The following is a 57,671-nucleotide window of genomic DNA, read 5'->3' as shown; positions in this document are numbered from 1 at the left end:
AGCTTTACCTATATAAATAATAACTCCATTTGCATCAAAATATTGATACACTCCCGGAGAAGTAGGTAACTTACTCACCTTTTCTTTCAATCCCAATTCATCCGTCATAGATTCAAACTCCTATACAAATCCAAATTTTTCAACATCAAATATTCCCTTCTCGCCTATCTTCAGCGTGGGTATTACAACTAAAGCCATAAATGAAAGTGTCATAAACGGTGAATTTAAGGATGTTCCCATCTCCAAAAGCAATTTATTCAATCGCGTATAACGATTGGCAACTTCCTCTCCGGACAGATCACTCATAATTCCTCCTACCGGCAGAGGCAAGGTATATAGTTTATGACCATCATTGACTACTAAACCACCTTTGGATTTGATGACTTCATTAATGGCAACAATAATATCAGTATCCGTACAACCTACCGCAATAATATTATGGGAATCGTGGGAAATAGAAGAAGCAAACGCCCCCCGTTTTATTCCTATACCGGATATAAAACCAACTTGAGGCGGCGTATTAAAATAACGATTCACGTAAACTATTTTCAATATATCCGAAGAAATATCCGACTGGAAGTGTTCGCTTTTCTGATCAAAATGCAATACTTTTCTTTCAGTGACAATACTGTCCGGGATTATTTTTATACAAGAAATATCTCCTTGTACATCTGTACAAATATCCGTATCCTTTATTTCATCATGATGAAATAAATTCAGAACCTCTATTTGGGATGCGGGTAATTTATAATCTCTTCCTTTCCGATAAACTTCTTCCCCATTGATGTAAGTAGAATAAATATCGAATGATTCCAGGTCTTCCAAAACAATAAAATCGGCTTTGTCCCCGACATGAAGGGTTCCCACGTCCAAATGATAAAAATGTACCGGATTAATACAAGCCACCTGTAAAACATCAAAAATACCGAAACTATCTGCCACTGCTTTTCTCACGATATAATTGATATGTCCTTTTTCTAAAAGATCGTCAGCATGGGAATCATCCGTGCAAAACATCACGTTATCGGTACGGGTAGCAATTAATGATTTCAATGCCTCGTAATTCTTTGCCGCACTTCCTTCTCGAATCATGATTTGCATCCCTTTTGAAATCTTTTCTTCTGCTTCATCCAAAACGGAAGACTCATGATCTGTTTCTATCCCATGCGCGATATATGTACTTAATGCATCTCCCTTCATTCCGGGAGCATGCCCGTCTATTCTTAAAGAATACTTTTTAGCCATTTCCAATTTTGCCAGAACTTCCGAATCATTATTCAATACTCCCGGGATATTCATCATTTCGGCAAGCATGGTAAATCGACCGGTTTTTGCCAATGTTTCGGTATCCTCCACCGTTAAAATATTACCCGGTTTATCTAATGAAGTAGCCGGAACGCACGAAGGAATCCCCCAGAAAATATTTAACGGAGTTTCTTCCCCGTTCTTTATCATCATTTCAATTCCTTCCACACCTAAAACATTAGCTATCTCGTGTGGGTCAGCCACCACTCCCACTGTCCCATTTGGGATAACTAATTTGGAAAATTCAGAAGGCATCAACATGGAACTCTCTATATGAACATGGGCATCTATAAATCCCGGGGAAATATAATGATCATAGGAATTTGAATTACGTTCTATCGAAATAATCTTCCCTTCAGAAATAGTGATTGCACACGGATAAAATTCTCTATTATCAATGTCAACTAAATTTCCTTCTATTACTTTCATATAATAGTAATTTATGTGGTGTTTTTACTCTTTCTTTTATCCCTTTTCAAGGATTCGGTGTAACTATATTACAAGGTGCCCTTCGCACCATTTTGAAATGTTCCACGTGAAACATTCGATTATCTTCCCATTAAAATCAATAAAACATTAATGTCTGAAGGGGACACTCCTGTAATACGAGAAGCCTGTCCAATAGTTTTCGGATTAATCTTTGATAATTTTTGACGCCCCTCGTATGACAGAGAATTTATCTCCATATAATTAAATTTATTCTCAATAACCAAATTTTCCAGCCGATTCAATTTATCGGCTATCAATTTTTCACGTTCAATATATCCCGAATATTTTATTAAAACTTCAGCCGCCTCTACAATTTCTTCCCGAATCGAATTATCAAAAATAAATTCTTTCAGTGAGGGTATATACTCCACGATCTTAGGAATTGTAATTTGAGGACGTGAAATAATATCAATCAATTTCAATTTTTGACGGATCGGAGAAGAAGCAAAAAGTTCCAGAGTAGGATTTATTTCCTCTGGAGAAATACTAAAATTAGTCACGAAATCAATCAAGCGATCCCGTTTCAAAATCTTATCTTCAAAAATAGAATAACGATTCTCTTTCACCAAACCAATAGAATATCCCAAAGGAGTTAATCTTACATCTGCGTCATCCTGTCGCAATAAAATACGATACTCGGCACGTGAAGTAAACATCCGATAAGGTTCGTCCACTCCTTTCGTCACCAGATCGTCAATCAAAACTCCTATATAAGCTTGATCGCGATTCAGTATAAAATCCTTATTCTCGTGCAGAGAAAGATGCGCATTGATTCCAGCCATCAAACCTTGTGCAGCGGCTTCCTCGTACCCGGTAGTCCCGTTTATCTGACCCGCAAAATAAAGTCCTTTTATCAATTTAGTTTCAAGCGTCGGATGCAATTGTATCGGTTGAAAAAAATCATACTCTATCGCATAACCGGGGCGGAATATTTTCACATTCTCGAATCCTTCCACTTGTTGCAATGCACGCAACTGTATATCCCAAGGTAAAGACGAAGAAAAACCATTCAAGTAAAATTCCGTTGTCCTCTCCCCTTCCGGTTCCAAAAATAAATGATGGCTGTCCCGGTCTGAAAAAGTATCCAGTTTAGTTTCTATACTCGGGCAATAACGAGGTCCTATACTTTTAATAGTCCCGTTGAACAGAGGACTGTCTTCAAAACCTTCCCGCAAAATATCATGAACGACTTTATTCGTGTAGGCAATATAGCAAGGTCTTTTCTGAAGTGAATTCGTATAAGCGAAATTCAGAAAAGAGAATTTATGGAAATCATTATCTCCATCTTGTCTGGTTAATTTGGAAAAATCTACGCTTCTACCGTCGATGCGTACCGGCGTACCCGTTTTCATACGTCCCATAGTAAAACCCCGCTCAAACAATTGCTCGGACAAACCATGAGAAGCAGGTTCGGAAATACGACCACCGGAAAAACTTACCCGCCCGATATGCATCAGCCCGTTCAAAAAAGTTCCGTTGGTAAGTACCACCCGGGGTGCCGAAAAAGAAACACCCAGACGAGTCTTTACCCCCACTACCCTGTCTTTATCCAAAATCAGCTCGGTAACATCATCCTGCCAAAGATCAAGGCGGTCGGTATGTTCCACCGTGTCCCTCCACTCGGAAGAAAAGACCATACGGTCACATTGCGCACGGGGACTCCACATGGCAGGTCCCTTTGACAGATTCAGCATCCGAAATTGAATCGTACTCTTGTCTGTCACTATACCCGAATATCCTCCCAAAGCATCTATTTCTCTGACAATCTGTCCTTTAGCTATACCCCCCATTGCCGGATTACAAGACATTTGAGCTATCTTATTCATATCCAGAGTAATAAGCAAAGTTTTAGATCCAAGATTAGCTGCCGCACAAGCTGCCTCACAACCGGCATGACCAGCTCCCACTACAATAACATCATATTCCGGTAATAATTGTGACATATCAAAGTGTTTTAAGCAATTCTAAGCAATGATTTTCATTGGAACGCATCTCTTTCGCGTCTTCATCGGATTTATCTTTAAAACCAATTAAATGAAGTACGGAATGAACTATCACCCTATGCAATTCTTCTTCATAGGTAGTCCCGAATTCCAAAGCATTGGATTGAACCGTATCCAAACTAATGAATACATCACCGGAAAGTATCTTACCCTCCCTGTAATCGAAGGTAATTACGTCCGTGTAATAATCATGATTCAAATATTTCCGGTTCACATCCAGAATATATTCGTCATCACAAAAAATAAAAGAGATAGAACCCAACTTTAACGCGTAATCTTCAGCGACAAGCTGAAGCCATTGAGTCACTCTCTCTTTTGAAAAAAAATCAGGGAATTCACATCCCTCGTTGAAAAAAAAAATCTCACTCATTTAATCAATTCATAAATTGAAAACCATGGTCACCTTAGATCCTTCGTCTTCAAAAATCAAATCGTCAGAAAGCGTTTTCATCAAATAAAGCCCTCTCCCGGCATCTTTCTCGATATTATCCGGCAAGGTGGGATCGGGTATATATGAATAATCGAAACCTTCACCTTCGTCCTTCACCGTCACGAACAAACGCTTATCCTCCTCATAAACCGTGAATTTCACGTGTTTCGAAGGATCCAATTTATTACCGTAAAGAATAGCATTATTCACGGCTTCTATGACGCATAAACTAATCTTGCCGAACACATCCGGTTCAACATTATAAACGTCTGAAAAATAATCGATAAAATTCTCAACTTTAACGATATTGCCTATTTCCGAGGCAATTGAAAATTCTAGTTTGTCCATGCTTCCTAATATAATTATCTAACACGTTAGACAAGATCATACTTCAAATACTCCATTAATTTATAAACTAACATACGTAAATATACCCACAATGTCCCACAATTTACAGTCTAGCGAATGTAGGTAAAATATTTTTAAATATCAACCCGAGCAACATAAAATAATCTACCAAGGCGTCAACCATAATTGCGGGTCTAAATTATCCTTATCTTTCCATACCTGAAAATTTAGTGTACTACTTTCTCCACTACTCGCCAACTTACCAATTTTCTGTTTCACATTCACGGTGTCCCCCTTCTTTATGAAGATTTCCACCAGATTTGAATAGACCGTAAGATAATTTCCATGGCGCACAATAACAACATTATTATCTCCCGGGATAAACATTATTTCCGTTACCACACCTTTAAATACCGCTCTGACATCAGCATTCCGCGATGTAGTAATAGTAATACCTGCATTATTCAACTTCACCTGTTTGAACACCGGATGCACGTTAATCCCGAATTTCTCGGAAACGAACCCTTGTTCGACAGGCCAAGGCAACTTCCCTTTATTTTTAGCGAAATCATCGGAAATAAGTTTCTCTTCCGGTGTTAATTTATAGTTAGAATTTTTACTTCCTGACTTTTTCGCTTGAGCTGCAATAAGTTTCTCCAATTCTTTTTTAAAACGTTCCCGATTTTTTATTTCAGCGTTCAATTTTCGAACGAGTTCTTTTTCTTTCTTCTTGAGTTCAGCGACGTATTTATTTGCCTCGTTCTGCTCTTTAATCAACTCGTTATTCTGAGTCGATATTTTAGACTGCGCCAAATTCTTTTGCGCTATCAATTTTGCCAACTGGGTATTAATCTTCGTCAAAGAATCATTCGTTTGCTGTATCTGTTTTAACTGGCGCTTGGAATAATCCTGAACCTGCTCAAAATACTTGTATCGCGCATAAGCTTGAGAAAAACTGGAAGAAGAAAAGATATATACCAATTTATCCGAAATATTTCTTTTCTTCCAAGTCTCGTAAACCATTTTAGCGTAAAAATCAAGCATTTGCTTCCGGTTCGCCTCTAATCCCGACTTAACAGACTCATTATCATCTATATTCTTCTCAATATATTTTATCTCACTCGTGAGAGATTGAATCATTTCCTTTCCCTTCACGATCTTTTGATTGATGATCGTGATTTTTTGAACGGTAGCCGATTGATCATTACGTGCTGTATTCAACAACTTGTTCAGATAAGCGATCTCCTTTTCCGTCTTCTCGTTCTTCTTTTTAATAGCCTCAATAGATTGCGAATAAGCAATCGTGAGAGTGCAAGAAAAAAACAGAACTAATATGACACGAAAAAGATTCATTACTAATACATTCTTTGATATTTACTCGATATTTTAAAATTAGGGGACACCTCTACATCAAATTCCAGACGACTGAAATCCAGTTGAACTTCCCATTCATCTTCATCAGTAAAGATATTAAAAACTATCTTCTCCGGGAACAATTTTCCCTCGAAATCTTTAATATTCTCGTATTTAACACTCATACCCACCTTTTCATCCATGTCTTCGATAGAAACCAATCGAGGTCTGAAACAATCCGGGTCAATATGTATCTTTTGTAAAATCACGGAAAACTCTTTATTTTTCCGCTTTTTCTTGTACAATTTTTTCAGTTTCCTACCTAAAGCCTTTTCTTCCAACGTGTACAAAAGATAGTCATTACCCGACTTATCGAATTTGAATCGTCTTCCTCTATCCACTTCTGAGGTACAGGATTCAAAATCAAAAAAACGATTCGTCAGCATCCGCTGGAAGCAATCATAGGTAAAACCAACATCAAAACGATCGATAAAGTAATTGTAATCCGAAATAAAATATTTCTTATCTCTCGGGCTGATAAATTTCACGCTATCAGGTGTCAACAAAATACGTGCTACTTCTATTCCCATGGGAGCAGTAACCGATACCCAAATGAAGCTATCTCTTTGAATTCTCATAATCGCTTTCAGACTATGAGATTTTTTCTTCTCCTTTAAGGTCAAATCGATTTTCTTCGCATATATCGTGTTATAATCCAATTCGTTAAAGTAAACATTCCTCAGCAATCTTGCTTCAGTTATATTCGGCAATTCTTTTTTAACTTCAACTACTTTTTTAACGGACTTACACGACACCAATAAGACCAAAACCAAAATAAAAATAAAACTATTCCTCATGCTCTACCGATAAACCGTTCTCTATTTTATTTTTTAAATCATCACTAATATCATCACCCAATTCCAATGCTTTCTTCCACATTTTCAATGCTTCTTCCTTATCTCCGTTCATATAAAGAATATCACCGTAATGCTCGTACAACACGCCACTCGGTTCAGTTGTATTCTCCATGGCAGAACGCATATAAAAACGTGCCAAAGAATAATTCTTCAACTTGAAAAGTACCCAGGCATAAGTATCCAGAAAAGTAGCATTATTCGGATCGGCACTCAATGCCGCAGAAATCATTTTTTCTGCGTAATCCAAACGCTCATTCCGTAAAGAAAGATAATAACTATAATTATTCAAAGTCATTATATCATTCGGATTGATAGCTATCGCACTATCAAACATGGAAAACGCTATATCTACACTGTCTTGCTTGTAATAACATTCACCCAAATAAGCATACAATTGCGATTTTATAAAAGAATTCTCCGGTGCCAATTCAAGCCCTTTCACCAAATAACCTTTTGCACCCGCATAATTTTCCTCGACCAACATAGGTAAACTTATCATCATGTAAGGCAGAGCCTCGTTCGGGAAATAATTCAAACATTCCAATCCTTCCCTTCGCATAGCAGCCGTATCCCCCAACTGATTGGACAATAACATCAATTCTTCCCAAACCAAATAATTATTCTTTTCCCTGGAAACAATAAACTCCAATTCCTTTTTGCACTCTTCTAATTTATTCTCCCGTTTCAGAAAATCGGCATTCAAAGTTCTCACACCGAGGTCATTCGGGTATTTTTCCAGCAACAATTGAACGTAAGGATAAATTTGTTCGGGTGACATCTTTGAATTATCTTGATTCACGAGTAATTTCAATAAATATTGAACTTTCAACCCGTTATCAATATTATCATTCAAAAAAGCTGAACGAATATATTTTCTAGTATTTATCGTGTCATTTTTAACTCGATAATAATCTGCCAAATAAAGTCTTACAAAACCATTATTGGGATCGTCTTTCACTATTTTATCCAGAAGTTGCAATCCTTTTTTCTCCTGGCTATGGGACAAATACAATTCAGCCAATAATCCTAAATAATCCGTGTTCTCCGGATACTTTTTGATTAATTTCATTACCTCGGAAGAAGCCTTCTTGACATCCCCTATCTTCGAATACAATTTAGCTTTCTCTATTACAGCCGGTTCATTGATCCCGAATTGCTTCTCGTATTTATTCAATACCTCTATTGCTTTATCCCACTTCTCTACCGAAGTATAAAGATCAACTTCTATAATATAAAAATCTTCCCGTTCCGGGTGCATATCAATCAGGTTGTCATATATTTTGCAAGCTTCCTCTATCATCGATTTTTTTTGCAAAATATTAGCCAACAATAAATTATACCAAATATTATCGGGTTCCAACTGAACGGCTTCCCGCATTAATTGAAGGGGAACATTTAATTCCTCACCTAAAGAAAGTATACTCGATACTTCATACCGTACTGCGGCACTTCGGTTATAAATTTTCATGCACTGATCGAAACAGGCAATAGCCGATTTCAAATCGCCCAGTATTTTATAACGTACACCTTCCATGAAAGCATAATCGAACTGTACTTTAGCTTCACCTTCTAAAGTAGGTTCAACCCCTTTCTTTTTATCTGCAAATACTTGAACCGTGCAAAAAAGAAACAGAATAACAAATAACGATTTAATTAATCTGGTCATCCTAAATTGTTTATTGTTTACCTGTATGACCGAAGCCTCCCCCTCCTCTTTCCGTTTCATTTAAAGTTTCCACCTCTATCAATTCAGCTTGCTCTACTTTATTGATTACCATTTGGCAAATACGCTCGCCATCATTGATTTGAGTAACTTCATGCGACAAATTGACAAGAATAACACCAATCTCTCCCCTGTAATCGGCATCGATCGTTCCCGGTGTATTCAACAATGTAATTCCTTCATTTAAAGCCAACCCGCTTCTCGGACGCATTTGTGCCTCGTAACCGTCAGGCAGTTCTATAAATAATCCCGTGGGAACAAGTCTTCTTTCCAATGGCTTCAACATAATCGGGGCATCGATATTTGCCCGAATATCCATACCTGCCGATGAACTTGTCTTATATTCCGGAAGTGCATGCTTCGATTTGTTTACAATCTTTATTTTCATTTCTATCTAATACTTTGGTAGTTAGTCATCCAAATGGATGATTTCATAAATCGTGCTAAGATAGCTATTTTTTATGAATTAACCTGTATATAAAGTCTTTTGTCAGTAAAAAACTCATCTCTCTTCTCACGAATATGTACACAAAGAGTACAAATAACGGTAAACGAGCCAAACAAGTTATCCAATTCCCCTCAAATTTTATCATACACCCTACAAAATAGAAAACAAGGCAAATAGCAAAGTAAAAAATGATTTTTGGAATATCGTAATTGATCTTATAGAAATGCCTTCCCAGGATAAAAGAAAGCACTGTCATAACAAGGAAACAAGTAAACACGGAATAAGCAGAAGCCATAAATCCTATACGAGGCAGAAAGATCACGTTTCCCGCCACGGTAATCACGCATCCTATTATCGCCATGTAAGCACCATATATAGTCTTGTCTGTCAACTTATACCATAAAGAAAGCGAGTAATATATGCCTTGAAACAAATTTGCCATCAATACCCACGGCAATATAACCAATCCGTCGAAAAACTTTTCGTCCAGAAAATATTTCAAAACATCCAGGAAATACATGACTCCCAAGAAAATCATTAACCCAAATCCGGTAAAATAAAGCAATACATCCTCATATATCTTTTTGGAATCATTACTTTTGGCATAATTGAAAAAGAAAGGCTCGAAAGCAAAGCGGAACCCTTGCGTGAAAATATACATGATTAAGGCTAACTTATAGCTAGCTCCATATATCCCCGTAACCGCCAAAGCTTCATCCCCGCTTCCCAATATTTTAGGCATTAAAATTTTATCACCCTGTAAATTAATCATTCCAGCTACACTTACAATCAATATCGGGTAAGAATACTTCAAAATATCCTTCAACAAAGAGAAAGAAAACACGAATTTAAACCGGAATATATAAGGTAATAACATTAAAAACGTGACAATGGAAGCCACCAGATAAGAAACGAATATATAAACGACTCCCCCGTCTGCCTGATAAAAAGGAACCGTGATTCCTTTCTTTTCCAAAAATGGGCAAAGCAAGTAAAAGAACAGGTTCAATCCCACGTTAATCAATATATTCACTAATTTAATGATACCGAAACGAATAGCTTTTCCTTCCATTCGCAACAACGCAAAAGGTAATGTACTGATTACATCTATTGCAATTGTTACAACTAAAAGGATAAAGTAAAGCGGATGATTTCCTACTTCCAAAAAATCAACGATTTGAGGAAGAAAAGCGAAACAAAGTACCAAAAATATAATTGAAGTAGAAGCCAAAGAGGTCAACAAAGTAGAAAATACTTTATTCTTATTATCCTTGGTAGCAAAACGAAAGAACCCAGTTTCCGTACCATAAGTTAACAATACAACCAATAATGCAACATATCCCATTAAATTCGTGAAGATACCATTATCTACGGTTGAAAGTACCCGAGTATACAATGGTACTAGCAACCAATTGATAAATCGCCCAAGTATCGTCGTAAAACCATAAATCACGGTTTCCCCCATTAATTTTTTCAAAGGATTCATATTTTCTTAATTTTTGCTTCAAGTTCATTGACATGGCAAAAATAGCAAGTTCTCAACAACTATATCATATATATATTATCTTTTATTTTTTTAAAAAGAAATATGAATATTATTATAAGCTGTGAGTTCTCGGGATAAAAATAATGGATTTTCCTTGTTTCTATTGTTATTAAACGTTGGTGTTGTAGTTACTCACAATTTATATTTGAGTTATCTATTGATAATCAAAATGATTTTTGAGTTATCCACAATTGTTAGTAACAATAAGACGGAGAAAGTAATTTGTGAAAAGACCCGATTTTGGTGTTAGTATTTTGTAGAAACGAATTGGAATAATTTGAAAAACTATTCTTGGATTTCTGGTTTCAATTGTTACTTGATTCTCTTTTTTAAAAATGCAAATGAAGTTATTCTTTTTAGTTCTTTTTTTATGCACAGTTACTAACGAGGTTACTAACAAATAATTGAAAATGGAGAGATAAAAAAAAGCCACTTATCCAATGGATAAATGGCTCGTTTATATTGAAAATTTTAGCGAATTACTTCATTTTCTCGATCACCGAAGTGGTAGAATAGCCTTCAATGAAATCTAGGGTAACAACTTCACCTCCTTTAGCTTTCACGATATCGTACCCGACAATGTCTTCTGGTTTGTAATCTCCTCCTTTTACCAGTACGTCCGGTTGTACCATGTTTATCAGGTCGTAGGGTGTATCTGTATCGAAAAGGATAACTTTATCGACGAAAACCAATGAAGCCAATAATAAAGCCCGGGCTTTCTCGTCATTCACGGGACGGGATTCGCCTTTTAATCTTTTGACCGAATTGTCGGTATTTAAACCAATAATTAGTTTAGTCCCGAGGGAAGCAGCTTTTACCAGGTATTCGATGTGTCCTTTATGTAGAATGTCGAAACAACCGTTCGTGAAGACGATTTTGTCGTTTTTAAATCTCCACATACTGATGGTTCTGGAAGCTTCTTCCGGAGTGTAAGCTATTTTTTTCTCTATATTAGGTAAAAAATCCATGGCAAATTAAATTAGTTTGTTTGTAGCCGTATCGGGAAACACTAGTACGGGTTTGTGTGATTTTGCTTCTTCGAAATCCATAGAAGCGTAAGAAATGATAATAACCACATCCCCCACGGCGCATTTGCGAGCAGCTGGACCGTTTAAGCATATAATACCCGAGTTTCTTTCACCTTTGATGATATAGGTTTCGAATCTCTCACCATTGTTGATATTCACGATTTGAACTTTTTCGTTTTCAATCATGTTGGCTGCCTCGAGAAGTGCTTCGTCAATGGTGATACTACCCACGTACTGAAGGTTAGCTTCAGTAACGGTAACTTTGTGAAGTTTAGATTTTACTACTTCTATAAACATCTTTGTGCTTGTTTGATATACGTTTTAAAATACAATATTATCAATTAGTCGGATTTTCCCGGCATATACCGCTATACAACCGACTTTCACGTTGTTCTCTTTCCAATCCCGGATCGGTTTCAATTCAGTATCGTCTACAATCTCGAAATATTCGACTTCAAGATAAGGATTTTTATTGATTTCTTCTGTTACCCATTTTTTTATTTCTTCCACGTTCATTTTGGAAGTCAACGTTGTGGCTTCTTGAAGAACTTTATGGATATGCGGGGCATTTTTTCGGTATTCCGGTTCCAGTAATGTATTTCTAGAACTCATGGCAAGACCGTCTGCTTCCCGGATGATAGGGCACGGAATGATTTCCAGGTTATAGTGCAATTGTTTCACCATATTTTTGATCACGGCAATTTGCTGGAAATCTTTCATTCCGAAATAAGCTCGGTGTGGCTGAACGATGTCAAACAGTTTGCTCACGATTTGTCCCACGCCATTGAAATGCCCCGGACGCCTTGCGCCTTCCATGACGCTTTCCACGTATCCGAAATTGAATACCCGGGTGTCTTCCTCGGGATACATTTCTTCGACGCTGGGTGCGAACACATAATCACATCCGTTTTTTTCCAGTAGGGCGACATCTTTATCCAGCGTACGCGGATAACGTTTAAGATCTTCTTTATCGTTGAATTGCGTGGGATTGACAAACACGCTGACGACAACCACGTCGTTTTCTTTTTTACATGCTTTTACCAGAGAGATATGTCCCTCGTGAAGTGCACCCATTGTAGGTACGAGACCCACCGTCTTCCCTTCTTGTTTCAGCTTCTCTATCGTGGTGGTTAATTCCGCTTTCTTTGTAATAATATTCATGATTATAATCTTGAAAATACGGGGTGCAAGTTTACAAACTATTTTCGAGATAATACCATATTGAAAGTTGAAAATTCAAAATGATTACTTAAATAACGAGTGAATATTAGGGTGTATAGAGGAAAGGGCGTCCAATAGTTCCTTGTGGGTTACCCCTTCACGCATGACGATCAGTACAGTATCGTCTCCCCCGATAGTTCCCAATACTTCAAAATAATTTTCATTGTCAATCAATACCGTCACCGCTTTTGCATACCCGGGGACTGTTTTCATAACAGCTATATTGCCGGAAAAGTCAATGCTTGAAATAGAGTCCGTGACGATAGCAGAGGTTTTTTCATCTGCCTGTTCGTTTTGTATGCTATCCGGGATAATATATATGTAACCCTTATCCTTGTGAGGTATTTTTGCCACTCTCATGAATTTGAGATCACGCGATAAGGTGCTCTGTGTTGCCTCTACGCCCAATTCTTTCAATCTGAATAATAGTTCTTCCTGAGAACATATCTGTTCGTTCTCTATGAGCTTTCTGATAGATAACAAGCGTTTGGTTTTATTTCTCATAAATGTTTTGTATTACGCACTACAAAACTAATCAAAAATGTTTGATTTTCAATGGACGTATATATTTATTGCATAATTATTTATTCAATGACATAAATATTCTTTGTAGTGTCGATTTTTAGTGCTATTTTTGCGCAGTATTTACATATAATCTTTAGCTGATAGAATAAATATGCAGAAATTAAAAAAAGCTCGTCTGATATTGGAAGACGGGACAGTTTACGAGGGAACTTCCTTTGGTTACGAGAAATCGGTGTCCGGGGAAGTTGTTTTTTATACGGCAATGACGGGTTATCCCGAAAGTTTGACAGATCCTTCTTACAAGGGACAGATACTGGTTCCTACTTATCCGATGATCGGCAATTACGGGGTTCCGGTCGACGATGAGCGGGACGGGATCTCCAAGTTCTTCGAGTCAGACAAGATTCATTGCAAGGCATTGGTGATTTCGGATTATTCCTCTCGGTACAGTCATTGGAATTCACAAAAAAGCCTCGGAGATTGGTTGAAAGAACAACGGATTCCGGGGCTTTTTGGTATAGATACCCGGGCATTGACTCAAAAATTAAGGGATAACGGCGCAATGGCAGGAAAAATACTGTTCGATGGCGAAGATGTGCCTTTTTATGACCCGAACAAAGATAATATTGTAGCGGAAGTTTCCACGAAAAAGATTATGGAGTACGGGAACGGTAAATACAAAGTGATGTTGGTGGATTGCGGGGTGAAAAATAATATTCTGCGATGTTTGCTAAAGCGTGACGTGACCGTGAAACGTGTGCCCTGGGATTATGATTTCACGAAAGAGAAATATGACGGGCTTTTTCTTTCCAACGGACCCGGCGATCCGGCAATGTGCAAGGAAACGATAGAGCATATACGGAAGGCTCTGAAAGGAGATACTCCGATCATGGGAATTTGTCTCGGAAATCAATTAATGGCGAGAGCTGCGGGTGCGTCTACTTATAAATTGAAATACGGGCACCGGAGCCATAATCAACCGGTGATGAAACCGGGAGGTACCCGCTGTTATATTACTTCGCAAAATCATGGATTCGCGATTGACGAGAAAACGCTTCCGGCAGATTGGGAACCGCTTTTCGTGAACGTGAATGACGGTACGAACGAGGGGATTCGGCATAAGAAAAAGCCGTTCTTCTCCGCACAATTCCATCCGGAAGCGTCCAGTGGTCCGGTGGACACGGAGTTTTTATTTGACGATTTCATAACTGCGATGAAATCATCGAATAAAAATAATTGAAAATGCAGAAATTACTGATTCAGTGATTTTTGAATTCATAAATCGTAAATCATATATCTAAAATGAAAATAAGTAAAGTTTTGCTTCTGGGATCGGGAGCGTTGAAGATAGGGGAAGCCGGAGAGTTTGATTATTCCGGTTCACAGGCATTAAAAGCCCTTCGGGAGGAGGGTATTTATAGCGTGTTGATTAACCCGAATATTGCTACGGTACAGACTTCCGAGGGTGTGGCGGATAAAATCTATTATTTGCCGGTCACTCCCGAGTTTGTAGAAGAGGTGATTAAAAAAGAACGTCCGGATGGAATATTGCTTTCTTTCGGGGGACAGACGGCGTTGAATTGTGGTGTGGAATTGTATAAATCCGGGGTACTGGAAAAATATAATGTGCAGGTATTGGGAACGCCCGTACAAGCTATTATAGACACGGAAGACAGGGAAATATTCGCGGGAAAATTAGCGGAGATTGATGTAAGAACACCCAGGAGTATTGCCGCGAATAATATGGAGGAAGCGTTTGCGGCGGTGGATAAATTGGGATTTCCCGTGATTATCCGGGCTGCCTATACTTTGGGTGGTTTGGGTTCCGGTTTCTGTTCCGATAAAGAGGAATTGGAAAGGTTAACTTCCAGTGCGTTTTCCTATTCCCCGCAGGTTCTCGTGGAGGAATCACTGAAAGGATGGAAAGAGGTGGAGTATGAGGTAGTTCGCGATAAATATGACAATTGTATTACTGTTTGTAATATGGAGAATTTCGACCCGCTGGGGATTCACACGGGTGAAAGCATAGTGGTGGCTCCTTCGCAAACATTAAGTAATAGTGAATACCACAAATTGAGGGCTATAGCGATCAAAATAATCCGGCATATAGGGATTGTGGGAGAATGTAACGTGCAATACGCCCTAGACCCAAATTCCGAGGATTACCGGGTGATAGAGGTGAATGCTCGTCTGTCGCGTTCCAGTGCTTTGGCATCGAAAGCTACGGGATACCCGTTGGCATTCGTGGCGGCAAAACTAGGAATGGGTTACGGGTTACACGAGATTAAAAATTCGGTGACCAAAGTAACCACGGCTTGTTTTGAACCAGCGTTGGATTACGTGGTATGCAAGATTCCCCGCTGGGATTTAAATAAGTTCGAGGGGGTTTCCAAAGTGATCGGTTCCTCGATGAAGAGCGTCGGGGAAATTATGGCTATCGGCAGGACTTTCGAGGAAGCTATTCAAAAAGGAATCCGTATGATCGGGCAGGGAATGCACGGTTTCGTGGGTAATGTGCTTAAAACAAAAGATATAGACGAGGAGTTGGTGAACCCGACAGATGCCAGAATATTCGCCATAGCGGGAGCTTTTGACAAAGGGTATAGCGTGCAAAAGATTCACGATTTGACGAAAATCGATCACTGGTTCCTGCAACGCCTGGAGAATATCCACCTGCTGAAAGAGGAATTGTCAAAATTGAATAGTGAAATTGAGATTGGTGCGGATTTGTTGCGCGTGGCAAAACAATACGGATTCTCTGATTTTCAGATTGCACGGTTGACGATTAAAAACACTCCTCTTTCTCATCATGAGAAGATGTTGAAGGTAAGGGAATACCGAAAAAAATTGGGTATTCTTCCCTCGGTGAAACAGATCGATACGCTGGCGGGAGAGTACCCTGCCTTGACCAATTATCTGTATATCACGTATAACGGTTCTGAAAATGACGTGCAATACGAGCATGACGGTCGCTCAGTGATCGTGCTTGGCTCGGGAGCGTATCGTATAGGCAGTAGCGTGGAGTTTGACTGGTGTGGGGTAAGTGCTTTGAACACGATACGGAAAATGGGGTACCGCTCGGTGATGATTAATTATAATCCCGAAACGGTGAGCACGGATTATGATACCTGCGATCGCTTGTATTTCGATGAACTCTCTTTCGAGCGGGTGATGGACATCGTGGAACTGGAAGAACCGAAGGGAGTGATTGTTTCCACGGGAGGGCAAATCCCGAACAACTTGGCAATGCGGTTGCACGGGCAGCACGTGAGTATATTGGGAACTTCTCCCGAATCGATCGACCGGGCGGAAGACCGTCAGAAGTTTTCTTCCATGTGTGACGAGTTGGGTATCGACCAGCCCCGATGGAGCGAATTGACGAGTATAGAGGATATATACGCTTTCGTGGATAAAGTGGGCTTCCCGGTATTAATTCGTCCTTCTTATGTGCTCTCGGGTGCTGCTATGAACGTGGTATCGAATAAAAACGAGTTGCTGCACTTTCTGGAACTGGCAGCCGAGGTGTCGAAAGATCATCCCGTGGTGGTGTCTGAGTTTATCGAACAGGCGAAAGAGGTTGAAATCGATGCCGTGGCACAGGAGGGAGAGGTGAAAGCTTATGCGATCAGCGAGCACGTGGAGTTTGCCGGGGTGCATTCCGGGGATGCGACAATCGTGTTCCCTGCGCAGAAATTATACATAGAAACGATTCGCCGCATCAAGAAAATAGCCCGGTTGATAGCGAAAGAACTGAATATCTCCGGTCCTTTCAATATGCAATTCTTGGCAAAAGACAATGATATAAAGGTGATCGAGTGTAATCTCCGGGCTTCGAGAAGTTTCCCCTTCGTGTCGAAAGTGTTGAAATATAACTTTATCGATATGGCAACCCGGATCATGTTGGGCGAAAAAGTGGAGGCATTAAACAAATCCGTGTTCGACCTCGATTACGTGGGCGTGAAGGCTTCGCAGTTCTCGTTTGCCCGTCTGCTGAAAGCCGATCCCGTGCTGGGTGTGGATATGGCTTCTACCGGGGAAGTGGGTTGCATCGGGGAAAATTATTACGAGGCGATATTGAAGAGTATGCTTTCCGTGGGGCACCGGATTCCGAAAAAGAATATTCTGATTTCATCGGGTCCCATGCGTTCCAAAGTGGAATTATTGAATTCCACCCGAATGTTAATCGAAAAGGGCTTCACGATATATTCCACAGAAGGAACGGCAAAATTCTTCAAGGAGAACAACATCGATGTGAATATCCTATATTGGCCCGATGAAGACAAAGAACCCAATATCATGGAGTATTTGCATGACCGGAAAATAGATTTGGTGATTAATATCCCCAAGAATCACACGAAACGGGAATTGGATAATGGGTATAAAATCCGTCGTGCCGCGGTGGACTACAATATCCCGCTAATCACGAATGCCCGTCTGGCAAGTGCATTCATTTATGCGATCTGTAAAGTAGACTCAACCGAGATCGCTATCAAGAGCTGGGATGAGTATTAGAAAACTAAAAGATAAAATTGGACAACTGTGTAAAGTTGTTTTTATGTAATTAAGAATCTCAGGAGTGTTTTTGGTATGAAAAAGGACTGTCGTCACGATAGTCCCTTTTTTAATGACTTGAACTGTTATTTTTATTTAATGAATTTCTATATTTGTAGAATGGTAATGATTTTAATAATATAAATTTGGATGATGGATATGTAAAACGGCGGATAAAGATTCCTGATGATTACACTTTTGAGGATCTGAGAAGAGAAATAGAGAATGGAGGTAGATTTATTATGTTTCCATACACTGTTTCTATTTTAGCCATGCCATTATCTTTTTTTTCACCTGCTATTTTGGTAAAAAAAGGAGAGTCGATAAGAAAGTATCAGTGGCGCTATAATTTAATCTCATCTATTTTCGGTTGGTGGGGAATTATCCTTGGTCCTTGGGCGACAGTTAAAAGTATTCGGAGTACTTGTAAAGGGGGAGTGGATGTGACTGACGATGTCATGTTAAATTTGGATCAGGAAGGGTTTGACAATCGACAGTTCGAATGGAAGCAGACAAACCAGCTATTTTGTAAGGTCGGTAAATGGGATAAGAAAGAATTTGTAAAAGCGTTATCTCCTGTTTACGAACAGGATTCAAATATTCGCAAAATAGTGATCGGTTATTATATAGGAGAAGGTAGTGATGAAAATATCTATTATATAGGTTTGAAATGCGTGTGGAATTTCAAGAAATATAATGATATTTTTGGTGCTGCAATTTATACTCGCTTTAGGGAAAATACGATATTTTTTCTTTTAGATTTAGATGGGGATAATTTTTTGGTAGATTATTTACTTCAACAAGGTGATGTTATTGTGGATAAAACAATTTGTGAACAAGATAATTTGTAAAGAAAGATATAATATTGTTTTGATATTTGGAATTTAAACAGTCGTGAAGGGGTACCTAAAGATAAGAGGTTTTTCCTTGAAAAATATGTGATAAATGGAAAGTGAAAGTCAGATAAGTTGCCGGTTCAAAATAGCAATTTTTTGGAAAAACGCTGTTTTGAACCGGCAATTTGTTTATGTGACAATGGCTTGCTTGATTTTTATTAAAATAAAATGATGGAATAAAACGACTTATTCAAATTATACTTATTTTTGTAATGGTCATTATTATAATATCCATTACAAAAATAAATGCTATGAAATTCTATGGTAGAAAGACAGAGTTAGAGATACTTGAACGGACATTTGAACAATCTAAACAGACGGCTTGTTTTACGGTTATGATAGGACGTCGCCGCGTTGGAAAGACTTCATTGCTTTTAGAAGCGATGAAAGGGCGTCGCTTTTTATATCTGTTTGTTTCTCGTAAAAGTGAACCTCTGTTGTGCAGCCAATTTCAAGAAGAAGTTGAAAGATCGTTAGGTTTGCAGATTTTTGGTTCAATTACAGATTTTCGAACTCTCTTTGAGCAATTGATGATTTATGCGACCCGGGAGCATTATACGTTGATTATAGATGAATTTCAAGAATTTGATAATGTAAATCACTCGATATTCAGTGATATTCAAGATCTTTGGGATAGATATAAGGAACAAGCAAAGATTAATTTTATTGTTTGTGGTTCTATTTATTCTATGATGAAAAAAATATTCGAGAACAATAAAGAACCTCTGTTTGGACGCTTGACATCAAAGATCGTACTTTCTCCTTTTCCGACCGGGACGTTGAAAGAAATTCTAACGGATTATAACCCGGATTATACTTCGGAAGATTTGTTGGGACTTTACCTAATCACAGGGGGAGTGGCTAAATATGTAACTTTACTTATGGAAGCCGGGGCTGTGACTCGAGATAAAATGTTGGATGTTGTAATTTCCCCTGATTCGCCTTTTTTGGATGAAGGACATGATTTACTTGTGGCAGAATTTGGTAAGGAATACGGAGTTTATTTCTCTATTCTTCAGTTGATAGCTTCCGGTAAGACGACTCAAAGCGAGATAGACTCTATTATTGAAAAGAGTACGGGAGCCTATCTGGTCAATCTTGAAAAAGAATATTCATTGATCAAGAAGAAAAGACCGATGTTCTCGAAGCCCGAAAGTCGAAAGGTTCGATGGGTTTTGAATGATAATTATATGTTATTTTGGTTCCGCTTTATCTATCCGAACCAATCTATGTTGGAATTGAAGAAATTCCAATTGCTGAAGGAATATATCTTAGACAATTATGAACAATTCAGTGGTTTGATCTTAGAACGTTATTTTCAGGAGAAAATGTCAGAAACAGAAGATATTACAGATATTGGGAATTATTGGGACAAAAAGGGAGAAAATGAGATAGATATAATTGCTTTGAATCATTTACGGAAGACTGCTATCGTCGCTGAAGTGAAACGTAATCCGCAAAAGATAGATCTGAATGCCTTGTCCCGAAAAGCGGAGGTACTTACTAAATATTTGGGAAAGTACAAGGTTGGATTGTGCGGATTTTCTTTAGAGGATATGTAGTGTATTTATAAAAATCATGTCTGATAGAGTGACCTGTAATGAATAATCTTTATTTTTGTGGAGCCTATTCTTTTAAAAGGGGTATTATAAAAACAAGTGCTTATGAAAAATAAGAAATTACGGGGAATACTTTACTTGTGTGCTGTTCTGGTATTATTCGCTTTGGGTATGTTCATTTGGATGAAAACGGCTAAAGTTATTGAAGAAAAGACTTTCACGGTAAACGGGCAGCAAGAAATGACTTTCGAGTATAACACGAAAATGGAGTTACCTAAAGTGTTACGTGTGCGTTTTGACGGGAAATTGGATTGCGATGCGATACTGGTTATCAAGGAAAATAGGGAGGGAAATTCCGTTCGTTTCCGTCGTTCATTCCCGTTGAAAGCTGGGGAATTGAAGGATTATGATTTTCAGACAACCTGGACTCACCCAGGAATGATTATCGAGTTGCGTTCTAAAGATTGCGAGGTGAACAACGTGAAGATTTATATCGAGGTAGAGGGGTAACGAATTAGAAAAGATGAAAGAAAAGGTAAAGCAGTAAAAGATATTTTGATTCATCCGGATTTTTGTCAATGAAAGAACGGATTTTCGAGTATGCTTTTTTGATGTTTTTGTGTACTTGGGAATGTGTGACGTTTAATTCATCGGATATTTCCTCGTAACTTTTCCCGGCTAGTTTCATTTCTACGATTCGTTTTTGCAGGTCAGAAAGGCTATCCATTGCCAGATTTAGTTTCGAGAATAAATCGTCATACGTGGTGTCGTATTCGGATGTGGTGCTGAAGATGAGCGATTCGAAATACTTCAGGTTGTTGCGGTCTATCACGTTCTTGTGTCGTAGAAAGCTGATACAACGATTTTTAGACATTGCCAGAAGGTATTGCTTCGTGTTAATCTCTTCCGGGATAGACTTGTATTTCTCGAAAAAGCCGATAAACACGTCTTGAACCAGATCTTCCGCATCATTTCTATCCATAATATAGTGATAAACAAAATTATAAATGTCACTATAATAGCATTTGAAGATATGTTCGAATTTCTCCCCAGACATATTCAGAATTTAAAATCTCTGCTTTTTTGTAAAAACCACATGACAAATATATACTATTAAATTCTTATTTTGGAATAGTCTTGAATAAAAAATGTATGTACACTTGACATCTAGATTCTATTTATAACACTGATATCAAGTAATATATCTGGGAAATAGACATATATTTTATTAAAAAAGAGTATTAATTTCCTTGCATACAGGGTGCAAAGCCAGAATAAAATGCCCCGTTAGCGGTTTTGCTCTGCTTTAAAGCGATTTTAATCCCTATTCTCATCGAAATTTCTCTGGAATTTCACGAATTCAGGAGAACAAGCCTAAAAGGAATAATTTCGAAAAATATTGAAATAAAGGGGACCCATTTTTTCGCTTGAGCGTTTTTTGTATAAAAAGACATTGTTTATGCAGATAGATTGGAGTAAATTGTTTTCATATATCAATGATAGTGCAAATCAAACGACTATCAAGGAAGTGGAGCGTTGGCGGAAAATGGATTCCCGAAACGAGGAATTTTATCGGCAGGCTCGTGACTATTACAAGGATAACCCGACTCGGAATGAATTTTTTTCAGAAGAACAATTGGATGTTCTTTACAAGAAGATGTTGAAGAGTAAGCGAGGCAAACAGCGGCGTGTATTGTGGCAACGGATGACGGTGGCAGCATCTGTTATTTTGTTACTCTCGGTGGGAATCTGGTGGTATAATACCGGAAATGTCTATGACGAGGGCAAAGTGCCGATAGGGATGACGTACTCCAGCAATCATTTGGCAGAAGTGGTTGTTGTCACCGAGAGTGGCGATAAGTTCACGACCGAGCAATTGGATTCCGACGTGGCCCGGCAAGTCGCTGATAATAAGTTGGAATATTCGGTACGTGAAAACAGGCAGGAAGAGGATACAGTCCGTGTGGAGAAGCAAATCCCGAGGCACACGATAATTGTGCCGAAGGGAAAGACTTTCGAGTTGGTTTTGTCCGACGGGACTTTTGTGTTGCTCGGACCTTTCAGTGAGTTGACTTATCCGGTACAGTTTGACTCTTGTTCCACGAGGGAGGTAGCTCTTCGAGGAGAGGCCTATTTTGAAGTGACCAAATCATCCAATCGTTTTGCGGTGAACACGGGGCGCATGAAATTGCAGGTGTACGGGACTACTTTCAACGTCCTTGCCCGGGAAGAAGCGCCGGATGAAGCCGTTTTGGTTGAGGGACGTGTTGGAATTACACCTAAAAATGGCACGGGAGAAACGATACTCCGTCCCGGGGATATGTCTTCTATCGACGAAACGGGGGGTATTAAAGTAGTTCAGGTGGATCTGGCGGAGTACAAGGCAAAACGAAATGGTTATATTCTTTTCAACGGGAAAACGATAGAACAAATCGCTCGGAGTCTTGAATTGTATTATGATGTTGATTTTGAACGTGGGGATACGATTCCGGATATGCGGGAATACGTGTTCTCGGTGAAACGTACTTCCTCTCTTCGGGAGGTTTTGGACGTGATAGAGTCTGTTGCTGATGTTAAATTCGTTATCAACGGAAAGGAGGTGAGTGTCGTTCGGAAGTAACATGATGTGTAAAAAAAACAGGATACCCGTTGGCTGACGCGCATCCTGTGGAATGAATTAATGGTTCAATGTGTATCTCGAAAATCACGAACCGGTTAATTAACTCGATAAATATTAAAAACAAAGTTATGAAAAAAAGTTTACTATTTCGCAATAGTGGCGGTTCTTTTTGCAAGATATGCTTGTGGGTCTGTCTGCTATTGGGAGTTACGAGCGTGAATGCTCAGGACGTTTTATCTAAAAAAGTGACACTTGAATTAAAAGATGCCCCCATTATTGAAGTGTTGTTGGAGATTCAAAAACAAACGGGGGTAAATTTCGCTTACGAGAAGACACAGTTGGAGCAATTGAAACCTATTACGCTTAGCGTGAAGCAAATGCCGTTGGAGGAGGTTTTGAAAATCGTGTTGAAGGATACCGGTTTCACCTACAAGATCACGGGAAATAATATCGCTATCGTTCGCCAGGAGAAAAAAGCGGAAGAGAATCTGCTTAAAGTCAGCGGTCGCATCGTGGACGAGAAGGGAAATCCTATTGCTGGGGCGACCATCGTGATCGTGGGGACTACGCAAGGGGTTGCCTCAGACGCAGAGGGAAGGTACACGATAGCGGCTAAACCGGACGATGTGTTACGGGTTTCTTTTATCGGTTATAAGACTGAAACTATTGATATTAAAGGAAAAACGAAATTGAATATTCAGTTAAATCCCACGGAAGAGAATTTGGAAGAGGTACAAGTGGTTGCTTTTGGTACACAAAAAAAGGAGAGTGTGGTATCTGCTATTACCACCGTACGCCCGATGGATTTAAAATCCTCCAACAGTGATTTGACTTCCAGTTTTGCTGGTAAGATTGCAGGGATGATCGGGTGGCAGACGGGAGGTATTCCTGGGGCTTTGACAGAAGAGGAAATGAATACTAAATTTTACGTGCGAGGTATTACTTCTTTTCAAACGTCAGCAAATATAGATCCATTGATTTTGATAGACGGTATTGAGTCTTCTAAGTTAGATCTGGCCCGTATTGTGCCTGAGGATATAGAATCTTTCAGCGTTATGAAAGATGCATCGGCAACTGCCATGTATGGAGCTAGAGGTGCTAATGGGGTGATTTTAATTACCACGAAAAAGGGAGAAGAAGGGAGTGTGTATACTTCTGTGCGTTACGAAGCAATTCTTTCTAAGCCAACAAGGGAAATTGATGTGGTGGATCCGATCACGTACATGAAAATGTATAATCAGGCTTTAATTGGGCGATCGCAAGCTGCAACCCCCAAATATAGCGTCGAAACAATTAACCGAACGGCATCAAAAAATTATCCTTCATGGCTTTACCCGGCTAATGATTGGTATGATCAGATGTTTAAGAATTATAATGTAAATCATCATTTCGGAGTAAATATTCGTGGGGGATCTAAAGTTATACAGTACTATGCATCCATTAATTATAATCGAGATCAAGGTATGTTGAAAACGGATAGGTTGAATGATTTTGATTGTAATATTACGAATAACCAAACTTCATTTCGGGCGAATTTGAATATAGATTTGAATGCTGGTATTAAATTGGTTATTAATTCATCTGCCACCTTGGATAAATATCATGGTCCGTTAACTGATGTGTCACAAGCCTATCAACTTGCATTTGCTGCATCTCCTGTAGATTTTGCACCAACTTATCCGGGAGATGATACTTATAATTGGGAACATATCCGTTTTGGTGGAACGGCGGCCAATCAACGAAATCCTTATATGTCTTTGCAAATGGGATACAATCAAAGAACACGTTACGCGACTTCGAATAGAGCAGAATATATTCAAAATCTTTCAAGATTGGTAAAGGGACTTGAAGTTCGGGCGAGTATTTCTTTTGTTCAATCGGGTTATTATATGACGTCATTTGCAACAATGCCGTTCCGTTACGCTTTGTCTGGTTATGATTTTGAAACGGGTAAACATACATTGCAGGCTCTGAATCCGGAACAAGCTCGTAGAACGTTGAGTGTTGCTCAAGATATGTCGACTACTGATACTCGTGTCACGTACGAGGGCAGGTTATTGCACACGGCGGCCTGGGGGGATCATCAGACTTCATTGACGGCTGTTGTGCAAGCTCAAGAACAGACTTATACCCCGATTTCCGAAGTTCTGGAAGGAATGCCACGTCGTAATCTGACATTTTCCATGCGGGGTAGTTATGGCTTTAAGGATCGCTATTTTATAGAAAGTAGTTTTGGTTACAATGGATCAGAACGATTTGCCAAAAAGAATAGAATGGGATTTTTCCCTGCCGGAGGTCTTGCATGGCTTGTATCAAGTGAACCGTTTATGAGTTCAACGGCGAATTGGTTGCCATTTTTGAAACTTCGATTGTCTTATGGGAAAGTGGGTAATGATGGAATTATTAATAAGCCTCGTTTTGTTTTTCTACCGGTAGTGGAACAACCGCTAGAGTTAGCTTACAAGGATCCTACTCCTTTTTCAACTCAAGGGATTCAGCGTTTTAGGGTGTCTTATTACCCGAATGAGAATATTAAATGGGAGATTGCAGAACAAGTGAATCTTGGGTTGGAGGCGAAATTGTTTAATGGAGTGGTTGAGTTTACTGTGGATGCCTATCAAGAAATACGTCATAATATTTTGTCTTACCGGACAACCATCCCGTCAGCAATGGGAGTTGAGCTTTCTCCGTTAGATAATATCGGTAAGGCTCGTTCTCGGGGTATAGATTTTTCAGGCAAAGTGCAACATGCTTTCACAAATGATTTTTGGGTGATATTGAATGGAACTTTTACTTACACGAAGGCTATTTATAAGCAATTGGATGAGGCGACAGATAAGCCATGGTGGCAGAAGAAGGTGGGTAAAGAATTGTCTCAACAAATCGGGTATATAGCGGAAGGTTTATTTCATGATTATGCGGAAATTGAAAACTCTCCGACTCAGGGTGGTGACGTGATGCCTGGGGACATTCGTTATCGGGATCTTAACAATGATGGTGTCATAGATGTTAATGATGCGACATATATAGGCTATCCAGAGACCCCTAGAATGATATACGGGTTTCAAGGATTTATAAACTTTAAAAATTTTGAGTTCAATTTTTCATTTCAAGGTTCAGGTCGACGTTCATTCTTTATGAATCCGCAGCAAATTTCTCCTTTCGTGGATGACCATGCCATGTTAACGGCAATTTATAAGGATCATTGGTCAGAAGATAATATGTCTGATAAACCTTTTTGGCCTCGTTTGTCTACGTACAACCTTGTACAACATAATCCTCAAGAGGATTGGTATAATGCGAATAACGCAGAAATTCGTAAGAGTACTTATTTTATGCGGGAGTGTAGTTTCTTGCGTTGTACGGCTTTGGAGTTAGCGTATAATATGCCCAAAGTTTTGATGAATAAATGGAAATTGCAGAATGTGAAATTTTTTGTACGTGCCAATAATCCTTTTTTGATTACGAATTTTAAGGTTTGGGATGTTGAGTTGGGAGAGAGCGGTTTTAATTATCCGATTCAAAAAACTTATACGGTAGGGTTGAATTTTAGTTTTTAATATCAATAATTAATGAATATGAAGAAGCTTTCGTGTATTATCACTGCTTTTATATTCCTTTTTCAAGGATGTGATTATTTGGATGTCGTTCCCAAAAATGATGTACAAACGGTAGAAACTATATTTGAAAAGCGTTCGGATGTAGATGTTTGGCTAAAAGGTTGTTATGTCTTATTGACAAATCCGATAGCTTCTATACTTGGCAATCCGGCTTATTTGGGAGCAGATGAAATTGTTTCGGGGGAATATTTCCGGCAATATTCGTCAACTAAGTCTTGTACGGGTACTTTTATCGGAGATGGATTGCAGATGTCCCAGGAACCTTACGGTAATATTTGGAAAAGAGATGGTTTTTACGCGGCGATCCGTTATTGTAATATTTTCTTCGAGAAAGTAGGGGGTGTCAATAATATGCCGGATAGAGAGAAAAGATTGTGGACCGCTGAATTGAAAGCTTTAAAGGCACATTTTTATTTTGAACTGATGCGTCGTTACGGACCTATTATTTTAGTTCCCGAAAATATAGATCCTTATGCGGAAACGGATATTATGCAACAGCCAAGGCAACCCATCGATACAGTTGTAAAGGCAATCGTGAGCTTGCTGGATGAAGCGATGAAGGATTTACCTCCATTGGCGGAAAAGGATGTTTCTCGTTGGGCTTTTCATAGTTTAGAGTCTGCCGCGACTTTAAAGGCTTACACGTATTTATATGCGGCTTCTCCTTTATTTAATGGAAATACGGCTTATGCTAATTTTACGAATAAGAAGGGAGAATTATTATTTCCTGCTTATGATAAGGAGAAATGGAGACAGGCTGCTGAAGCAGCGGATTCTGCTATTCAGATTTGTTTGAATAACGGGAAGCAGTTGATAGCTGGTATTTCAAACAAAAATACGGATTTGCTAAAAACAATGGAAGATATAGAGTATTCTGTACACGCGCAAAATTTTATAAATGCAGAAGCTACTTATATGTTGCGGAAAGAAAATGATCCTTATAGTCAATTGCCGGCAGTGGCATTACCTTATTTTGAAAGTACAGATGAGGATTATAATGCATTTCTTCTTGGTTGTGTGTCTCCAAGTATGAAAATCGTTGAAATGTATTATACGGAACATGGCCTTCCAATTGATGCAGACAAAGAATGGGATTATTCGGCTCGTTATCAGATGGGTAAAGAAACAAATCCTCAATATCGGGATGTGGTTCCGTTAAATGAGAATGTGTTGAATTTACATCTTCGCAGAGAACCTCGTTTTTATGCTAATATAGCGGCAGACCGTTGTTATTGGCAACGTGGTAAAGATGTAGAACAAAATATTTTGGTGAGAGCTTATCGAGGAGAACGTTTTGGATCACAATCAAGTCTCATTATGAATAATATGCCACAAAATTTAAGTGGTTATTGGATTAAAAAAGGGTCTTATTCGGATGTGTCTGGTCGTAATTATTCCGAGGCAATGAATAGGGAAGATGCTGTGATTATTTTCCGGTTGGCAGATCTCTATTTGATGAAAGCAGAGGCGTGGAACGAGTATGAGGGACCTCTTGTAGACCGCACTCATGTTTATGAACCATTGAATGTTGTGAGGGAACGGGCGGGAATTCCTGATGTGGAATCCGCTTGGCTTACTTATTCGAAGACTCCAGATAAAGTAAAGACTCAGCAGGGAATGCAAGAAATTATTCGCCGCGAGTGGAATATTGAATTTGCTTTTGAAGGTCGTCGTTTTTGGAATTTGCGTCGTTGGTTATTAGCGGGAGAGGAGTTGAACACGAAACTTTATGGATGGAATATTTTGGGGACAACAGCTCAACAATTCTATAATAATTATGAAGGACCCGTGGTGGTGTGGTCAAAACGTCAATTCCTGTCTCCACGAGATTACTTGTTCCCGATTAGAAGCGAGGAAGTGATGGTTGCAGGATGTGTACAAAATCCCAATTGGTAATTAAATAAATGAACTAATATGAAGAAAATTACAATTTTATTATTGATAATAAAGGTCTTCTGTTGTTGCCAAAAGGAGAATGAGATTTTTGATATGGTTTTATCTCGGGAGTCCCTTTCTTTTGAAGCAATAGCAGGGGGAGCTATTATGCGTTATAACTTGCCATCCAATGAAGATATTTTGGCTATTCGCGTACGTTATCAGGATGCTTATGGACAAGAAATATTACGTGCGGGGAGTTATGCATGTGATTCGCTAGTATTGACTGGATTTAATGAAGCAAAGAAGGAACATCCGGCTTTCGTTTCTTTGTTGAGTAGAGATCATGTCGAGTCGGAAGCTGTTGAAGTTACTTTTGACACGGAAAATTCTGCGCCAGTCGCTTTTTTTGATAGTGTGAGGGTGGAGTCGAGTTGGAATGGTTTTCTGGTTATGTATGATGCACCGGCTAATGCTTCCGGAATGGCTCATGTGTTGTATGCCGGGACTGATCCTAGGACGGGACAACCGGATACCTTGTTAGTAAATAGCTTTTTGATTAAAGAAGGACGTGATACGTTGTTATTTGCTTTGAAACAACCTTCTTCTTCTAATACCGTGGTTATTCGTACGGAGGATTTTCGAGGATATATGGTAAAACAGAAAGTTTGGGAAGGTATTTTGGCTTATAATATGGATAAAATGGATCCTTCCGAATATGAATTTATAGATCCGTTAGGTCTTTCTAAGGAAGATCCGGATCGAGGTTTAGGTAAACAATTTTTGTTTGACGGGAATACGAAAGGAGAAATAACGAGTACTTATGCTCCATTTAATACTTATCTAGCAGGACCAAATTGTAAGGGGAAGCCTCTTTTTATTTTGGATTTGAAAGATAAAAAGATGACAGCAGAAATGCGATTATATGCCATGTTGTATACGAGGACATTCCCTAATGATGGGACTATTGGGAATACGGATCTTATTTATGGCCCGATTTGGAAAAATAGGTATTATTCTAAACTTCCATGTAAAGTGTCTGTTTATGGTTCTAATGATATGAATGACGATAATTCATGGGTCCGTTTGGCTAAATTTGAACAAGAACGTTATCTTGCTTACAAAGAAAGATGGACATATGGAGCGGCTAGTACGGATATAACTAAACGTATTCAAAATATTGATGATCTTAATAATGCTGATCCTATTTACATGGATATAAGTTTTCCTCCAACGGGAGAGGCGTATCGTTATTTAAAGCTGGTAGTGGATGATATATTTGGGGGAAATGTTGCGACTTCTGGAGATCAGAACGTTGGAGAGTATGTGACAATTCAGGAATTAGAAGTTTTTTGTAATAAAGATTAGGTTATGATGATAAAAAGGTATTTATGGAGTTTCGTTTTATTATTTGCCTTGGTGAGTTGTAATGATTTAGAAGATACTTATAGCGATTTTTCCGGGGATGGAGTAATTCGTTACGTGGGGAAATGTACGGATGTGACCGTAACACCTGGGTGGAGGAAATTAACTGTAACGTGGGATAATTCTGTAGATCCTACAATTGATAAGATTAAAATCAGTTGGAAAGGTGGCAATATTACAGGGGATTCTTTATTAAATAAAGATGCTACCACGTGTGATATTGTAGGTTTGGAAGATGGTATGTATGAGGTGTCCGTATGTGGGGTTGATAGAAAGGGGAATAATTCTTTAGCAATACCCGTTTTTGGACGTCCTTATACGATGAATCACGAGAATGTAATTTCATTTTCGAGAATTATCGCAAAACATTATTTCGTGGGAAATCGGTTAGTACTTTTTTTCTCTAACTGGGATAACAATGTTACTTCGGCATCGCTTAAATATTACACGGTTGATGGTGAATTAAAAGAATTGTCGATAACAATGTTTTTGGTTTACTTAAATCCAATTTGTTATTTACTTCCAGATAAGATCGACCCGGAAAAACCAGTTGTTGTAGAACGTTCGGGTAAAATTGAAGGATGTGACGATATTATTGTTTTTGATCCATACGAACTTTCTCATGATAAGTTATATACGACAGATTTTAAGCGTTATGTGAAGACTAAGTATGGTCTTTCTGAAGTTTCAGAGGCTTTTGCGAATTCATTAACGGAGTTGGAAATAGATTATTCTTATTCTTCGTTAGAAGATATATTGAATTTACCTAATATAGAAAAGGTGATTTTGGGAAAAAATAGGTATTTGAAAGAGGAGTATTTGAAGAATTACGGGAAAGATAGTTTGAGGTTGAACGAGAGTGCTAGTGAATTATACGAAATTGATCGTAGTATTAAGGTTCTTGAAATTGCTAATGAATTGTATGGGTTAACAGTAGACCGTTATAATCAACATTTTCTTTCTGATGCTATTTTGAGCGCAAAACGGAAAACACTTTCTTTTATGAACAAATACCCTAATCCTTTACCTCCCGAGAAACAGTATTTTGATGGAAGTACATGGGAGATTAGTTGTTCGGAGAAAGATGAACATTCGTTTAATTCTCATCTTGAATATTTAATTGATGGGGATTTGGAAACTTATTGGCAACCTGAAGTCGCTTTATATGTCCGTACGTTTGAGATTACAATTGATATGAAAGAGGTAAAGACTGTTGCGGGTATACGGATAGTACAAAAAGATTTTAATCCTAGGATAGATTTTGCAAGTACGAGTATGTTGCCAGGGATAATAAAAATAAAAGTGTCTAAAGATCAAGTTTATTGGCAAGATGCTATGTATATGGAAGAAAATACTATTGGAGATACTTGTGGGGAAATTACAATATTTGATTTTCCTGCAATCAAAGAGGCGCAGTATATAAAAATTATTGTTGATGATCAAACCTATGGTCAATATTTTACAACGGCTTTAGGTGAAATTAGCATTTTCTAATTATAGGCTTAAGCAAAATTGTGCGTGCTTTTCGTTGAAAAGGTGTACGGATTTTATCCGGATACCTTTTCTTCGTTTGGTGTGAATAGGCAACAAGGATGCGATGTGAAAGATCTGTGGCTGGAAGAAGCTTACAGGGAAAGAGTTTTGGAATCGTGGCCAAGCGGATTAATTCTAGAGAGTCGCAAAACCTGAATGGTTATTAGTTAAGGAAATGGTTGAATTCCCAGGCGGTTCTTATGGATTATTCGTCTGCATCTCGTTCGACAAGAATCGGGGTGACTGGCGTTACGCCATCGGTCTGGATGGCATGGAGTGGACGAACGGTTTGAACTTGCGGGACTTTGCGTCGTCGATGGCGAGAACCGCATTGTGGCGAAGGGGCTTCGTGAGGATGCACTTCGTGACATAGTGGCGAAATTGCTGAAAAGAGCAAGAAAAAGTAATAGTCTTTTACAACTGGTGCGTGTTGGGGGAAAGTTACTTGGCGGCTTTCCCCTTTTTTATTTATTGTTTACGCTCGTCGGTGAATATTTCATGAGGCATAAATTTAATTGTCAATGAAAACAGATTTATCGGGTGTAACCGCACCTTTGAACGTGTCACCACTGGTGGCAGATGGCTTGTTTATTCGCCAGGACGAGTATTACAAGAAGTATTTTTATGCCGACATTCTTTGGATCGAGGCGTCGGCTAATTATTGCGATTTCTATTTTAAAGATAAATCCCGGATTACCGTGGCGTGCCGTTTGGGCACGGTGGAGCGGCAATTGCCGGACGCGTATCTTGTCCGGGTACACCGTGGATTTATCCTGAACCTGCGTTATGTCGACACGTGGGCGGGCAACTCCTTGCGTGCTGGTGGGGAATGGTTTCCGATCGGGGATTATTACCGGAAAAACGTGTTGGCTTGTTTTAATATACTAGATACTTCCCGGGAGTACCCGAAAACGGGGCGCGAGGAGTAATCCTATAATTTAATATTCACCGGTCTCGTGGATAAGTTTATCGACGGGCTCCGGTGGAAAGAAATGAGCTTTGAACGAGAGTATTACACGATAATAGTTGTACTCGTACCTGAGTATTCCCGGTGAAGACAGGGAGTATTCCCGGTGTAGTTAGGGAACAAATTCCTTTCAAACTTCTTACAAATTCCTTTCAAAGACCTTCGGGAAGGTTTTTGAAAAGAGAGTGATAGGAATGGGAAACGAGAGAGTGAGATTATTAGTTGTTTTTTCGTACCTTTGTTGAGCTAACGTTAAAAGAAATAGTAGAATGAAATACCCGATAGGCATCCAGAGTTTTGACCAAATTATAGAAGATGGTTACGTTTACGTGGATAAAACCGAGATGATTTACTCCCTCGTGAAGGAAGGAAAAATCTATTTCTTGAGCCGTCCCCGTCGTTTCGGGAAGAGCCTTTTGGTATCGACGTTGAAGAATTATTTCCTAGGGCGGAAGGAGCTTTTCAAGGGGCTGGTGATCGACCGTCTGGAAAAAGACTGGTTGGAATACCCGGTGTTTCATATCGATTTTAACGGGAGCAATTTTCAAGAGGAGGGTACGCTGGAGAAGGTGATCGAGGGGCATATTTCCGCCTGGGAAAAGGTTTACGCCATTCTCCCGGATCAAAGCCGGGACCGGGGAATGCGTTTCATTCAAGTGCTGAAAGAGGCTCATCTCCGGACGGGTCGCCGGGTCGTGGTGTTGATTGACGAGTACGACAAGCCGATCCTCGACGTTCTTGACACGGGTCTGGAAACCGTGGTGGGGGAAAACCGGATGTCGCTGGAAGATCGAAATCGCAACGTGTTGAAGGGTTTTTACTCGGTGTTCAAGGCCGCGGACGAGCATTTGCAGTTCGTGTTCCTAACGGGCGTGACGAAATTCTCGCAGGTGAGCGTGTTCAGTGGATTCAATCAACCTATAGATATCAGCATGAACCCTCGTTACGAGGCTCTTTGCGGGATTACCCAGGAAGAACTGGATAGTTATTTCGTGGAATCGATAACGGAGATGGCAGAGATTTACCGGCAGGATGCGGAGGGGATGCGTCAGTTGTTGAAACAACAATATGACGGTTATCATTTCGGATCACGGCTGTTGGATGTTTATAATCCTTTTAGTTTGCTCAACGCTTTTTTTTCTATGTCCATTCAGGATTACTGGTTCCGTAGTGGTACGCCGTCTTATCTTATCCGTTTGTTGAACCACACGCGGGAGAATTTGAATGAATTGACGGGTCGTTATTACGAGACCCCGGAATTCGTGGATTACAAGGCAGATGTTGAAAAGCCGTTACCGATGATCTACCAGAGCGGTTACTTGACGATCAAGGGGTACGACGGAAAGGAAGACACGTATTTGCTCGATTTCCCGAATGATGAGGTGAAGAAAGGGTTTGTGACCCTGGTGGCAGCAGATTATTTTAAATCATCGGACGAGTCGGTTTCTCCTCGGACACGGGAACCGTGGACGACTGGAAAGTGATAGAGTAAAGTGGTCTGCGGTCCGGGTGTGATCGAGAAATACCTGTTGAAAACGAGGCTTTGAACGAGAGTATTATACGATAATAGTTGTAGAATCAAGAATAAGTGACTAATTTTGTACTGACAATTAGTGTCACAAGTGACATTCAAAATCAATAATATGATTATTCAGAGACCTCATTATCTTCAAAAGCTCGTAGATTGCCGTCATAACGGGATGATTAAAGTTCTTACAAGTATAAGGAGATGCGGTAAATCATTTCTTCTTTTTCAACTTTACTCGTCATGGTTGAAAGAGCAAGGAATATCGGACGACCATATCATAAAGATAGATTTGGAAGACCGTCTGAAGATAAGATAAGGCAGGAGGAAGCATCATTAAGAAATGTGGATGACTCGTTCAAGAAAATAATAGTTGTGGCTGACAATATCATAATCCGTCGTGATGAAATTGGGATAACGACAATGGGTATTTATGATTTCTTGTTGAAAGAGAATTCGTTAGAACTTTAAAATAAATAACGTGCCGTGGAATACGTGTTCCCGTGGGGTTAGGGAATAAAGTCCTTTCAAAGACCTTCAGGAACGTTTCTGAAACGGGAGTGATTGGAAAGGGAAACGAGAGAGAGATTATTAGTTGTTTTTTCGTACATTTGTAGCAGAAATGCAAGAGAAATGAGCAACGGGTTATATCCTATCGGTATTCAGAATTTTGAAAGTTTGCGGAAAGACGGGTATCTTTACGTGGACAAAACAAGGTTGATTTATAGGCTGGTAAAATCGGGGCGTTACTATTTTTTGAGTCGTCCGCGCCGGTTCGGGAAAAGTTTGCTTATCTCGACGATTGAGGCTTATTTTCAAGGAAAACGTGAGCTGTTTCATGGTCTTGCCATGGAGGAGTTGGAAAAAGAGTGGTTGCAACATCCTATTCTGCATCTTGATTTGAATATCGAGAAGTATGATTCTGTCGAGGGCTTGGACAATATTCTCAATGATAACTTGACCCGATGGGAGAACCTTTACGGGCGGGAAGCGTCGGAGGTGTCGTTTTCGTTACGATTCGCCGGGGTTATTCGCCGGGCTCACGAGCGGACGGGACAACGGGTGGTAATTCTTGTTGACGAGTACGATAAGCCGATGTTGCAGGCCATCCATAACGAAGGGTTGCAACGGGAATTTCGTAATACGTTGAAACCGTTTTACGGGGTTTTGAAAACCATGGACGGGGATATCAAGTTCGCTTTATTAACAGGTGTTACCAAGTTTGGGAAAGTCAGCGTGTTCAGTGACCTCAATAATTTGAATGATATATCCATGGATAACCGGTATGTTGCTATATGTGGGATGACGGGGGAAGAGATTCATCGTTATTTCGAGGCTGATTTGCACGAATTGGCTTCTGCCCAGAAAATGACGTACGAGGGGGCATGCGCCCGGTTGAAAGAGTCTTATGACGGGTATCATTTCGTGGAAAATTCCGAGGGAATTTATAATCCCTTTAGCGTGTTGAACACCTTTTACAAGATGAAATTCGGTAGTTACTGGTTTGAAACGGGAACCCCGACTTATTTGGTGGAATTGTTACAGAAGAACCATTATAATTTGGAACAAATGTCCCGGGAGGAAACGAGCGCGGAGGTACTGAATAGTATCTACGCGGACGAGAGCCCGATTCCCGTGATTTATCAAAGCGGGTATCTCACGATTAAGGATTATGACCCCCGCTTTGAAAATTATGTTCTTGGGTTCCCGAATCGTGAAGTGGAGGAGGGATTTGTCAAGTTTTTGATGCCGTTTTACACGAGAGTGAACAAGGTGGAAACACCTTTCGAAATACAACAGTTTACACGAGAGATTGAAACCGGTAAGCCGGATGCTTTCTTGTGTAGGCTTCAGAGTTTTTTTGCCGATACGCCTTACGAGATTATCCGGGATTTGGAAGTACATTACCAGAATGTACTTTTCATTGTTTTTCGTTTGGTGGGCTTTTACGTGAAAGTCGAGTATCACACGTCGGAGGGAAGGGTTGATTTGGTGTTGCAGACAGACCGTTATATTTACGTGATGGAATTCAAGTTGGACGGAACAGCGGAAGAGGCTCTGCGTCAGATAGAGGAGAAGCATTACGCTCGCCCGTTCGAGGCTGATTCCCGGCAGTTGTTCCGGGTAGGAATTAATTTTGACAATAAAACTCGAAATATTGAGAAGTGGATAGTGGAATGAAAATAGGTAATAAATATTTAACAGGATGCAGATATTAAAAAAATACTGGAAAGACTTTGCCATCTTTTGGGGGCTGTTCGTGATATTCGTGGGAGGAATATTTTTCTTTTTTTACTTGGTTTCCGACGGGAAGTTAGGATTTATGCCGACGTTTGAAGAACTGGAGAACCCGAATAACAATTTTGCCACGGAGGTGTATTCTGCTGACGGGAAAATCATCGGGAAGTATTTCGAGGGTAGCGAGAATCGTCGCTATATGGAGTACAAGGATATTCCCCAAAGTGTGATCGATGCTTTGATTGCCACGGAAGACGTGCGTTTCTATAACCATAGCGGTATTGACGTACGCGGATTGTTTCGTGTGGCGAAAGGAATGGTGACAGGCGATGCTGCCGCCGGGGGTGGTAGTACGGTTACCCAGCAATTGGCAAAGATGTTGTTTCCCCGGGAGGCAAACCAGAATTTCGTGGAGTTGGCGATGCGTAAGTTCCGGGAGTGGGTGATTGCCGTGAAGTTGGAGAAAAGCTACACGAAAGAGGAAATTATTACCATGTATCTCAATAAGTTCGATTTCTTGAATTTGGCGGTAGGCATCAATTCTGCCGCGAATATATACTTTTCCACTTCTCCCGATTCGTTACGGGTAGAGCAGGCGGCAATGTTGGTGGGAATGGCGAAGAATCCTTCTTTATTTAATCCCGTGCGCCGACCGGATAAAACGCTGGGACGTCGTAACGTGGTGTTAAGCCAGATGTTGAAATATGACAAGATTTCCGAAACGGAGTTTGATTCTTTGAAAAATTTGCCTTTGGGATTGGATTTCCATAAAGAAGACCATAAAGAGGGTATTGCTACTTATTTCCGGGAATATATGCGTTTATACCTGACAGCAAATAAGCCGGAAAGAAGTAATTACAAGTGGAATAAAGACCAGTACGCGGTTGATTCTCTCGCATGGGAAAAGGATCCGCTTTACGGGTGGTGTAACAAGAATCTGAAATCCGATGGTTCACGTTATAACATATACACGGACGGGCTAAAGATTTACACGACTTTGGATTCCCGGATGCAAAAGTACGCGGAGGAAGCCATGGCCGAACATCTGGGAGGAACGTTGCAGCCGGCTTTTATGGCGGAAAGAAGGCATAAAGCGAATCCGCCTTTTTCTAATGATTTGTCGAAGGATGTTGTTAATGAGATTTTAAACACTTCCATTCGACGCACAGAACGCTATCGTTCCATGAACAAAGCCGGTAAGAGTTTTGCCGAGATCAAGAGAGAGTTCGAGAAACCGATAGCTATGTCCGTTTTCACGTGGAATGGCGTGCGTGACACGATGATGAGCCCGTTGGATTCTCTGAAACATTACAAGTCGTTCTTCCGTGCCGGATTTATGGCAATGGAACCTGCCACGGGGCATATCAAGGCATACGTGGGAGGTCCGAATTATCACTATTTCCAGTATGATATGGTGAGCACTGGAAAGCGTCAGATCGGGTCTACGATAAAGCCGATTCTTTATACTTTGGCAATGCAGGAGGGCTTGGGACCGTGCGATAAGGTGTTGAATGTACAACAAACTTTCGTGTTGCCGGACGGGACGACTTGGACTCCTCGTAATTCCACGAGTAAGAGAGAAGGAGAGATGGTGACCTTGAAGTGGGGATTAGCCAATTCGGTGAATAATATTTCCGGTTGGGTGCTGAAACAATTTACCCCGGAGGCGGTAGTACAGATGGCTCATAAGATGGGTATTACAAGTTATATAGATCCCGTGCCTGCTATATTTTTGGGTTCTTCGGAGGTTTCCGTGAAAGAAATGGTTTCCGCTTTCTCTGTATATGCCAATAAAGGGGTGTACAATTCCCCGACAATGGTGACGAAGATCGAGGATAAATATGGTAATTTGTTAGCGACATTTCATCCTGAATCCCGGGAAGTTATCACGGAGAACACAGCTTATCTGATGGCAAATCTCTTGAAGGGTGTTGTAAAGGATGGTACGGGTGTCCGTTTACGTTACCGTTATCAATTGATGAATCCGATCGGGGGAAAAACAGGTACAACACAAAATCACTCTGACGGTTGGTTTATTGGGATCACTCCCGATCTTGCCGGGGGAGTGTGGGTAGGTGCTGAAGACCGTTCCATCCATTTCCAGAATCTGGCGAATGGTCAAGGGGCTAGTATGGCACTTCCGATTTGGGCATTGTTCATGCAGAAAGTGTATGCTGATAAATCGCTTGCCGTACCTCAACGGGATTTTGAAAGGCCTAACGGGGTCACGAAGGTTATCGATTGCGACGACGAGGAAGGAGATGGAGTTGTTGAAGAGACAGATACTTCCGAGGAATACTTTGATTAATTGAAAATTGAAAGTTGAAAATTGAAAATGAAAGAGAAAAATGTCGTCGCGGGGAAGTCTTTTCGATTTGCAGTACGAATTGTCAATTTGTATAAGTATTTGTGTGTGGAGCGTAGGGAGTTTGTGTTGTCAAAACAGTTGCTTCGGAGTGGAACGTCCGTGGGGGCTTGATTAGGGAAAGTGAACATGCACAATCAAAAGCGGATTTTATTAATAAGGTGAATATAGCTTTGAAAGAAGCTAATGAAACGGAATTTAATTCTATTATTGAAGAATGTCGAGAATTAATTCGTCTTACAGCTAGTATAGTAAAAACAACAAAATTGAGTATTGAAAACTAATCATTTTCAATTTTCAATTTTCAATTTTCAATTTTCAATTGTTATGGTGAAGTCGAAGACGGTTTATGTTTGTCAGAATTGTGGGGCGAAAGAATCAAAGTGGGTAGGAAAATGTGCTACTTGTGGAGAGTGGAATAGTTATGTCGAGGAAGTGGAAGTTTCCGTGAAGGGGAAACGGGCGGCTTCTATTATCGGGAACAGTTCTTCTCGTCCCTTGCGGCTGTCCGAGGTGAAAACCAATGCCGACGAACGGATGGATACGGGCGACGGGGAATTGAATCGGGTGCTGGGAGGCGGAATTGTTCCGGGATCTATGATCTTGCTGGGTGGGGAACCGGGAATCGGGAAATCCACTCTTATTTTGCAATTCGCCCTGCACAACCATAACGGGAAAGTGCTCTACGTGTCAGGAGAGGAAAGTGTGTCCCAGATCAAGATGCGGGCGCAGCGTTTGGGTGCGGAGAATGACGATTGCCTGTTTCTTTCCGGTAATTCACTGGAAGCGGTGTTGGAACATTCCCGGGCGATTGAACCGAAATTACTAATTATAGATTCTATTCAGACCTTATCCACCGAGGCGGTGGATGCAATTCCGGGCAGTCTTTCTCAGATTCGGGAATGTACGAATGTCTTGCTGCGTTATTCCAAGGAAAACACGATCACGACGATATTAATCGGGCATATCACGAAAGACGGGCAGCTTGCCGGTCCTAAGATTTTGGAACACATGGTGGATACCGTGTTGCAGTTCGAAGGCGATCAACAGCATATGTATCGCATCCTGCGTTCCATGAAGAATCGTTTCGGTTCGACCTCCGAGATCGGGATATACGAGATGTTGCAATCCGGTTTGCGTCAGGTTGCCAATCCATCCGAATTGTTGTTGTCAACTCATGACCAGAACCTGAGCGGAGTGGCTGTTGCGGCTACAATGGAAGGCGTCAGAACGATTTTATTGGAGGTTCAGGCATTAGTAAGCACTGCCGCTTACGGGACACCCCAAAGGTCAGCCACGGGCTTCGACACCCGTCGTTTGAATATGTTGCTTGCCGTACTTGAAAAGCGGGTAGGTTTTCGATTGGCGGCGAAGGATGTTTTCTTGAACATCGCAGGAGGTATCCGGGTGAGTGATCCGGCATTGGATTTGGGGGTGGTTATGGCGGTACTGTCCTCGAATATTGATGCCCCGATACCGTCGGACACCGTGTTTGCCGGAGAAGTTGGACTTTCGGGTGAAATACGTGCAGTCAGCCGTATCGAGCAACGTGTACTGGAAGCCGAAAAACTGGGATTCCAACAAATATTTGTTCCCGCCGGAAATAAGAAAGCGCTTGTCAAAACTCCGGCACATATAAAAGTAAAATTTGTTTCCCGGGTAGGAGATATTTGCAGGGATTTGTTCGGTTCATAAATTACCGTCTACCATGTATTTGCGTAGGATGATAACTGCTTCCCGGCGTTTGTTGTAGACGGTTTGAAGGGCAAGTCCTAATTTAGTTGCAATCTCTTCCGGTTTCCAGCCTTCCAGGTACATACGGATCACCGTGGCGTAATCATCCGGTAAGATTTGCAAGGAATCGTACAGGGTTTTGTATAGCTCTACACGTTCCATATTATCCGAAAATTCATACTCTGCCTTGCATTCCAGTTCAAAACGCTGTTGGTGTCCCAAATGTTTGAGTTTATTCTTGTAAGCGTTTTTCAGTGCGATAAAACAAAACGTTTTTATGTATGCCAGCGTGGGAAACTGAACGGAATCCCGTCGCCATATATCAGCCATGACATCCTGAATAACATCTTCGGGTGGTATGTTCAGAGGTTCGAATAGGCGTGTAGCGTATAGATATAGTTCCCTGTATATCATACGATAAACAACCCCGAACGCATGGGCATCCCGTTGGTTAAACGATTTTAAAAGTACATCATCCGATTCGTTTGAATGAGGTATCATATTCTTTTGATTTTTACAAATGTAGTTTTTTTCTAGAAAAAACGATTTTTTCGCGGTAGTTTTTCATGTTTCGATTTATATATATGTAAAAGCATAGATCATGAAGACAGAAAAAGAGATTGATGAATTATTAGATACGGTAAGGATTCCCTCGGACAAAGAGGTTGAAGCGGCGGGGCTTCGTTTTGATCGTCGAATCCGTGGAATGAGGTGGCGTCGTCGATTGATTTGGGGGATGAGTTCGGCTGCGGCAGTGGGATTGATAGGAATAATATTCATTTTATTCTGGCAAGATGATGGCAAACATGAGCCCGTAGAAGTGGCTAAGGTGATAAAGATAGATTCCCATGTGACAGCCCCGACGTTGATATTGTCGAATGGGAATAGCGTGAATTTGAAAGAGGAAAAAATTGAAATGAAGATTCAAGAATCAAATATTCGGGTGGAGGACAACCATATCACGTATGATTCTGTATCGGATATTCAAAAAGTAGAATACAATACGCTCGTGATTCCTGCCGGATATACTTATAATGTTACGCTTGCCGATGGTACTCGGGTAACGCTCAATGCGGGAAGCCGCTTGAAATACCCGGTTGAGTTCATCGGGGACAAGCGGGAAGTAGAATTGTCCGGGGAAGCGTATTTCGATGTAACTAAATCGGAAAAACCATTCGAGCTAAGTGTTTCCGATTCTAGAATCCGAGTTTACGGGACACAATTTAATGTAAAGACCTCTCGTGAAAATACCGTTGAAACTGTGTTGGTAGAGGGAAAAATCGGATTCCGGGCACCCGGTCGGGAAGAAGTGAAAGTTGTTCCCGGCGAGCAGGTTTCGTATAATGCGGCTTCCGGGAATGTCGATGTTCGGCAGGTGGATACACGTTATGCTACTGCATGGATGGATGGTGTGTTTAAATATCAGGATAAAAAATTGAATCTTGTACTGGAGGATATTTCTGCCTGGTACGGGGTTGAATTTGAACCACAAACTGACATTACGATGATTGAGGTTACCATGAATCTGAACAAGAAGACACCGATAGAGGAGGTGATTTCATTTATCGAGTTGATGGCAAATTGTAAATTTATAAAAGAAAGGGGGCATTACATTGTAAAGAAGTAATGGGGAATAAAAAAGATATCCCGCCAGGCGGGATAATCTTCAAAACAAAATCGCGGTTTCATAAAATTGGACCTTTATCAATCGCGACGTTGGTGCAGTAAATATTATTTACCATTTAAACTAATTAGTACTACAAATTTATGCAAAAAAAATCAAGGGCGGTACATTTATCGCTAAAAAAAAGTGTGTTGTGCGTATTATTGATATTCACAACGCTTAGTTCCATACCGTTGAGTATGTATGGGGCAATGAATTCTATTTTGGATGATATTCGGAAAAAAGTGACTATTTCAATGAAAGATACCACTTTGGAGAAGATTCTTACAGAAATTAACAGACAAACAGGAGTGGATTATGGTTTTCAGAGTAATGATAAAATCGATAAAAATCGTTCTTTCTCTTTGATCGTGAAAGATGTTTCCGTCGAGGAGGCACTTGATACTTTGTTAAAGGATAGTCCTTATGGCTATGTCCTTGAGAAAAATCGTATCGTGATTATTTTACGGAAAAAAACTGCCGAGGGATTGTTGAAAATTTCCGGTAGAGTTTATGACGAGAAAGGGCATCCTCTTCCCGGCGCAACCATTCGGCTTCTCGGTACAAACCAGGGAGTAACTTCCGATAGCGAGGGTGTTTTTTCAATTGTTGCGGGTCCGAAAGACGTTTTACAGGTTTCATTTGTCGGATATAAAATGGGAATTGTTGAAATTAAGGGGAAGACAAAGCTAGACGTTATTCTGGAAGAAGATGTAAAAGCGATGGAAGAAGTCGTCGTGACGGGGTACCAGACATTGCGCAGGAGCGATATGGTCGGTTCTACCGCTACCGTGAGAGCATCAGATATCATGATGCCGGCGTACACATCCATTGACCAGATGTTACAGGGGCGTGTTGCTGGGATGATGGTGATGAATACGAGTTCCCGCGTGGGAACAAGTCCTAAAATCCGTATCCGGGGGACATCTACCATTTTGGGTAACCAAGACCCGTTGTGGGTCGTTGACGGGGTGATCCAACCGGACCCGCTCCCCTTGGACCAGAACGATATGATGGTGGATGATTTGAAAAACATCTTGGGTAATCAGATTTCTTGGTTGAATCCGGCGGATATTGAAACGATCACGGTATTGAAAGATGCTTCTGCAACTGCTATTTATGGTTCTAAAGCTGCTAATGGCGTGATCGTGATTACCACGAAAAGAGGACAAACGGATCGGATGACAGTAAATTACAGCGGGACCTTTTCATTCCGAGCTCGTCCTCATTACGGGTTGTTCAATTTGATGAATTCGGCGGAACGGATTCAGTTCAGCCGGGAAGCTTTCGCGGCGGGAGCCGTGTACGAGAGCGCTCCTGTGGCATCTTTGGGCTCGTATGAAGGAATCATGACCATGTTCTATGATAAACTAGTCTCCAAAGATGAAGCGGAGCTTGCCATACAGAAATTGGAAGAAACGAACACGAATTGGTTTAAGCTGTTGACCCGTAACTCTTTTAGCCATAATCACAACGTGAGTATATCCGGGGGAAGTGAGAAAATCGTGTACAACGCTTCGTTGGGATTCAACGATCAGTCGGGCGTGGAGAAAAATAATGACGCGAAAAATTTGAGCGGGCGTCTTAACCTCGGGGTTAGATTACATCCCAAGTTTTACTTGGATATAAGCTTGATCGGTAGCGTCAACCAGACTTGGGGATATTCCGCCGGGGTCAATCCCATGGGGTATGCAACATCAACCAGCCGTTCCGTCTTGGCGTACGACGACATGGGCAACCGTTATTTTGAGAAATTGAGGGGTAAATACAGTTACAACGAAAATCACGTGTTCTTGGGTTTCAATATATTGAACGAGATGGATCACAGTTATTCCAAGAATAAAAATTCCCAGTTAAGCGGGAATCTGAATCTCTCGTGGGACATTACGCCTTGGTTGAAATACGAGTTCGTGGGAGGTATTAATAATAATAATGGCATATCGGAATCTTACGCGGGAGAACAAACTCATTACGTTGCCTTGAAATACAGGGGATATGATTTTGGCACGGAAGCGTTCGGTTCGGATAAATACAATGCCGCGATGTTGCCGTCCGGCGGTGAGTTATATAACGGGCATTCGGATGTGTTGAGCTGGAATGTGCAAAATAGGGTTACTTTCCAAAAATCGTTTAATGAAGACCATCGGATTAACGTGTTGATAGGTACGGAAGTGGCGTCAGCGAAAACGGCGAGCAGGGGACAAAAAATATATGGATACGTGAAGGAAAGAGGCGAAAGTCTCGTGAAACCGACCCCCTTGGATGAGTTGAAGCCTATCGGCAGTATTCCTGTTTCCGGATGGGGTATACTGGATGATTTTTATAATGGTGCCGGGTGGAGCCGCGGCACGATGACGGACAATAGATTCTCGTTGTTTGCCACGTTGGTTTACTCTTACAAGAACAGATACGTGTTAAATGCCAGTATGCGTAACGATGCCTCCAATCGTTTCGGGCAAGACCAGAATAAACGTTTTGACCCGACCTATTCTTTCGGGGTTTCTTGGAACGTGGCTCAGGAGCCTTGGTTAAATCGGATCTCGAATGTATTGAATCAATTCAATATGAGAATCTCCTATGGTATCCAGGGAAATGCGGTAAATTCCATTAGTCCGGAATTGATATTGAGTATGGGAACGACGAAGCCTTATTACGGGGATTATATGTCGACCATTTCCCGCATTCCTAATCCCAACTTGAGCTGGGAACGCACGAAGACTTGGAACTTTGGATTGGATCTTCAATTGCTTCAATGGATCACGATGAACGTCGAGTACTACACGAAGCGGTCTAATAATATCGTGAACCAGCCTATCGCGTTGGAGTACGGTAGAGATGGGACGGAAGTCAATGGTGGGCGTATCAATAACTCTGGAGTAGAGTACACGTTGAACATCACGCCTATTCGCACCAAGGACTGGGCATGGACGCTCGGTTTTAATTCATCCAAGAACTGGAATAAGGCTAAAACCCGTTCCGTTAGCGAAATCACGATGAGGGATTATTTGTCAGGTTCTTCCGATAAGGTATTGAAGGAGGGATACGCGGTATCCAGTTTTTGGTCGTTCTCTTACAAGGGGGTGAATCCGGATAACGGGCTCCCGGAATTCAACTTGATTTACGAGCAAGACGCAGAGGGAAATTACGTGAGGGACGAGAAAACCAACAATCTTATTTTCAGGAATGTTTCCGATTACACGGACAATCTGGTCTACTCGGGCAAGAACGAACCGGACTTCACGGGAGGTTTGACAACCCGCTTGCGTTGGAAAGGTTTGACTTTCGGGGCGAATTTTTCTTTGTTGTTGGGGGCTAAAAAAAGATTGCCGAACCCGTATCCCGCGAGTGGAAATATTCCGTTATCTAACGTGAATCTAAGTAAAGAATTGCTACGGCGTTGGAAAAAGCCCGGGGATGAGAAGTACACGAATATCCCGGGAGTCTATTCCGGTCGTATCGAGAATCTGCTGACGCTTGGGCGTGAAGAAAGATTTAACGTGTATGATATGTGGGGACAATCGGATATTAGGGTCGTGAGTGCCGATTTCTTCCGTTGCCAACAGATGTCTTTGACTTGGAATGTGAATGAAAAGTGGTGCACGAGAATGGGGGTAAAGAGTTTGTCATTGAACGCGGTGATGAACAACGTGTTCGTGATTGCTGACAAGAAATTCCATGGTTTCGACCCGGAATTGGGTGATAGCGTGCAGCCCAAGACGTACTCTGTCGGTGTAACTGTCGGTTTTTAACTAAGGAGGTTTTTATGAATAAAATAATAATGAAATACGGATTATGGATAGCCATGTTTATCATGGCATCATGTAGTGATTTTCTGGAACCGAAATCTCAGAGCGAATACGTGCCCAAGCTGGTCAAATCGTTGGACGAGCTGTTGCTGGGAGAAGTATATATGGGACCGGGATATAGTGACGGCAGATTGTACGGGGTATTGGGGTTGTTTGATGACGATGTGTCCGTTCGTCCGGATTGGCAAACGAGTAGCACGGAGGAAAGCAAAGTGAATAAGCTCCGCTTGGCTTACACGTGGTCTAAGTATATGAAAGATGATTTCGGCGGGTATAACACCTATGGGGAAGTGTATAAAAAGATTCTCGGTTGTAATTCCGTTTTGGATTATATTGATGAGGTACAAGGCAGTGAAGAGGAAAAAAGCAGGGTAATGGCACAAGCCTTGGGGCTCCGGGGATATTTCTATTTCCATTTGATTAATTTGTACGGGAAACCTTACTTTGCCGGCAAGGATACCCCCGGCGTGCCGTTGAAGTTGACAGCTGATTTGGGAGAAGACGGGATGCCGAGGAATTCGGTAGGAGAGGTTTATGGCCAAATCGTGAAAGATTTATTGGAAGCGGAACGCTTGTTTAAAACGTTGCCGGATGAAGAATGGGGAACGCAAAAACAAAAGATCCGGATGAATTTGCCTTGCGTGCAATTACTTCTTTCCCGCGTCTACCTGTACATGGAAAATTGGGAACAGGCGTTGGCATACGGGGAGAAAGTCACCGGGGAATATAATTACGGGGTGAAGGATTTGAACGAGGTGCCTCAGCCTGCTTTTTGGATGACACCTTATATGGAATATTACCGTTGGGATAATCCGGAAATCATATTCTTGTTCGGGAACCAGGGGGATGTGTTGGATTTGCCAATGACCATGATACACTATTCCGGAGACAAGGGGTACACGACTTATTACCCGATGGTTGCTTCAGATGATTTGATCAATTCTTATGTACCGGCGGATTTGCGGAAAGAGCGTTATTTAATGGCTATTTATGAAAATTATGCTCCAACAAGGTTTAAAAGAGCCACTAGTAAATTTAAATCGACAGATCTGCTCGATATAGAGGTTTCCTGGAGTGCCGGGAAATGGGGTGTCGGTTTTAAAGTTACGGAGGCTTATTTGAATGCGGCAGAAGCGGCGGCAATGCTTTATAAAGAAACCGGTAAAGGAGAATTCCAAATCAAGGCGCAAACCTTGCTTGATAAATTGCGGGTAAAAAGATTTGCTCCCGCGGCTTTCGAGGAAACGGATATTGCCGAGGCAGACGGCTTGGTCGATTTCGTCCGGGCAGAAAGACGGAGAGAGTTGTGCTTCGAAAATCACCGCTGGTTTGACCTGCGCCGTTACGGGATGGAAGAGATCAGGCACGTGTGGCGGGATGGTTTGGGGAACGAAACCGAGTACGTGTTGGAAAAGAATGACCCAGGTTTCACGCTTCAGCTGCCGAAAGAAGCTTTCGTGTACAACCCGAGTTTAGTGCAAAACGAGGAAAGGAAATGATTTACAATATTAATAGAGTTTATATGATGCGAATAAAACAAATATATTGGGTGTTGTTGCTTGCCTTGTTTGGGCTGGCTTCATGCGCGGAGGACGACGGTGTGGAAACCGTGAAAAGAGTGGATCTGTTTGATTTTGAATTTCCGCAGGGGGATAACCCGTGGGATAAGGAGATCGAACAAATCGCAAAAGATTGGGGAATGTACATTATCTATAAAGAAGTGGATAGTACACGTTTGAACCGGATGTGGACAGTCCCGGTTTATAACGCCCCGATTTACGTGTGCACGACTCCGAGCGACGAGGATATTCAAGTGTACTTGAACCTTGTGAAGGAGTGGTTGTTGGGAAGTTTGGATCAAAAGAGCGACGAGGACCGGAAGTCGTTGCCTTTTTACTTGTATTTGGTAAACGATCTCAACGATGGGAATCCCCGTTCTGAAACATATCAAAAGAGGCATATCCAATTCAAGAAGGACGGATTTGATTACTGGAGTTTGAGTTTTACCAGCGAGGAGTTAGCTGCAGGTTTGACACCCCAACAAATTCACGAGGTGGCGTGTGCGTTTAGTTATCCGGGTTTGAAAACTCGCTTTATGGCGGGTGAGTACGAGATAGCTCCGGGGTTTATTGGAATGACGGATTATGAAACTAGAATCGGGATTCGTTATTTGTCTTTTGAAGAGTGGAAAGTACAGAATCCTTGGGCTCCGGATCAATATTATGAAAGTTGGGTGAACACTTACGAGAGAGATCCACTTAATATTTATACGCGTCGGGGAATTGCGGCACAAGTGGGGGAAGATTTTGAGGTGGTTCGTGATTATTATGGGGCTCCCACGTGGATGCCTTGGATTCTTGCCACTTACAATGGTGAGGAATTTGACAAAAGTCCCGGTCCGGTTGCCGAAACAGTGGAAGATCGTGCCTTGCTGGATTTCCTGAACATGATTCGCGTGGCAATGAGATACACGGAAGCTCAAGTGCGTGAACTCTACCCCATAGACGTGGAAGATCCGTTAGATCGAGCAGGTTATCAAATCATTAATGACAAATATGATTTGGTTGTGGAATACATGAAAACAACTTATGAGGTCGATTTACAGAAATATGCGGAAATATTGGAGCAATAGTTGAAGGAGATTTGTATGGAACATAAAAGAATAAATTTTATCGCACTTTTTTTGATTGTAGTGGGAGTTATTGGATGTTCCTCTAGGGAATATAAGATACGGGGAAGTGTGGAAGGAGTGGATGAGGGAAAGGTTTTTCTCGTCACTTGCGAGGGGAAAATGTGTGATACGCTATCTGTAGCAGAGTTGAAAAATGGGAAGTTTGAAATGCAGGGACAGGTTCCCGCGTTGACGGTAACAACCTTGGTCCTTGAAGGTTTGTTCGCGCAGACCGTGATTTACTTGGAAAATGCAGAATACGAGATAAAACTGGATCCCCGTAATTTGGGGTCCGGTAAAATCTCGGGAGGTGGTGATGTGCAGAAGCTTGCCAACGAATATTCGGCGATAGATATAAATTTAGCGAAAGCGATTGCTGAAGTTCGGGATGAATATATGGCGGCAATCAGGAATCCTGAAAGCAACCGTTTTCAGGAATTAAAAGGATTCGTGGATTCGCTGCAACAGGATGCCCAAGAACGGAAAGAGAATTTTTTGAAGCAGCATGCCGATTCTTATATTGCCCTGAAAGATCTGGCAGAAAGAGCGGAAAGACTCTCCCTGGATGAATTGAAGAAAAGATTCGCCTTGTTGCCAGAGGGGTTGCGACAGAATTCCATGGGGAAAATGATAGACGAGCAAATCCGGAAAAAGGAGGCTTTGGCGGTAGGTCATCCCGCCCCGGACTTCAAGGTGCAAGATGCGGAGGGTAATTTCTTTACATTGTACTCGATCAAGGCTAAAATGAAAATCGTTGATTTTTGGGCTTCGTGGTGTGCCCCTTGCCGGGCACTTACCCCTCAATTGAAAGCGCTTCACGAGGAGTTTCACAACCAGGGGCTGGAGATAGTGGGGATTTCTATGGATGATAACAAAGAAAGGTGGCTGAAAGCGATAGAAGAAGAAAAGATGACTTGGATACAAGGTTCTAATTTGGAGGGATTCAGCCGGGAAAATTCTTTGTGTCAATTGTATAATATTACTAACGGGATTCCTTATCTCGTGTTGATGGATGAAAATAATCGTATTGTTGCGGCAGGGGCTAAATTGGAACCCCTGCAAAAAGAAATCATGAAATTTTTTCAAAAGTAAATTATGTGTATGAAAAGAATTATTGTTTGCTTGTTTTGTATCGGTTTGTCGTGCGGGCTGTTTGCCCAAAGGGCGAATTATGAACAAGCGGAAAAAGCTAAATCGAATTTGAGTGTCTTGTCTTGGGGTTATGACCAGGTAACACCATTTTTCACGGAAGGGAGTGATGACTTTTGGTTCCGGGAAGATAGAGGGGGAGAGGAAAAGTATTATTACGTGGATCTGAAAGCCCGAAAGGTGGAGGAGTTCCTGGACCCGGTTTATTTGGCAGCGGAAATGGAAAAAGTTACGGGGCGGAAGTATGACCCGAAAAAACTCGGTTTTTGGCAGATTTATTTCAAGAAAGGCGGGGAAAAACTCGTTTGGCAGGACGGGAACGTGACTTTCGAGTACAACCGGAAAACCCGGAAATTGACTCACACGCGGGATGAAAATATGCAGTATGACAGGACGCCGCGAAAACTCATGACGTATAATACCGGTATGTCGCCTGACGGCAGGTATTTGGTTTTCGGTAAAGACCACAACGCTTATATCCGGGATTTGCAGGATTCGACCGTGGTGCAATTGACATTTGATGGAATCCCCAATTACAGCCACACGGAGGGATGGCCTGCCGGCAAGGAGGTGCCCTTGGCTCCCGTCTGGTTCGAGGATAGCCAAAATTTTTGTCTCTTCCGCCAGGATTATCGCGGGATGGGAGAGGTTTCGTATGTAAATTATCTGAAGGGGCGACCGGTGGCTCAAAGTACCCAGATGATTTTAGCGGGGGATTCCGTGATGCCGTACACCGAAGTCACCGTGTATGACGTGGCAACGAAGACGAAGAAAGTCGTGGATATCGATCGATGGAAAAACCAGCAAATGAGAATACTTCACTCGAACGTGAAAGCGAACAAGCTTTACCTGGAGCGTCGGAACAGGCAAAATACCATGCTGGACGTGTGCGAGGTAGATGTCTCGACAGGGGCGGTGAAAGTGATTATCCACGAGGAAGGAGACCCCTACCTCGGCATCGAGCTGGCATCGATCTTTTTCTTGAATGACTACAAGGACATCATCTGGTGGTCGGAGCGTTCCGGGTACGGGCATCTCTACCATTACGATGGGGAAGGCAATTTGAAAAATGCCATTACTTCCGGTAATTGGACGGCGGGGAAAATCGTGGGGATAGACGATAAGAGCCGGACCGTCTATTTCCAAGCGTATGGCGTTACTCCCGGGGAAAATCCCAGTTACGCTAAAATCTGTAGGGCAAATATCGACGGGAAAGGGAAAATGGTAGTGCTCACGCCGGAAGAGGGTACTCACAACGTGGTGTTCTCCCCGAGCCGGAGGTATATCATCGACGCTTACTCGCGTCCGGATCTTCCTTATCAATTTAAGGTGAGGGACACCCGGAATGGGGAGCTGGTAGTGGACTTGTACGGGCAAAACCTGGATAACCTCTATGCGAAAGGGTGGAAAATGCCGGAAACTTTTTCCGTAAAGGCGGCAGACGGGGAAACGGACCTCTACGGGGTGATGTGGAAGCCGTTTGATTTCGATTCCACCAAATCTTATCCGATTATCTCCTGCGTTTATCCCGGTCCCCACACGGACAACGTCCCCCTATCCTTCGAGATAGCCTCCACGAACGAGGCGTTGGCGCAAGTCGGCTTTATTGTTGTTGCTTTCAACCATCGGGGCGGGCTTCCTTTCCGGGGAAAAGCGTATCACACGTACGGCTACAGTAATATCCGCGATCACGCTTTGGCAGACGATAAATGCGGTTTGGAGCAATTGATTGCCCGCCATGCATTCATCGACGGCAACCGCGTGGGCGTGTACGGGCACTCGGGAGGAGGAATGATGTCCACCGCGGCAATTTGCACGTATCCCGATTTTTATAAGGCGTGTGTGTCGTCAGCGGGGAATCACGATAATAACATTTACTCGCAATTTTATGTCGAGAGCCATTACGCGATGAACGGGCCGTTGCCCACTAATATGGAGCTGGCGAAGAACTTGAAAGGGCACTTGATGCTGGTGGTCGGCTGCATGGACGGGAATGTCCACCCGGCTCACACGGTGCGCATGGCGGATGCTTTCATCAATCACGGGAAGGACGTGGAATTGGTTGTGCTGCCACGCGGGCGCCACACGTATGATGGGGTATCTTCCTGGTATTTTGAACGTAAATTGCGTTCGCATTTCGCCAAATATTTACTGGGGGATTTCGAGTCTTCCGCTTTTTATGATATTGAGATTAATGAATTTGATCAAGTAAAAAAATAATAGGTTATGAGAATGATTGTATGGTGCTTGTGCATCTTGTTTTCCCTTCACGTGTTCGCGGAAGGTGACGGTTTGGCTAAGGAAGGGGATCAGTCGCCCGACTTCAAGTATGAAGATAAGGACGGGAAAATCCATTCCTTGAAAGAGTTTAAAGGTAAATACGTTTTGATTGATTTCTGGGCGACGTATTGCGCTCCTTGCAAGGGGGATATGCCTTATATGGAGAAAATCCAGGAAAAGTTTAAAGAGAAGAAAATCGCTTTTGTCGGGATTTCGATTGACACGAGCAAAGATGTATGGATTCAGTTTTTGAAACAAAATCCATTGATGGGCACTCAGTTGATAATCAATTTAAAAGATATTTCTTTTATACATGCTTATCAAGTGACCACCATCCCCCGCTACGTGTTGTTGGATAAAGAGGGTAAGATTGTCAATATCAATATGCCCCGTCCCTCGAATCCGGAATTCGTGAAGATTTTGGAATCATTGAAAGGATTGTAGTGCTTGCGTAGGATTTTTATGTCACGTTATCATGTGGTGTTCAGTGGGAATATATGTACAAGTCAGTTATAAATCAATAATAAATTCCGTGTGAATTCCACATGACTTTCGTCATGAACTCTATATGAACTCTATATAAACCCTATATGAACTCTATTTATAATAGAGTTCATATAGGGTTTATATAGTTTATCTAAAATTTTATACACGGAAGTTATATGGGAGTTATACACTGGTGATAACAAATTCAGTCGTGATTTGAGTAGGAATACGGGTTCAATAGGTCTTATAAAACTCGGGAGGAAGTTTTTTTGACGTATAGCCCAAGGGGAAAAAAATGAGAATAGAGGAAGTTTGTAATTTTTTCCTTATAATTGCAAGGTAAAATGCAAAGAGTGAATTGGGAAACTCAGATATTGATTGATTTCCGGAAAGGAAAGTTGGATTTGTTGTATCGGGAGGTATATCCGGGGCTGATTCTCTATGCTGTGAAATATCTGGGTGGTGAGAGTGAATTCTTGGCGGAGGATTGCGTGCAGAATGCTATTTTTAATGCTTGGCAGCGACGGACGAAGTTCGATAACGTCTATACGTTTAAATCTTTTCTTTACACTTCAATTAAAAACGAGATTGTCAGTATCCACCGGAAAAATTCGGCAAAGGAGCGTTATGTGTCGCAATTGGAGAATGAGGCATTTTTTCAAAATTCGGTGATAGACCAGGAGGCGCAGACGATTTTGTATAACGCGATAGAAAAATTGCCGGAGAAAGCGAGAATCGTTTTCGAGATGAGTTTTATCGAGGGGTTGAAAAACGTGGAGATTGCCGAGAAGTTGGGATTGTCTGATAGTTCGGTCAAAAAATACAAGGCGAGTGCCCTTGATTTCTTGCGGGAAAAGTTGGATCCGAACCTATTTTCTTTTTTGTTTCTTTCCTTGTAATTAGCCGGTTATAATTATTTTGAAAAAAAGATGCCTTTTTTATTACCCCATTTTTGGAAGGTTGCGTTATAGGGGTAAATTTAAAGAATCGATATGATGCGTGATAATAGAATCGGATTCCGAATAGCGAAATTGTTGGCTCGCCAGCGAGCCGGGCAGATCACGGACGAGGAGGTGCGGGAGTTGGAAGCGTGGAAGGGGAAGTTGCCCGAGAATGAAGAACTGTTCCTTCGTTGGCAGAAAGGTGATTTCTTTTCGGGTGAATACGCTAAATACAAAGAGATAGATGTTTCCCGGGCAAAGGATATCATGCAAAAAAGAATCGACCGGGAACGCCGTGCCGGGTGGCGGTTAAGAGTGTTGCGTATTAGCGTGGCTGCCGCCGTCGTGTTATTGGCTGTCGGTAGTTTCTACTTCTTCAAGGGCGAAGGGGATGGGAAGCGTGATACTGTACCTTCTATTGCTTTGATTTCTGCGCAGCGCCCGACCTTGAAGTTGAATGACGGTTCGGTCGTGTTGCTAGATAGTGTTGCTGCCGGGTTTGAGGAAGAGGGGGTGACCGTGTCGAGGAGGGGAGGATCAACGTTGGCTTATCTGGCGGGGGATACTCTCGGCAGCGGGACGTTGGCTTATAACACGTTGAACGTGCCCAAGGGGGCGGAGTTCAATTTGGTGTTGGCGGACGGCACGCAAGTATGGTTGAACGCAGAGTCAAAATTGAAATACCCGGTGGTTTTCGGGAGCGAGGAACGAGTGGTAGAATTGGAAGGCGAGGGATTTTTCAAGGTATCGAAAGATGCGTCACGCCCGTTTCGGGTGAAAACAAAGAGCCAGGTGGTGGAAGTGCTGGGGACGGAGTTTAACGTGGATGCTTACCCCGACGAGGGATATGTTTACACGACACTGGTGGAGGGAAAGGTAAAAGTGGATGCCGAGGGGAAGAGCCTGGAACTGGTTCCTGGTATGCAATCCGTGGTTGGGGGACAGGAGATGTACTCCCGGAAAGTGAATACGGGGGATGTCGTGAGTTGGAAAAACGGGATGTTCGTGTTGGAGGATAAATCCTTGGAGGAGATTATGTCGAAATTGGCTCGTTGGTATGATTTCAACATCTTTTACCAGAATCAGGCGGTGAAGGAGATTACTTTCAAGGGAAAGATTCCCCGGTACGCCTCTTTCGAGTCTATTTTGGATATTCTGGAACGGACGGGCGAGGTGAAATTCAAGGTATCGGGACAAACGGTGACTGTATACCAGTGATATAAATAAAAAAGGGGAATTTGGTCGATTCCCCTGTTACAAAACATCTGTTGGTCGCAGATGCATGTTTAACTGTAATGCTTTACAAATGTATGAAAAAAAAGAGTACAACGTGTAGTCTTCCGGGTGGAAGATTGCGAAAAATTCTGTTAGTTATGACATTGAAGTTTTTCATTCTGTTATTGACGTTCGGAACGGCGAGTGCGGTGGGATACGCGCAGGAGCAGAAAATGAACGTGGCGTTTCATGATGAAATGCTGGAAAACGTGTTGGAATATCTCAAGAAGAACACGGATTACGAGTTCGTGTACCGGAAAGAGATTCTGGGGGATACAAAAGTGAAAAATCTAGAATTGAAGGACGTAACCTTGAGAGAAGTGCTGGATCTGGTATTACGCCGGAACGGTTTTGATTACGAGGTGGTCGATCAGGTGATCGTGATTCGTAAGCTCCCGACGGTTCAACAAAAGAAGGAGGTTAAGATTGCCGGACAGGTGACCGATGAGCAAAAACAACCCATGCCGGGCGTAACCGTCATGGTGAAAGGGTTGACGATCGGGACGGCAACAGACCGGAACGGGAAATACGTGTTGCGATTGCCGGAGGTGAAAGATCTGACATTGATATTCTCTTTCATCGGGATGGAATCGAAAGAGGTGAAATACACGGGACAGGACACGATCAACGTGGTGTTGAAGGAAGCCGTGAACGAGATGGACGAGGTGACCGTGGTAAGCACCGGGTATCAAAACGTGAACCGCAGGGATATGGTGGGTTCCTACACGACGGTGAAAGCGGAAGATATTATGATGCCTGCTTATGCCACGATCGACCAGATGTTACAGGGGCAGGTGCCGGGTATGATGGTATTGAGTTCCAGCGCCCGCGCGGGTACTACTCCTAAAATTCAGATACGCGGAACTTCTACATTATTGGGAAATCAAGATCCGATCTGGGTGGTAGACGGGATTATTCAGGATGACCCGATCTCCATTAATGCCAGTTCCAATATGGCGCAGGATATGCGGGAGATTATCGGTAATCAGGTGTCTTGGTTGAACCCGAATGATATTGAAACGATCACCGTGCTGAAAGATGCTTCTGCCACGGCGATATACGGCTCCCGGGCTTCCAATGGTGTGATTGTTATCACAACGAAGAAGGGGAAAATGGGACGTATGTCTATCAATTATGCCGGTAATTTCTCGATCGCCCCTCGTCCGAGATACAAGAATTTCAATTTGATGAATTCGCAGGAGCGTGTCCAGTTTAGCGAAGATGCTTTCGCGGCGGGATTGAGGTATGAATTTGAACCGGTAAAACAGATTACAACTTACGAGGGAGCCTTGAAGATGTTCCAGAACGGGGAAATCACATCGGATGAATTTATAAAGACACGTAATTACCTGGAAACGGTGAACACGGATTGGTTGGATTTATTAACCCGGACTTCTTTCGGGCACAGCCATAATGTGAGTGTCACCGGGGCATCGGAGAAGGTGAATTACGCTCTTTCCGTGGGTTACAATTCGAATGACGGACAGGAGAAGGGAAACAGTTCCGAGCGTCTGACCGCACGGGCAGCCGTTACTCTGAACTTGCATAATAATGTCCGTATGAACCTGACGATAAACGGAACAACCGGTACGAATAAAGGATTTAACGGTGTCAATCCCTTGAACTATGCTTTGACGACGAGCCGTTCTATCGCGGCTTTTGATGAGGATGGAAATTATTCCTATTACCGGAAAAGACTTGCTTATAAATATAATAAAGAAGTAGAGTCTATCGGTTATAACGTGCTGAATGAGCTGGAGAACACTGGTTCGGAGGTCAACACGGGTAATTTGAAATTGAGTTTCGATTTTCAATGGAAAATATTGAGTTGGCTGACTTACCAGTTTACCGGGGGATATTCGTACAACACGACGAATAGCCAGTCGTGGGCATTGGAGCGTTCTACTGCTATTGCAGAGGCATACCGGGGATATGATTACGGTTCGGTGGATGCCGAGAACCCGTGGTTTAGTGCGGCTCTTTTGCCGTTCGGGGGAACTTTGTTCAGTTCTGCCGCCACGGTGACTTCGTATAATGTCCAGAATAAATTGATGTTCTCTAAATCGTTTAACGAGGATCACCGTTTGAATGCCATGGTGGCGATAGAAGCCCGTTCTACCAATAACAAGAATGACCAAAACATGCGTTACGGGTATGTGCCCGACCGGGGTAATTTGGTTGTTCGTCCCACTTTACCGGAGGATTTTGTCCCCGTGGGAGGCGGTTCGGTGATGGATGGTTATGGGGTGTTTGAAGATTTATATAATGGTAGAAGTGCCTTAAGCGAGAAAACGGATAATTTCTTTTCTGTTTTTGCCACGTTAGCTTATTCGTTGAAAAACAGGTATGTTTTTAATTTCAACGTGCGTAATGATGCTTCCAACCGTTTCGGGCAAAACACGAATAAACGTTTTGATCCTACTTATTCTTTCGGGTTATCCTGGCGGATGACAGAGGAGGCGTTTATGCAGACTCAACGGGTGTTGACAAACGTGAATTTGAAAGCCACGTGGGGTATTCAGGGAAATGCCCTGACGAATCTCAGCCCGGAATTGATCCTGAACCAAAAGGGAGTATTGGGTATGTTTAACGAGTATTATTCGTCTATCAATTCTATTCCAAACCCGAACCTTTCCTGGGAGCGTACGCATTCGTGGAATTTCGGTTTGGATTTGCAATTTTTCGGCAAGGTGAATGCCAATATTGATTATTATATCCGCCGTTCCAATGCAATTATTTCCAGGGATATTCCTTATGAAAACGGGAAGCCTTCAATGTCTGTCAATGGTGGTGTTATTTATAACAAAGGTATCGAGTTCACGGTTTCGTTCACCCCGGTAAACACGAAAAATTTTGGTGTCAACATGAGTGTGAACTCTTCCAAGAACTGGAATTCCGGGGGAAAAGTGGATAAAGAAGTCGTGGATGTGGGCACATTTTTAAGTGGACGTAGTGACATGATTTTGAAAAAGGGATACCCGTTAGGAAGTATGTGGTCGTTTGATTTTGCCGGGTTGAATCCTGAAAATGGTCGTCCGACGTTCAATCGAATTATGTCGGAAGAGGAGTTTAATGGGGACAGGACAAGTTTCTTGAAATATTCGGGACAGAAAGATCCCTATTTCACGGGAGGATTGAATTTGAATATCCGTTACC

Annotated in this window: 42 protein-coding genes and 2 pseudogenes (2 of these 44 cut by a window edge); 28 read left to right on the top strand and 16 right to left on the bottom strand. The window is 41.6% G+C overall.

Annotated features, from left to right (window positions below; genetic code table 11):
• The 14 genes from uvrC to A3CY_RS0110470 form a co-directional block, all read right to left on the bottom strand.
• On the bottom strand, positions 1 to 108 hold the 5' end (the start) of the coding sequence (gene uvrC, locus A3CY_RS0110535) for an excinuclease ABC subunit UvrC (protein ID WP_018337883.1). 1,692 nt of this gene lie to the left of the window's left edge; the window shows 108 of its 1,800 coding nt (coding positions 1–108); it begins with the start codon at positions 106 to 108; its stop codon lies beyond the left edge, outside the window.
• A 12-nt stretch (positions 109 to 120) separates the two neighbouring features.
• Positions 121 to 1,734, bottom strand: coding sequence for an adenine deaminase (gene ade, locus A3CY_RS0110530; RefSeq protein WP_018337882.1), 1,614 nt, complete (start codon positions 1,732 to 1,734; stop codon positions 121 to 123).
• Between the two features lie 119 nt (positions 1,735 to 1,853).
• A complete protein-coding gene (gene mnmG, locus A3CY_RS0110525) occupies positions 1,854 to 3,737 on the bottom strand; it encodes a tRNA uridine-5-carboxymethylaminomethyl(34) synthesis enzyme MnmG (RefSeq protein ID WP_018337881.1) in 1,884 nt (627 codons plus the stop codon).
• 1 nt (position 3,738) lies between these two features.
• Complete coding sequence (gene ybeY, locus A3CY_RS0110520) at positions 3,739 to 4,167, bottom strand: rRNA maturation RNase YbeY (protein ID WP_018337880.1); 429 nt, start codon at positions 4,165 to 4,167, stop codon at positions 3,739 to 3,741.
• A 9-nt stretch (positions 4,168 to 4,176) separates the two neighbouring features.
• Positions 4,177 to 4,575 (bottom strand): ATP-binding protein, encoded by a 399-nt coding sequence (locus A3CY_RS0110515; RefSeq protein ID WP_018337879.1) that lies wholly within the window; start codon positions 4,573 to 4,575, stop codon positions 4,177 to 4,179.
• 165 nt (positions 4,576 to 4,740) lie between these two features.
• Positions 4,741 to 5,928, bottom strand: a complete 1,188-nt coding sequence (locus tag A3CY_RS0110510) for a murein hydrolase activator EnvC family protein (RefSeq protein WP_018337878.1) — start codon at positions 5,926 to 5,928, stop codon at positions 4,741 to 4,743.
• A 2-nt stretch (positions 5,929 to 5,930) separates the two neighbouring features.
• Entirely contained in the window at positions 5,931 to 6,785 is an 855-nt protein-coding gene (locus A3CY_RS0110505) for a DUF4292 domain-containing protein (RefSeq protein WP_018337877.1), read from the bottom strand.
• Positions 6,775 to 8,511, bottom strand: a complete 1,737-nt coding sequence (locus A3CY_RS0110500) for a tetratricopeptide repeat protein (protein ID WP_040371634.1) — start codon at positions 8,509 to 8,511, stop codon at positions 6,775 to 6,777. The genes A3CY_RS0110505 and A3CY_RS0110500 overlap by 11 nt, the downstream gene beginning before the upstream one ends.
• 10 nt (positions 8,512 to 8,521) lie before the next feature.
• Positions 8,522 to 8,956 carry a dUTP diphosphatase gene (gene dut, locus A3CY_RS0110495; protein WP_018337875.1) on the bottom strand — a complete coding sequence of 145 codons (435 nt, stop codon included), beginning with the start codon at positions 8,954 to 8,956 and terminating at the stop codon, positions 8,522 to 8,524.
• 64 nt (positions 8,957 to 9,020) lie between these two features.
• Positions 9,021 to 10,502, bottom strand: a complete 1,482-nt coding sequence (locus tag A3CY_RS0110490) for a lipopolysaccharide biosynthesis protein (RefSeq protein ID WP_018337874.1) — start codon at positions 10,500 to 10,502, stop codon at positions 9,021 to 9,023.
• 539 nt (positions 10,503 to 11,041) lie between these two features.
• Positions 11,042 to 11,530, bottom strand: a complete 489-nt coding sequence (rfaE2, locus tag A3CY_RS0110485) for a D-glycero-beta-D-manno-heptose 1-phosphate adenylyltransferase (protein WP_018337873.1) — start codon at positions 11,528 to 11,530, stop codon at positions 11,042 to 11,044.
• 6 nt (positions 11,531 to 11,536) lie between these two features.
• Positions 11,537 to 11,887 carry an aspartate 1-decarboxylase gene (panD, locus tag A3CY_RS0110480; protein ID WP_018337872.1) on the bottom strand — a complete coding sequence of 117 codons (351 nt, stop codon included), beginning with the start codon at positions 11,885 to 11,887 and terminating at the stop codon, positions 11,537 to 11,539.
• Between the two features lie 24 nt (positions 11,888 to 11,911).
• A complete protein-coding gene (gene panC / locus A3CY_RS0110475) occupies positions 11,912 to 12,751 on the bottom strand; it encodes a pantoate--beta-alanine ligase (protein WP_018337871.1) in 840 nt (279 codons plus the stop codon).
• An 84-nt stretch (positions 12,752 to 12,835) separates the two neighbouring features.
• Positions 12,836 to 13,315 (bottom strand): arginine repressor, encoded by a 480-nt coding sequence (locus A3CY_RS0110470; RefSeq protein ID WP_018337870.1) that lies wholly within the window; start codon positions 13,313 to 13,315, stop codon positions 12,836 to 12,838.
• A 172-nt stretch (positions 13,316 to 13,487) separates the two neighbouring features.
• Here A3CY_RS0110470 and carA point away from each other — a divergent pair, with 172 nt between their 5' ends.
• The 5 genes from carA to A3CY_RS0110440 all read left to right on the top strand — a co-directional run bounded on the left by carA (position 13,488) and on the right by A3CY_RS0110440 (position 20,852).
• Positions 13,488 to 14,576 (top strand): glutamine-hydrolyzing carbamoyl-phosphate synthase small subunit, encoded by a 1,089-nt coding sequence (carA, locus tag A3CY_RS0110465; protein WP_018337869.1) that lies wholly within the window; start codon positions 13,488 to 13,490, stop codon positions 14,574 to 14,576.
• Positions 14,577 to 14,638: 62 nt separating this feature from the next.
• Complete coding sequence (gene carB, locus A3CY_RS0110460; RefSeq protein ID WP_040371557.1) at positions 14,639 to 17,848, top strand: carbamoyl-phosphate synthase (glutamine-hydrolyzing) large subunit; 3,210 nt, start codon at positions 14,639 to 14,641, stop codon at positions 17,846 to 17,848.
• Positions 17,849 to 18,033: 185 nt separating this feature from the next.
• Positions 18,034 to 18,738: a hypothetical protein gene (locus tag A3CY_RS20790; protein WP_018337867.1), complete on the top strand. Its 705-nt coding sequence runs from the start codon at positions 18,034 to 18,036 to the stop codon at positions 18,736 to 18,738.
• A 296-nt stretch (positions 18,739 to 19,034) separates the two neighbouring features.
• A complete protein-coding gene (locus A3CY_RS0110445) occupies positions 19,035 to 20,345 on the top strand; it encodes an ATP-binding protein (RefSeq protein WP_026207544.1) in 1,311 nt (436 codons plus the stop codon).
• 102 nt (positions 20,346 to 20,447) lie between these two features.
• Positions 20,448 to 20,852 (top strand): hypothetical protein, encoded by a 405-nt coding sequence (locus A3CY_RS0110440; RefSeq protein ID WP_018337864.1) that lies wholly within the window; start codon positions 20,448 to 20,450, stop codon positions 20,850 to 20,852.
• 4 nt (positions 20,853 to 20,856) lie between these two features.
• Here A3CY_RS0110440 and A3CY_RS20785 read toward each other — a convergent pair whose 3' ends face one another.
• Complete coding sequence (locus tag A3CY_RS20785; protein ID WP_018337863.1) at positions 20,857 to 21,399, bottom strand: sigma-70 family RNA polymerase sigma factor; 543 nt, start codon at positions 21,397 to 21,399, stop codon at positions 20,857 to 20,859.
• Between the two features lie 402 nt (positions 21,400 to 21,801).
• Between A3CY_RS20785 and A3CY_RS0110430 the strand changes: the two genes are divergently transcribed.
• The 13 genes and pseudogenes from A3CY_RS0110430 (at position 21,802) to radA (ending at position 40,205) form a co-directional block, all read left to right on the top strand.
• The gene (locus A3CY_RS0110430; RefSeq protein WP_018337861.1) at positions 21,802 to 22,962 is read left to right on the top strand and encodes a FecR family protein; all 1,161 of its coding nucleotides are present in this window, start codon (positions 21,802 to 21,804) and stop codon (positions 22,960 to 22,962) included.
• A 128-nt stretch (positions 22,963 to 23,090) separates the two neighbouring features.
• Entirely contained in the window at positions 23,091 to 26,522 is a 3,432-nt protein-coding gene (locus A3CY_RS0110425) for a TonB-dependent receptor (RefSeq protein WP_051082725.1), read from the top strand.
• 12 nt (positions 26,523 to 26,534) lie between these two features.
• The gene (locus A3CY_RS0110420; protein WP_018337859.1) at positions 26,535 to 28,478 is read left to right on the top strand and encodes a RagB/SusD family nutrient uptake outer membrane protein; all 1,944 of its coding nucleotides are present in this window, start codon (positions 26,535 to 26,537) and stop codon (positions 28,476 to 28,478) included.
• Positions 28,479 to 28,496: 18 nt separating this feature from the next.
• The gene (locus A3CY_RS0110415; RefSeq protein ID WP_018337858.1) at positions 28,497 to 29,825 is read left to right on the top strand and encodes a DUF4959 domain-containing protein; all 1,329 of its coding nucleotides are present in this window, start codon (positions 28,497 to 28,499) and stop codon (positions 29,823 to 29,825) included.
• A 3-nt stretch (positions 29,826 to 29,828) separates the two neighbouring features.
• A complete protein-coding gene (locus tag A3CY_RS0110410) occupies positions 29,829 to 31,376 on the top strand; it encodes a DUF4998 domain-containing protein (protein ID WP_026207541.1) in 1,548 nt (515 codons plus the stop codon).
• 214 nt (positions 31,377 to 31,590) lie between these two features.
• Positions 31,591 to 31,788 (top strand): hypothetical protein, encoded by a 198-nt coding sequence (locus tag A3CY_RS20780; RefSeq protein ID WP_040371556.1) that lies wholly within the window; start codon positions 31,591 to 31,593, stop codon positions 31,786 to 31,788.
• A gap of 148 nt (positions 31,789 to 31,936) precedes the next feature.
• Complete coding sequence (locus A3CY_RS22060) at positions 31,937 to 32,344, top strand: LytR/AlgR family response regulator transcription factor (RefSeq protein WP_018337854.1); 408 nt, start codon at positions 31,937 to 31,939, stop codon at positions 32,342 to 32,344.
• Between the two features lie 307 nt (positions 32,345 to 32,651).
• Positions 32,652 to 33,818 (top strand): annotated as a pseudogene (locus tag A3CY_RS0110390) (ATP-binding protein); the annotation flags it as partial.
• 332 nt (positions 33,819 to 34,150) lie between these two features.
• A complete protein-coding gene (locus A3CY_RS23440) occupies positions 34,151 to 34,378 on the top strand; it encodes a hypothetical protein (RefSeq protein ID WP_018337852.1) in 228 nt (75 codons plus the stop codon).
• A gap of 162 nt (positions 34,379 to 34,540) precedes the next feature.
• A complete protein-coding gene (locus tag A3CY_RS0110380) occupies positions 34,541 to 36,088 on the top strand; it encodes an ATP-binding protein (RefSeq protein ID WP_018337851.1) in 1,548 nt (515 codons plus the stop codon).
• Between the two features lie 25 nt (positions 36,089 to 36,113).
• Entirely contained in the window at positions 36,114 to 38,453 is a 2,340-nt protein-coding gene (locus A3CY_RS0110375; RefSeq protein ID WP_018337850.1) for a transglycosylase domain-containing protein, read from the top strand.
• A gap of 27 nt (positions 38,454 to 38,480) precedes the next feature.
• Positions 38,481 to 38,794, top strand: a pseudogene (locus A3CY_RS20770) (four helix bundle protein).
• A 43-nt stretch (positions 38,795 to 38,837) separates the two neighbouring features.
• Positions 38,838 to 40,205, top strand: a complete 1,368-nt coding sequence (radA, locus tag A3CY_RS0110365; protein ID WP_026207538.1) for a DNA repair protein RadA — start codon at positions 38,838 to 38,840, stop codon at positions 40,203 to 40,205.
• On the opposite strand, the gene A3CY_RS0110360 is transcribed toward radA, so the two are convergent.
• Positions 40,200 to 40,745, bottom strand: a complete 546-nt coding sequence (locus A3CY_RS0110360; protein ID WP_018337846.1) for an RNA polymerase sigma factor — start codon at positions 40,743 to 40,745, stop codon at positions 40,200 to 40,202. The genes radA and A3CY_RS0110360 overlap by 6 nt on opposite strands.
• 100 nt (positions 40,746 to 40,845) lie before the next feature.
• Here A3CY_RS0110360 and A3CY_RS0110355 point away from each other — a divergent pair, with 100 nt between their 5' ends.
• The 10 genes from A3CY_RS0110355 to A3CY_RS0110305 form a co-directional block, all read left to right on the top strand.
• Positions 40,846 to 41,871, top strand: a complete 1,026-nt coding sequence (locus tag A3CY_RS0110355) for a FecR family protein (RefSeq protein WP_018337845.1) — start codon at positions 40,846 to 40,848, stop codon at positions 41,869 to 41,871.
• A 293-nt stretch (positions 41,872 to 42,164) separates the two neighbouring features.
• Positions 42,165 to 45,656, top strand: coding sequence for a SusC/RagA family TonB-linked outer membrane protein (locus tag A3CY_RS0110345; RefSeq protein WP_155828264.1), 3,492 nt, complete (start codon positions 42,165 to 42,167; stop codon positions 45,654 to 45,656).
• Between the two features lie 29 nt (positions 45,657 to 45,685).
• Positions 45,686 to 47,212 (top strand): RagB/SusD family nutrient uptake outer membrane protein, encoded by a 1,527-nt coding sequence (locus A3CY_RS0110340; protein ID WP_018337842.1) that lies wholly within the window; start codon positions 45,686 to 45,688, stop codon positions 47,210 to 47,212.
• 23 nt (positions 47,213 to 47,235) lie between these two features.
• Positions 47,236 to 48,345: a hypothetical protein gene (locus A3CY_RS0110335; protein WP_040371627.1), complete on the top strand. Its 1,110-nt coding sequence runs from the start codon at positions 47,236 to 47,238 to the stop codon at positions 48,343 to 48,345.
• A gap of 15 nt (positions 48,346 to 48,360) precedes the next feature.
• Positions 48,361 to 49,476, top strand: a complete 1,116-nt coding sequence (locus A3CY_RS0110330) for a TlpA disulfide reductase family protein (protein ID WP_155828262.1) — start codon at positions 48,361 to 48,363, stop codon at positions 49,474 to 49,476.
• Positions 49,477 to 49,485: 9 nt separating this feature from the next.
• Positions 49,486 to 51,753, top strand: coding sequence for a S9 family peptidase (locus A3CY_RS0110325; RefSeq protein ID WP_018337839.1), 2,268 nt, complete (start codon positions 49,486 to 49,488; stop codon positions 51,751 to 51,753).
• 6 nt (positions 51,754 to 51,759) lie between these two features.
• Positions 51,760 to 52,257: a TlpA family protein disulfide reductase gene (locus tag A3CY_RS0110320; protein ID WP_155828261.1), complete on the top strand. Its 498-nt coding sequence runs from the start codon at positions 51,760 to 51,762 to the stop codon at positions 52,255 to 52,257.
• Positions 52,258 to 52,643: 386 nt separating this feature from the next.
• Positions 52,644 to 53,198: a sigma-70 family RNA polymerase sigma factor gene (locus A3CY_RS0110315; RefSeq protein WP_155828260.1), complete on the top strand. Its 555-nt coding sequence runs from the start codon at positions 52,644 to 52,646 to the stop codon at positions 53,196 to 53,198.
• A gap of 96 nt (positions 53,199 to 53,294) precedes the next feature.
• Positions 53,295 to 54,458, top strand: a complete 1,164-nt coding sequence (locus A3CY_RS20765) for a FecR family protein (protein WP_051082719.1) — start codon at positions 53,295 to 53,297, stop codon at positions 54,456 to 54,458.
• Positions 54,459 to 54,613: 155 nt separating this feature from the next.
• Positions 54,614 to 57,671: the 5' portion of a SusC/RagA family TonB-linked outer membrane protein gene (locus tag A3CY_RS0110305; RefSeq protein WP_155828259.1), read on the top strand. It continues 488 nt past the right edge of the window; 3,058 of the gene's 3,546 nt are visible here — the first part of the coding sequence; the start codon lies at positions 54,614 to 54,616; the stop codon falls past the right edge of the window.

Source organism: Butyricimonas synergistica DSM 23225 (assembly GCF_000379665.1).
GTDB classification, from domain to species: domain Bacteria; phylum Bacteroidota; class Bacteroidia; order Bacteroidales; family Marinifilaceae; genus Butyricimonas; species Butyricimonas synergistica.
Note: the sequence above shows the minus strand (reverse complement) of the source record. Positions and strands in the feature narration are given on the sequence as shown.

Coding starts and splice junctions, on each gene's coding strand:
- A3CY_RS0110320 (WP_155828261.1), top strand. CDS start 51,760: ATGAGAATGATTGTATGGTGCTTGTGCATCTTGTTTTCCCTTCACGTG.
- A3CY_RS20765 (WP_051082719.1), top strand. CDS start 53,295: ATGCGTGATAATAGAATCGGATTCCGAATAGCGAAATTGTTGGCTCGC.
- panC (WP_018337871.1), bottom strand. CDS start 12,751: ATGAATATTATTACAAAGAAAGCGGAATTAACCACCACGATAGAGAAG.
- rfaE2 (WP_018337873.1), bottom strand. CDS start 11,530: ATGGATTTTTTACCTAATATAGAGAAAAAAATAGCTTACACTCCGGAA.
- radA (WP_026207538.1), top strand. CDS start 38,838: ATGGTGAAGTCGAAGACGGTTTATGTTTGTCAGAATTGTGGGGCGAAA.
- A3CY_RS20780 (WP_040371556.1), top strand. CDS start 31,591: ATGGTTGAATTCCCAGGCGGTTCTTATGGATTATTCGTCTGCATCTCG.
- carA (WP_018337869.1), top strand. CDS start 13,488: ATGCAGAAATTAAAAAAAGCTCGTCTGATATTGGAAGACGGGACAGTT.
- A3CY_RS0110375 (WP_018337850.1), top strand. CDS start 36,114: ATGCAGATATTAAAAAAATACTGGAAAGACTTTGCCATCTTTTGGGGG.
- A3CY_RS0110415 (WP_018337858.1), top strand. CDS start 28,497: ATGAAGAAAATTACAATTTTATTATTGATAATAAAGGTCTTCTGTTGT.
- A3CY_RS23440 (WP_018337852.1), top strand. CDS start 34,151: ATGGTTGAAAGAGCAAGGAATATCGGACGACCATATCATAAAGATAGA.
- A3CY_RS0110490 (WP_018337874.1), bottom strand. CDS start 10,502: ATGAATCCTTTGAAAAAATTAATGGGGGAAACCGTGATTTATGGTTTT.
- A3CY_RS0110515 (WP_018337879.1), bottom strand. CDS start 4,575: ATGGACAAACTAGAATTTTCAATTGCCTCGGAAATAGGCAATATCGTT.
- dut (WP_018337875.1), bottom strand. CDS start 8,956: ATGAAAATAAAGATTGTAAACAAATCGAAGCATGCACTTCCGGAATAT.
- A3CY_RS0110410 (WP_026207541.1), top strand. CDS start 29,829: ATGATGATAAAAAGGTATTTATGGAGTTTCGTTTTATTATTTGCCTTG.
- ade (WP_018337882.1), bottom strand. CDS start 1,734: ATGAAAGTAATAGAAGGAAATTTAGTTGACATTGATAATAGAGAATTT.
- mnmG (WP_018337881.1), bottom strand. CDS start 3,737: ATGTCACAATTATTACCGGAATATGATGTTATTGTAGTGGGAGCTGGT.
- A3CY_RS0110335 (WP_040371627.1), top strand. CDS start 47,236: ATGATGCGAATAAAACAAATATATTGGGTGTTGTTGCTTGCCTTGTTT.
- A3CY_RS0110510 (WP_018337878.1), bottom strand. CDS start 5,928: ATGAATCTTTTTCGTGTCATATTAGTTCTGTTTTTTTCTTGCACTCTC.
- A3CY_RS0110360 (WP_018337846.1), bottom strand. CDS start 40,745: ATGATACCTCATTCAAACGAATCGGATGATGTACTTTTAAAATCGTTT.
- A3CY_RS0110355 (WP_018337845.1), top strand. CDS start 40,846: ATGAAGACAGAAAAAGAGATTGATGAATTATTAGATACGGTAAGGATT.
- A3CY_RS0110330 (WP_155828262.1), top strand. CDS start 48,361: ATGGAACATAAAAGAATAAATTTTATCGCACTTTTTTTGATTGTAGTG.
- A3CY_RS0110420 (WP_018337859.1), top strand. CDS start 26,535: ATGAATATGAAGAAGCTTTCGTGTATTATCACTGCTTTTATATTCCTT.
- A3CY_RS0110345 (WP_155828264.1), top strand. CDS start 42,165: ATGAAAGATACCACTTTGGAGAAGATTCTTACAGAAATTAACAGACAA.
- A3CY_RS0110500 (WP_040371634.1), bottom strand. CDS start 8,511: ATGACCAGATTAATTAAATCGTTATTTGTTATTCTGTTTCTTTTTTGC.
- A3CY_RS20785 (WP_018337863.1), bottom strand. CDS start 21,399: ATGTCTGGGGAGAAATTCGAACATATCTTCAAATGCTATTATAGTGAC.
- A3CY_RS0110430 (WP_018337861.1), top strand. CDS start 21,802: ATGCAGATAGATTGGAGTAAATTGTTTTCATATATCAATGATAGTGCA.
- panD (WP_018337872.1), bottom strand. CDS start 11,887: ATGTTTATAGAAGTAGTAAAATCTAAACTTCACAAAGTTACCGTTACT.
- A3CY_RS0110380 (WP_018337851.1), top strand. CDS start 34,541: ATGAGCAACGGGTTATATCCTATCGGTATTCAGAATTTTGAAAGTTTG.
- carB (WP_040371557.1), top strand. CDS start 14,639: ATGAAAATAAGTAAAGTTTTGCTTCTGGGATCGGGAGCGTTGAAGATA.
- A3CY_RS22060 (WP_018337854.1), top strand. CDS start 31,937: ATGAAAACAGATTTATCGGGTGTAACCGCACCTTTGAACGTGTCACCA.
- A3CY_RS0110315 (WP_155828260.1), top strand. CDS start 52,644: ATGCAAAGAGTGAATTGGGAAACTCAGATATTGATTGATTTCCGGAAA.
- A3CY_RS0110470 (WP_018337870.1), bottom strand. CDS start 13,315: ATGAGAAATAAAACCAAACGCTTGTTATCTATCAGAAAGCTCATAGAG.
- A3CY_RS0110325 (WP_018337839.1), top strand. CDS start 49,486: ATGAAAAGAATTATTGTTTGCTTGTTTTGTATCGGTTTGTCGTGCGGG.
- A3CY_RS0110340 (WP_018337842.1), top strand. CDS start 45,686: ATGAAATACGGATTATGGATAGCCATGTTTATCATGGCATCATGTAGT.
- A3CY_RS0110440 (WP_018337864.1), top strand. CDS start 20,448: ATGAAAAATAAGAAATTACGGGGAATACTTTACTTGTGTGCTGTTCTG.
- ybeY (WP_018337880.1), bottom strand. CDS start 4,167: ATGAGTGAGATTTTTTTTTTCAACGAGGGATGTGAATTCCCTGATTTT.
- A3CY_RS0110445 (WP_026207544.1), top strand. CDS start 19,035: ATGAAATTCTATGGTAGAAAGACAGAGTTAGAGATACTTGAACGGACA.
- A3CY_RS0110505 (WP_018337877.1), bottom strand. CDS start 6,785: ATGAGGAATAGTTTTATTTTTATTTTGGTTTTGGTCTTATTGGTGTCG.
- A3CY_RS0110425 (WP_051082725.1), top strand. CDS start 23,091: ATGAAAAAAAGTTTACTATTTCGCAATAGTGGCGGTTCTTTTTGCAAG.